Source organism: Nocardia amamiensis NBRC 102102, assembly GCF_001612745.1.
GTDB lineage: Bacteria > Actinomycetota > Actinomycetes > Mycobacteriales > Mycobacteriaceae > Nocardia > Nocardia amamiensis.
This window is the reverse complement of record NZ_BDBA01000050.1, coordinates 1-54,973: the sequence shown is the minus strand read 5'-3', so window position 1 is coordinate 54,973 and position 54,973 is coordinate 1. Positions and strand designations below refer to the sequence as shown.

The 54,973-nt window shown below is 68.1% G+C and carries 63 protein-coding genes and 4 tRNA genes (1 of these 67 cut by a window edge); 22 read left to right on the top strand and 45 right to left on the bottom strand.

The window, feature by feature from the left end; all coding sequences use genetic code 11:
* From NA4_RS12530 to NA4_RS12460, 15 genes are all read right to left on the bottom strand, one after another.
* Positions 1-260 carry the 5' portion of an ABC transporter ATP-binding protein gene (locus tag NA4_RS12530; protein WP_174552934.1) on the bottom strand. It extends 820 nt beyond the left edge of the window, so 260 of the gene's 1,080 nt are visible here — the first part of the coding sequence; it begins with the start codon at positions 258-260; its stop codon lies off the left edge, out of view.
* Between the two features lie 263 nt (positions 261-523).
* Positions 524-904: a 50S ribosomal protein L7/L12 gene (gene rplL, locus NA4_RS12525; RefSeq protein ID WP_067468960.1), complete on the bottom strand. Its 381-nt coding sequence runs from the start codon at positions 902-904 to the stop codon at positions 524-526.
* Positions 905-960: 56 nt separating this feature from the next.
* Complete coding sequence (gene rplJ, locus NA4_RS12520) at positions 961-1,500, bottom strand: 50S ribosomal protein L10 (RefSeq protein WP_040783820.1); 540 nt, start codon at positions 1,498-1,500, stop codon at positions 961-963.
* A gap of 421 nt (positions 1,501-1,921) precedes the next feature.
* On the bottom strand, positions 1,922-2,338 hold the full coding sequence (locus tag NA4_RS12515) for a type II toxin-antitoxin system VapC family toxin (protein WP_067468957.1): 417 nt from the start codon (positions 2,336-2,338) through the stop codon (positions 1,922-1,924).
* Positions 2,335-2,586, bottom strand: coding sequence for an AbrB/MazE/SpoVT family DNA-binding domain-containing protein (locus tag NA4_RS12510; protein ID WP_067468954.1), 252 nt, complete (start codon positions 2,584-2,586; stop codon positions 2,335-2,337). Before NA4_RS12510 ends, NA4_RS12515 begins: the two co-directional genes overlap by 4 nt.
* A gap of 122 nt (positions 2,587-2,708) precedes the next feature.
* Positions 2,709-3,422, bottom strand: coding sequence for a 50S ribosomal protein L1 (gene rplA, locus NA4_RS12505; RefSeq protein ID WP_067468951.1), 714 nt, complete (start codon positions 3,420-3,422; stop codon positions 2,709-2,711).
* 75 nt (positions 3,423-3,497) lie between these two features.
* A complete protein-coding gene (gene rplK / locus NA4_RS12500; protein WP_039802009.1) occupies positions 3,498-3,932 on the bottom strand; it encodes a 50S ribosomal protein L11 in 435 nt (144 codons plus the stop codon).
* 100 nt (positions 3,933-4,032) lie between these two features.
* The gene (nusG, locus tag NA4_RS12495) at positions 4,033-4,824 is read right to left on the bottom strand and encodes a transcription termination/antitermination protein NusG (RefSeq protein ID WP_067468948.1); all 792 of its coding nucleotides are present in this window, start codon (positions 4,822-4,824) and stop codon (positions 4,033-4,035) included.
* A gap of 116 nt (positions 4,825-4,940) precedes the next feature.
* Positions 4,941-5,327: a preprotein translocase subunit SecE gene (secE, locus tag NA4_RS12490; protein WP_067468945.1), complete on the bottom strand. Its 387-nt coding sequence runs from the start codon at positions 5,325-5,327 to the stop codon at positions 4,941-4,943.
* Positions 5,328-5,358: 31 nt separating this feature from the next.
* A tRNA-Trp gene (locus NA4_RS12485) sits at positions 5,359-5,431 on the bottom strand.
* Positions 5,432-5,652: 221 nt separating this feature from the next.
* A complete protein-coding gene (locus tag NA4_RS12480) occupies positions 5,653-6,720 on the bottom strand; it encodes a fused (3R)-hydroxyacyl-ACP dehydratase subunits HadA/HadB (RefSeq protein ID WP_067469020.1) in 1,068 nt (355 codons plus the stop codon).
* A gap of 183 nt (positions 6,721-6,903) precedes the next feature.
* Positions 6,904-7,074: a 50S ribosomal protein L33 gene (gene rpmG / locus NA4_RS12475; protein WP_011211653.1), complete on the bottom strand. Its 171-nt coding sequence runs from the start codon at positions 7,072-7,074 to the stop codon at positions 6,904-6,906.
* Between the two features lie 41 nt (positions 7,075-7,115).
* Positions 7,116-7,191, bottom strand: a tRNA-Met gene (locus NA4_RS12470).
* A 75-nt stretch (positions 7,192-7,266) separates the two neighbouring features.
* A tRNA-Thr gene (locus NA4_RS12465) sits at positions 7,267-7,339 on the bottom strand.
* A 659-nt stretch (positions 7,340-7,998) separates the two neighbouring features.
* A tRNA-Tyr gene (locus tag NA4_RS12460) sits at positions 7,999-8,081 on the bottom strand.
* A gap of 176 nt (positions 8,082-8,257) precedes the next feature.
* Between NA4_RS12460 and NA4_RS12455 the strand changes: the two genes are divergently transcribed.
* On the top strand, positions 8,258-8,749 hold the full coding sequence (locus tag NA4_RS12455; RefSeq protein WP_039802015.1) for a YajQ family cyclic di-GMP-binding protein: 492 nt from the start codon (positions 8,258-8,260) through the stop codon (positions 8,747-8,749).
* Here the strand turns inward: NA4_RS12455 and NA4_RS43485 are convergent.
* Positions 8,740-9,765, bottom strand: a complete 1,026-nt coding sequence (locus tag NA4_RS43485) for a nitroreductase/quinone reductase family protein (RefSeq protein WP_067468942.1) — start codon at positions 9,763-9,765, stop codon at positions 8,740-8,742. The two genes, NA4_RS12455 and NA4_RS43485, sit on opposite strands and share 10 nt — an antisense overlap.
* A gap of 125 nt (positions 9,766-9,890) precedes the next feature.
* Here NA4_RS43485 and NA4_RS12445 point away from each other — a divergent pair, with 125 nt between their 5' ends.
* Positions 9,891-10,355, top strand: coding sequence for a MarR family winged helix-turn-helix transcriptional regulator (locus NA4_RS12445; RefSeq protein WP_245671303.1), 465 nt, complete (start codon positions 9,891-9,893; stop codon positions 10,353-10,355).
* Positions 10,356-10,371: 16 nt separating this feature from the next.
* On the opposite strand, the gene htpX is transcribed toward NA4_RS12445, so the two are convergent.
* On the bottom strand, positions 10,372-11,247 hold the full coding sequence (gene htpX / locus NA4_RS12440; RefSeq protein ID WP_067468939.1) for a zinc metalloprotease HtpX: 876 nt from the start codon (positions 11,245-11,247) through the stop codon (positions 10,372-10,374).
* 169 nt (positions 11,248-11,416) lie between these two features.
* Positions 11,417-12,469: a polyprenyl synthetase family protein gene (locus NA4_RS12435; protein ID WP_373862781.1), complete on the bottom strand. Its 1,053-nt coding sequence runs from the start codon at positions 12,467-12,469 to the stop codon at positions 11,417-11,419.
* Between the two features lie 270 nt (positions 12,470-12,739).
* Here NA4_RS12435 and NA4_RS12430 point away from each other — a divergent pair, with 270 nt between their 5' ends.
* Positions 12,740-14,011: a geranylgeranyl reductase family protein gene (locus NA4_RS12430; protein ID WP_067469009.1), complete on the top strand. Its 1,272-nt coding sequence runs from the start codon at positions 12,740-12,742 to the stop codon at positions 14,009-14,011.
* 42 nt (positions 14,012-14,053) lie between these two features.
* On the opposite strand, the gene NA4_RS12425 is transcribed toward NA4_RS12430, so the two are convergent.
* Positions 14,054-14,560 carry a DUF2505 domain-containing protein gene (locus tag NA4_RS12425; RefSeq protein ID WP_067468936.1) on the bottom strand — a complete coding sequence of 169 codons (507 nt, stop codon included), beginning with the start codon at positions 14,558-14,560 and terminating at the stop codon, positions 14,054-14,056.
* A gap of 39 nt (positions 14,561-14,599) precedes the next feature.
* Between NA4_RS12425 and NA4_RS12420 the strand changes: the two genes are divergently transcribed.
* From NA4_RS12420 to NA4_RS12405, 4 genes are all read left to right on the top strand, one after another.
* A complete protein-coding gene (locus NA4_RS12420) occupies positions 14,600-15,055 on the top strand; it encodes a DUF3592 domain-containing protein (RefSeq protein WP_084497022.1) in 456 nt (151 codons plus the stop codon).
* A gap of 202 nt (positions 15,056-15,257) precedes the next feature.
* Positions 15,258-16,400 carry a glycosyltransferase family 4 protein gene (locus NA4_RS12415; RefSeq protein ID WP_084497016.1) on the top strand — a complete coding sequence of 381 codons (1,143 nt, stop codon included), beginning with the start codon at positions 15,258-15,260 and terminating at the stop codon, positions 16,398-16,400.
* 110 nt (positions 16,401-16,510) lie between these two features.
* On the top strand, positions 16,511-17,215 hold the full coding sequence (locus NA4_RS12410) for a demethylmenaquinone methyltransferase (protein WP_067468929.1): 705 nt from the start codon (positions 16,511-16,513) through the stop codon (positions 17,213-17,215).
* Positions 17,216-17,329: 114 nt separating this feature from the next.
* Complete coding sequence (locus NA4_RS12405) at positions 17,330-21,538, top strand: bifunctional nitrate reductase/sulfite reductase flavoprotein subunit alpha (RefSeq protein WP_084497021.1); 4,209 nt, start codon at positions 17,330-17,332, stop codon at positions 21,536-21,538.
* A 120-nt stretch (positions 21,539-21,658) separates the two neighbouring features.
* Here the strand turns inward: NA4_RS12405 and menE are convergent, their stop codons facing one another.
* From menE to NA4_RS12390, 3 genes are all read right to left on the bottom strand, one after another.
* The gene (gene menE, locus NA4_RS12400; RefSeq protein ID WP_067468921.1) at positions 21,659-22,810 is read right to left on the bottom strand and encodes an o-succinylbenzoate--CoA ligase; all 1,152 of its coding nucleotides are present in this window, start codon (positions 22,808-22,810) and stop codon (positions 21,659-21,661) included.
* Positions 22,811-23,146: 336 nt separating this feature from the next.
* Positions 23,147-23,539, bottom strand: a complete 393-nt coding sequence (locus NA4_RS12395) for a VOC family protein (protein WP_067468918.1) — start codon at positions 23,537-23,539, stop codon at positions 23,147-23,149.
* A 1-nt stretch (position 23,540) separates the two neighbouring features.
* Positions 23,541-24,434, bottom strand: coding sequence for a 1,4-dihydroxy-2-naphthoyl-CoA synthase (locus NA4_RS12390; protein WP_067468915.1), 894 nt, complete (start codon positions 24,432-24,434; stop codon positions 23,541-23,543).
* Between the two features lie 289 nt (positions 24,435-24,723).
* Between NA4_RS12390 and NA4_RS12385 the strand changes: the two genes are divergently transcribed.
* From NA4_RS12385 to menD, 3 genes are all read left to right on the top strand, one after another.
* A complete protein-coding gene (locus NA4_RS12385; RefSeq protein ID WP_067468912.1) occupies positions 24,724-25,380 on the top strand; it encodes a PaaI family thioesterase in 657 nt (218 codons plus the stop codon).
* Positions 25,381-25,455: 75 nt separating this feature from the next.
* A complete protein-coding gene (locus NA4_RS12380) occupies positions 25,456-25,902 on the top strand; it encodes a DUF6918 family protein (RefSeq protein ID WP_067468909.1) in 447 nt (148 codons plus the stop codon).
* 364 nt (positions 25,903-26,266) lie between these two features.
* On the top strand, positions 26,267-27,910 hold the full coding sequence (menD, locus tag NA4_RS12375) for a 2-succinyl-5-enolpyruvyl-6-hydroxy-3-cyclohexene-1-carboxylic-acid synthase (RefSeq protein WP_067468906.1): 1,644 nt from the start codon (positions 26,267-26,269) through the stop codon (positions 27,908-27,910).
* 16 nt (positions 27,911-27,926) lie between these two features.
* Here the strand turns inward: menD and NA4_RS12370 are convergent, their stop codons facing one another.
* A complete protein-coding gene (locus NA4_RS12370) occupies positions 27,927-28,154 on the bottom strand; it encodes an Rv3202a family protein (protein WP_067468903.1) in 228 nt (75 codons plus the stop codon).
* Between the two features lie 67 nt (positions 28,155-28,221).
* On the bottom strand, positions 28,222-28,464 hold the full coding sequence (locus NA4_RS12365; RefSeq protein ID WP_067468900.1) for a DUF8836 family protein: 243 nt from the start codon (positions 28,462-28,464) through the stop codon (positions 28,222-28,224).
* 318 nt (positions 28,465-28,782) lie between these two features.
* On the opposite strand from NA4_RS12365, the gene NA4_RS12360 reads away from it, so the two are divergent.
* Positions 28,783-29,361, top strand: a complete 579-nt coding sequence (locus tag NA4_RS12360; protein ID WP_067468897.1) for a TIGR03086 family metal-binding protein — start codon at positions 28,783-28,785, stop codon at positions 29,359-29,361.
* A gap of 11 nt (positions 29,362-29,372) precedes the next feature.
* On the opposite strand, the gene NA4_RS12355 is transcribed toward NA4_RS12360, so the two are convergent.
* Positions 29,373-29,990 (bottom strand): TetR/AcrR family transcriptional regulator, encoded by a 618-nt coding sequence (locus NA4_RS12355; RefSeq protein WP_067468894.1) that lies wholly within the window; start codon positions 29,988-29,990, stop codon positions 29,373-29,375.
* A gap of 135 nt (positions 29,991-30,125) precedes the next feature.
* Here NA4_RS12355 and NA4_RS12350 point away from each other — a divergent pair, with 135 nt between their 5' ends.
* The 3 genes from NA4_RS12350 to NA4_RS12340 all read left to right on the top strand — a co-directional run bounded on the left by NA4_RS12350 (position 30,126) and on the right by NA4_RS12340 (position 33,168).
* The gene (locus NA4_RS12350) at positions 30,126-31,160 is read left to right on the top strand and encodes an aldo/keto reductase (RefSeq protein ID WP_067469003.1); all 1,035 of its coding nucleotides are present in this window, start codon (positions 30,126-30,128) and stop codon (positions 31,158-31,160) included.
* A 117-nt stretch (positions 31,161-31,277) separates the two neighbouring features.
* Entirely contained in the window at positions 31,278-32,270 is a 993-nt protein-coding gene (locus NA4_RS12345) for an ATP-binding cassette domain-containing protein (protein ID WP_067468891.1), read from the top strand.
* Positions 32,271-32,334: 64 nt separating this feature from the next.
* Positions 32,335-33,168: an ABC transporter permease gene (locus tag NA4_RS12340; protein WP_067468888.1), complete on the top strand. Its 834-nt coding sequence runs from the start codon at positions 32,335-32,337 to the stop codon at positions 33,166-33,168.
* A gap of 335 nt (positions 33,169-33,503) precedes the next feature.
* Here the strand turns inward: NA4_RS12340 and NA4_RS42535 are convergent, their stop codons facing one another.
* Entirely contained in the window at positions 33,504-35,819 is a 2,316-nt protein-coding gene (locus tag NA4_RS42535) for an AfsR/SARP family transcriptional regulator (RefSeq protein ID WP_444980034.1), read from the bottom strand.
* Between the two features lie 89 nt (positions 35,820-35,908).
* On the opposite strand from NA4_RS42535, the gene NA4_RS12330 reads away from it, so the two are divergent.
* A complete protein-coding gene (locus NA4_RS12330) occupies positions 35,909-36,364 on the top strand; it encodes an SRPBCC family protein (RefSeq protein WP_067468882.1) in 456 nt (151 codons plus the stop codon).
* A gap of 96 nt (positions 36,365-36,460) precedes the next feature.
* The gene (locus NA4_RS12325; RefSeq protein WP_067468879.1) at positions 36,461-37,330 is read left to right on the top strand and encodes a 1,4-dihydroxy-2-naphthoate polyprenyltransferase; all 870 of its coding nucleotides are present in this window, start codon (positions 36,461-36,463) and stop codon (positions 37,328-37,330) included.
* On the opposite strand, the gene NA4_RS12320 is transcribed toward NA4_RS12325, so the two are convergent.
* The 5 genes from NA4_RS12320 to NA4_RS12300 all read right to left on the bottom strand — a co-directional run bounded on the left by NA4_RS12320 (position 37,327) and on the right by NA4_RS12300 (position 40,236).
* Positions 37,327-37,710 carry a phage holin family protein gene (locus NA4_RS12320; RefSeq protein WP_067468876.1) on the bottom strand — a complete coding sequence of 128 codons (384 nt, stop codon included), beginning with the start codon at positions 37,708-37,710 and terminating at the stop codon, positions 37,327-37,329. The two genes, NA4_RS12325 and NA4_RS12320, sit on opposite strands and share 4 nt — an antisense overlap.
* 74 nt (positions 37,711-37,784) lie before the next feature.
* The gene (locus NA4_RS12315) at positions 37,785-38,366 is read right to left on the bottom strand and encodes a Clp protease N-terminal domain-containing protein (RefSeq protein WP_067468873.1); all 582 of its coding nucleotides are present in this window, start codon (positions 38,364-38,366) and stop codon (positions 37,785-37,787) included.
* Positions 38,366-38,587, bottom strand: a complete 222-nt coding sequence (locus NA4_RS12310; protein WP_040783879.1) for a helix-turn-helix domain-containing protein — start codon at positions 38,585-38,587, stop codon at positions 38,366-38,368. Before NA4_RS12310 ends, NA4_RS12315 begins: the two co-directional genes overlap by 1 nt.
* 156 nt (positions 38,588-38,743) lie before the next feature.
* Positions 38,744-39,829, bottom strand: coding sequence for an L-cysteine desulfhydrase Cds1 (cds1, locus tag NA4_RS12305; protein ID WP_067468870.1), 1,086 nt, complete (start codon positions 39,827-39,829; stop codon positions 38,744-38,746).
* Positions 39,826-40,236 (bottom strand): DUF4229 domain-containing protein, encoded by a 411-nt coding sequence (locus tag NA4_RS12300; protein ID WP_067468867.1) that lies wholly within the window; start codon positions 40,234-40,236, stop codon positions 39,826-39,828. Before NA4_RS12300 ends, cds1 begins: the two co-directional genes overlap by 4 nt.
* A 136-nt stretch (positions 40,237-40,372) precedes the next feature.
* Here NA4_RS12300 and NA4_RS12295 point away from each other — a divergent pair, with 136 nt between their 5' ends.
* A complete protein-coding gene (locus tag NA4_RS12295) occupies positions 40,373-40,582 on the top strand; it encodes a BldC family transcriptional regulator (protein WP_067468864.1) in 210 nt (69 codons plus the stop codon).
* Positions 40,583-40,699: 117 nt separating this feature from the next.
* Entirely contained in the window at positions 40,700-40,906 is a 207-nt protein-coding gene (locus tag NA4_RS12290; RefSeq protein WP_067469000.1) for a hypothetical protein, read from the top strand.
* Positions 40,907-40,996: 90 nt separating this feature from the next.
* Here the strand turns inward: NA4_RS12290 and NA4_RS12285 are convergent, their stop codons facing one another.
* On the bottom strand, positions 40,997-41,605 hold the full coding sequence (locus NA4_RS12285) for a DUF8020 domain-containing protein (protein ID WP_067468862.1): 609 nt from the start codon (positions 41,603-41,605) through the stop codon (positions 40,997-40,999).
* 311 nt (positions 41,606-41,916) lie between these two features.
* Here NA4_RS12285 and lppU point away from each other — a divergent pair, with 311 nt between their 5' ends.
* The gene (gene lppU, locus NA4_RS12280; RefSeq protein WP_084497015.1) at positions 41,917-42,561 is read left to right on the top strand and encodes an LppU family putative lipoprotein; all 645 of its coding nucleotides are present in this window, start codon (positions 41,917-41,919) and stop codon (positions 42,559-42,561) included.
* Between the two features lie 150 nt (positions 42,562-42,711).
* Here the strand turns inward: lppU and NA4_RS12275 are convergent, their stop codons facing one another.
* The 8 genes from NA4_RS12275 to hemL all read right to left on the bottom strand — a co-directional run bounded on the left by NA4_RS12275 (position 42,712) and on the right by hemL (position 49,822).
* Complete coding sequence (locus NA4_RS12275; protein ID WP_067468994.1) at positions 42,712-42,921, bottom strand: hypothetical protein; 210 nt, start codon at positions 42,919-42,921, stop codon at positions 42,712-42,714.
* A 110-nt stretch (positions 42,922-43,031) separates the two neighbouring features.
* Positions 43,032-43,997 (bottom strand): c-type cytochrome biogenesis protein CcsB, encoded by a 966-nt coding sequence (gene ccsB / locus NA4_RS12270; RefSeq protein WP_067468991.1) that lies wholly within the window; start codon positions 43,995-43,997, stop codon positions 43,032-43,034.
* A gap of 2 nt (positions 43,998-43,999) precedes the next feature.
* Positions 44,000-45,676, bottom strand: a complete 1,677-nt coding sequence (resB, locus tag NA4_RS12265; RefSeq protein ID WP_067468859.1) for a cytochrome c biogenesis protein ResB — start codon at positions 45,674-45,676, stop codon at positions 44,000-44,002.
* Positions 45,673-46,515, bottom strand: coding sequence for a cytochrome c biogenesis CcdA family protein (locus NA4_RS12260; RefSeq protein WP_067468856.1), 843 nt, complete (start codon positions 46,513-46,515; stop codon positions 45,673-45,675). Before NA4_RS12260 ends, resB begins: the two co-directional genes overlap by 4 nt.
* Positions 46,516-46,555: 40 nt before the next feature.
* Positions 46,556-46,801 (bottom strand): hypothetical protein, encoded by a 246-nt coding sequence (locus tag NA4_RS12255; RefSeq protein WP_067468853.1) that lies wholly within the window; start codon positions 46,799-46,801, stop codon positions 46,556-46,558.
* Positions 46,798-47,439: a TlpA disulfide reductase family protein gene (locus tag NA4_RS12250; RefSeq protein ID WP_067468850.1), complete on the bottom strand. Its 642-nt coding sequence runs from the start codon at positions 47,437-47,439 to the stop codon at positions 46,798-46,800. The genes NA4_RS12255 and NA4_RS12250 overlap by 4 nt, the downstream gene beginning before the upstream one ends.
* Positions 47,436-48,086, bottom strand: a complete 651-nt coding sequence (locus NA4_RS12245; RefSeq protein WP_067468988.1) for a histidine phosphatase family protein — start codon at positions 48,084-48,086, stop codon at positions 47,436-47,438. Before NA4_RS12245 ends, NA4_RS12250 begins: the two co-directional genes overlap by 4 nt.
* 398 nt (positions 48,087-48,484) lie before the next feature.
* Positions 48,485-49,822 (bottom strand): glutamate-1-semialdehyde 2,1-aminomutase, encoded by a 1,338-nt coding sequence (hemL, locus tag NA4_RS12240; protein ID WP_067468847.1) that lies wholly within the window; start codon positions 49,820-49,822, stop codon positions 48,485-48,487.
* A gap of 174 nt (positions 49,823-49,996) precedes the next feature.
* Between hemL and NA4_RS12235 the strand changes: the two genes are divergently transcribed.
* Positions 49,997-50,383 carry a hypothetical protein gene (locus NA4_RS12235; protein WP_067468843.1) on the top strand — a complete coding sequence of 129 codons (387 nt, stop codon included), beginning with the start codon at positions 49,997-49,999 and terminating at the stop codon, positions 50,381-50,383.
* Positions 50,384-50,402: 19 nt separating this feature from the next.
* Here the strand turns inward: NA4_RS12235 and NA4_RS12230 are convergent, their stop codons facing one another.
* Positions 50,403-50,624, bottom strand: coding sequence for a hypothetical protein (locus NA4_RS12230; protein ID WP_067468840.1), 222 nt, complete (start codon positions 50,622-50,624; stop codon positions 50,403-50,405).
* 177 nt (positions 50,625-50,801) lie between these two features.
* On the opposite strand from NA4_RS12230, the gene NA4_RS43230 reads away from it, so the two are divergent.
* Entirely contained in the window at positions 50,802-50,927 is a 126-nt protein-coding gene (locus tag NA4_RS43230; RefSeq protein WP_281180007.1) for a hypothetical protein, read from the top strand.
* 155 nt (positions 50,928-51,082) lie between these two features.
* Here NA4_RS43230 and NA4_RS12225 read toward each other — a convergent pair whose 3' ends face one another.
* The 4 genes from NA4_RS12225 to hemB all read right to left on the bottom strand — a co-directional run bounded on the left by NA4_RS12225 (position 51,083) and on the right by hemB (position 53,651).
* The gene (locus NA4_RS12225) at positions 51,083-51,346 is read right to left on the bottom strand and encodes a hypothetical protein (RefSeq protein ID WP_067468837.1); all 264 of its coding nucleotides are present in this window, start codon (positions 51,344-51,346) and stop codon (positions 51,083-51,085) included.
* On the bottom strand, positions 51,343-51,828 hold the full coding sequence (mce1N, locus tag NA4_RS12220) for a transport-regulating membrane protein Mce1N (RefSeq protein ID WP_067468833.1): 486 nt from the start codon (positions 51,826-51,828) through the stop codon (positions 51,343-51,345). The genes NA4_RS12225 and mce1N overlap by 4 nt, the downstream gene beginning before the upstream one ends.
* Positions 51,829-52,152: 324 nt before the next feature.
* Positions 52,153-52,668 (bottom strand): hypothetical protein, encoded by a 516-nt coding sequence (locus NA4_RS12215; protein WP_067468985.1) that lies wholly within the window; start codon positions 52,666-52,668, stop codon positions 52,153-52,155.
* A 5-nt stretch (positions 52,669-52,673) separates the two neighbouring features.
* On the bottom strand, positions 52,674-53,651 hold the full coding sequence (gene hemB / locus NA4_RS12210) for a porphobilinogen synthase (protein ID WP_067468830.1): 978 nt from the start codon (positions 53,649-53,651) through the stop codon (positions 52,674-52,676).
* Positions 53,652-54,040: 389 nt separating this feature from the next.
* Between hemB and NA4_RS12205 the strand changes: the two genes are divergently transcribed.
* Entirely contained in the window at positions 54,041-54,826 is a 786-nt protein-coding gene (locus NA4_RS12205) for a hypothetical protein (RefSeq protein WP_067468828.1), read from the top strand.
* Positions 54,827-54,973: the final 147 nt, after the last annotated feature.

The window sequence follows — 54,973 nt, the reverse complement described above, 5'->3', positions numbered from 1 at the left end:
AACAGCACGCCGAATAGCTTGCGAATCTCGTAGAGCTCCTTGTTGGAGCAGGTGGTGATATCCGTGCCGTCGATGTAGATGGAGCCGCGCTCCGGACGCAAGAGACCGATCAGCGACTTGAGGAACACCGACTTACCGGTGCCCGACGGGCCGAGCAGCGCGCTCACTTCGCCCGATGGCAACGTCAAAGACACATCCTGCCAAATTCGCTGCGAACCGAAGGACTTGGTTACACCTTCGGTCCTGACCTCGACGCCCACGCCAACCTCCACAATTTCTCAACGAGCTGCCCACCGGCGGAACCGCGCGCTCGGTCATCACGGTGCTTCACGTCACAGTGGGTGCGGTCACTGTAACCCATGAGAGAGACGGGGCACACCCCTACTTGACTGAAGAGTAACCCCGCAAAGCCGTTTGTATTCGAAACAGTGCCGAGGTCCGAAAAAAGAGCAAAATGTTGCGGAAAAATAACAAACGGACGGCCCCCAATGGGGACCGCCCGCTCGCGTATTTCGGTCTGGAATTACTTGACCGCGACCTTGGCGCCGGCCTCTTCCAGCTTCGCCTTGGCAGCCTCGGCGGCTTCCTTGGCGACCTTCTCCAGGATCGGCTTCGGGGCGCTCTCGACCAGGTCCTTGGCTTCCTTCAGGCCCAGGCCGGAGACGATCTCGCGGACCACCTTGATGACCTGGATCTTCTTGTCGCCTGCACCCTCGAGGATGACGTCGAACTCGTCCTGCTCCTCGGCGGCCTCGGCCGGAGCGGCGGCACCGCCGACGGCGGCGACTGCGACCGGAGCAGCCGCGGTGACCTCGAACTTCTCCTCGAACTTCTTCACGAAGTCCGAGAGCTCGAGCAGGGTCATGTTGCCGAAGACCTCGAGCAGTTCGTCAACGTTGGCCATTGTTGTGTTCCTTTCGGTAGTTGATGTCTATGCGGGCGAGTTCTGCCGCACGGGTTTTACTCGGCGGCAGTTCCGCCTTCTTCGGCCTGCTTCTTCTCCTGCAGCGCGGCGGCCAGGCGGGCCACCTGCGAGGCGGGAGCGTTGAACAGACCGGCGGCCTTCGCCAGGTTGCCCTTCAGGGCGCCAGCGAGCTTGGCCAGCAGGACCTCGCGGGTCTCCAGGTCGGCGATGCGCTCGACCTCGGACACGGACAGCGGAGCGCCGTCCATGTAGCCGCCCTTGATGACGAGCGCCTTGTTGTCCTTCGCGAAGGTCTTCAGCGCCTTGGCCGCATTGACCGGCTCACCGCTGATGAAGGTGATCGCGGTAGGGCCGACGAACAGATCGTCGAGACCTTCCACGCCCGCCTCGGCGGCAGCCCGCTTGACCAGGGTGTTCTTGGCGACGGAGTACGTGGCGTCGGCGCCGAGCGCGCGCCGCAGCTCGGTGAGCTTGCCGACCGACAGGCCACGGTATTCCGTGACGACGGTGGCCGTCGAGCTCCTGAACTGCTCCGCGATCTCCGCGACCGCGGTGACCTTCTCGGGTTTTGCCATACTTCGCCTCCTCTCTGATGGTCGGTTCGTACACGCGAACTACCGATCAGGGTCGGCGACAAAACAAACGCCCCGAACGCAGAGCGTTCCGGGGCGCAACAGAAAACCGGTCCGGGACGTAATGCACCCGGATCAATTCCCAGCCTCGGCTCTCCCTGCGTGGGCCGCCGGCAATGTCGCCGGACCTTCGACCGAACCCTCGCGGGATCGGCGACCAACGGTCTTCGGTAGAACGGATTGGGTAGCGATCGAACGTGTCGATAACTGACGTCCAATGTACCTGGACGGTTCCTATCCGCCAAAACGACCCTGCACAGAAACCGAACCGCTACCTTCGGAAGATCGTGTCGCGCATCACATCTCCTGTCGCGTGTGGCGAACATCGCCGAAAGAATCTGTGACTCGGAGTGACGTTTACTGCTTAAGGCTCCTGAGCTCCGAGCGGAGCGGGTTCGACTCGACAGACACCCTGCACCCTATCGATGCCCTTGTCGAACGAAGCGATGCTCGAGCCCGCATCAGCTTCTGCTAGCGCAGCCAGATAGGCGTCGGCAAAGGACAACCGGTGATGCTCATAGACGTCGATCGTGCGGATCAGCAGTGCGGGATCGTCGGTCACGATATTCCGGGTCCCCACGAGAGCGCGCGACAGCGCCGCGACCTGTGGCCTCGCGACCCGGTAGACGCTCTGTAGTACGTACACCATTTCCGCCAGTATCAGGTCCGGCAAGTGCAATGAGTCGGACTCTGCGAGGAAGGCGGTCGCGCGCTTCCCCATCTCCGGTGGATCCTGCGTGAAGTGGCGCACCAGAATGTTGGTGTCCAGGAAGACCGTCACGGCTCGCCTTCCTGCCATTGCGCTGCCCATGCCGCTTCCCGGATCTCATCCCAAGACTTCCCGCGAACCTCTGGCGGTACTGGCACACTCCCCGCCAGCTCGAGCAGGTCGGGTGTACGCGCGAGCACAACGACCTGGCCCTCGACCCGGAAGAGTACGTTGTCGCCCACCTGCAACTCGAGCGCTTCCCTAACCGCCTTCGGCACGGTTAGCTGGCCTTTCGACGTCAACCGGGCATGTGCGTCCATACTCTCTCTCCTTACAATCCGCTAGAGGTAAGGATACCGGCCCGGGTTGATACTCCCAGAAACGCGCGACGGCGGGAACGCGATGTGCGTTCCCGCCGCTGCGGTGGGTGTTCAGGTGCTGCTTACGCGTCCTCGTCGAGGAGGTTGCGGGTGCGGTTCGGGTCCACCGGGATGCCCGGTCCGGTATTCGTCGAGACCGTCACCTTCTTGACGTAGCGGCCCTTGGCGGTCGACGGCTTGACGCGCAGGATCTCGTCCAGCGCGGCGCCGTAGTTCTCCACCAGCTTGGTGTCGTCGAAGGACGCCTTGCCGATGACGAAGTGCAGGTTGGCCTGCTTGTCGACGCGGAAGTTGATCTTGCCGCCCTTGATGTCGTTGACGGCCTTGGTCACGTCGGTGGTGACCGTGCCCGTCTTCGGGTTCGGCATCAGACCGCGCGGGCCGAGGACACGCGCGATGCGACCGACCTTGGCCATCTGGTCCGGGGTGGCGATCGCGGCGTCGAAGTCCAGCCAGCCGCCCTGGATCCGCTCGATCAGGTCCTCGGCGCCGACGGCGTCGGCGCCGGCGGCCTCGGCCTCGGCAGCCTTCTCGCCCGCCGCGAACACGATGACGCGGGCAGTCTTACCGGTGCCGTGCGGCAGGTTGACGGTGCCGCGGACCATCTGGTCGGCCTTGCGGGGATCCACACCGAGTCGCACGGCGACCTCGACGGTCGCGTCGGTCTTGGTGGTGGCGGTCTCCTTCGCCAGGCGCGCGGCGGCCAGCGGGGAGTAGAGCTCGGTGCGATCGACCTTCTCGGCCGCGCCGAGGTATGCCTTGCTTCGTTTTGCCATGATTCTCTGTCCTTGTGTGTGGTTCAGACGTGGTTATCGGGCCTGGCCGGCCCTCCCACCAGGGAGCGAGTCCGCTCAGCCCTCGACGGTGATGCCCATCGAGCGCGCGGTACCCGCGATGATCTTGGCCGCCTGATCGAGATCGTTGGCGTTCAGATCTTCCTGCTTGGTCTTGGCGATCTCGCGCACCTGGTCCATGGTCACCTTGGCGACCTTGTTGCGGTGCGGCTCGGCCGAGCCCTTCTGCACGCCCGCGGCCTTGAGCAGCAGCTTGGCGGCCGGCGGGGTCTTCAGCTTGAAGTCGAAGGACCGGTCCTCGTACACCGAGATCTCGACCGGGATGACGTTGCCGCGCTGCGACTCGGTCGCGGCGTTGTACGCCTTGCAGAACTCCATGATGTTGACGCCGTGCTGACCGAGCGCGGGGCCGACCGGAGGGGCCGGGTTCGCCTGGCCGGCCTGGATCTGAAGCTTGATGATCCCGGCGAGCTTCTTCTTCTTGGGGGGCATCTTTCTTTCCTAGGTGTTTGGTGTCCCTTGCTCTTTGCAAGTCGTGGTGTTGCGATCCTCGACCGGGCGCAATGCACCCTGCCGCTGACAAGAACTGGGTCTAGATCTTCGCGACCTGGGTGAACGCCAGCTCGACCGGCGTCTCGCGGCCGAAGATCGACACGAGCACCTTGAGCTTCTGCTGTTCGGCGTTGACCTCGGAGATGCTGGCGGGCAGCGTCGCGAACGGGCCGTCCATCACCGTCACGGACTCGCCGACCTCGAAGTCGACCTCGATGACCGGCTTCGGTGCGACCTCGCCGCCCGCGGTCTCGGTGGTCGCCGCGGCGGCGGCCGCTGCGGGCTTCTTCTGCTGCTGCGCGGCCGGGACGAGGAACTTCACCACGTCGTCGATGGACAGCGGCGAGGGGCGCGAGGTGGCGCCGACGAATCCGGTGACGCCGGGGGTGTTGCGTACGGCGCCCCACGACTCGTCGTTGAGCTCCATCCGGACCAGGATGTAGCCGGGCAGCACCTTGCGGTTGACGTGCTTGCGCTGCCCGTTCTTGATCTCGGTGACCTCTTCGGTGGGGACCTCGACCTGGAAGATGTAGTCCTCCAGGTCCAGGTTCTGCACGCGGGTCTCGAGGTTGGCCTTCACCTTGTTCTCGTAGCCCGCATAGGAGTGGATGACATACCACTCGCCGGGGGCGCGCCGCAGCGCTGCCTTCATCTCGGCGACGGGATCGGCGGGCTCGGCATCGATGGCAGCGGTGGGGGCGGACGCAGCGGGCTCCGATTCTTCGACCGGGGACTCGTCGGTCGCGAACTCCTCGACGGAGTCGGTGGGCTCGGCCACCGCGTCGTCGTCGGCCGGGAACTTGTCGTGTGTGTCGTTCTCCGGGGTGCTCACTGGGGCACTCGCTTCCTGTGTCGTCACGTACATCCTCTGCGTGCCGGGCCGGGCGCGGCGAAATGCTTCCGCCCGTGTCCGCCCCGGGATCGGCTACTGGCTTCGGCGTCGTTCAGCTAGCCGAACAGCCAGTTGACACCCTTGATGAACGCCAGATCCAACCCGCTGATGAACGCGACCATGAAAATCACGAACACCAGAACAACGCTCGTATAGGTGACCATCTGCTTCCGGTTGGGCCAGATCACCTTGCGCAGTTCCGCGATGACCTCACGCAGGAACTTGATCAAACGCTTGAACGGATTACCCGACTTGCGCTCGGCCCGATCGGTTGTCTTGGCTGCCTTCCGCGACGGGCGGTCGAGCGTGGCGATCGCGCCCGTGTCGGCCGGCGAGGACGTACGAGTCCGCCGCGCGGACCGCTTGCCGCTCGGCCGAGTCGCTGCAGCGGTGCCATCGCCTTCGTCGGCATGTGCGCCGCGGCGAGTGTCCCGCTCGTCCACGTCGATCCTCTCTCGTCGCTGGCATCCAGGGCAGGGGCGACAGGACTTGAACCTGCAACCTGCGGTTTTGGAGACCGCTGCTCTGCCAGTTGAGCTACGCCCCTTCGGTCGGACGGTGTGAGCTGTCCAACCACTCTTCGGTATTCAGTTGTGTCCTGGTGTCACACAACACGCGCGCCACTCCGGCAGTTGCCGGCCCCGTCGGCGATCCGGGCGGACCGCCTGGAACCAGCCCTACAGAGCAGCGCGCAGCGGCTGGTGACCCCAGAAACCTGAGTGTACGTTACCGTGCGCGGCATTAGCCAATCAGGGTCGGCCGACCAGGTCAGGCCAGTTGCACCGTCGCGGTGGCGCGGCCGAAGATCTTCTTTCCCGCCGACTTCGCCACGATGGCCACGACCGCGGTCTTGGCTTCCGGATCGACTGATTTCACCTTACCGGTGTACTCGACCTCGGCGGCCTCGTCGGTGCCCACGTAGACCGGGCTGGTGAAACGGACATTGTACTCCTTGATCGCGCCGGGATCACCCAGCCAGGAGGTGACGAAACCGCCACCGAGGCCCATGGTGAGCATGCCGTGTGCGACGACGTCGTCCAGGCCGACCAGCTTCACGACCTCGTCGCTCCAGTGGATCGGGTTGGCGTCGCCGGAGACGCCCGCGTAGTTCACCAGGTCGCCGCGGGTGAGCCGGGCGGTACGCGGAGGCAGCTCGTCGCCGACCGAGACGTCCTCGAAGCGGATGGCGTGCTGGGTGCGGAGCCCTTCGGCGGCAGGGGCGAGCGGCGCGGGGGCCTGGCTCGCGGGAGCCCCGGTGCGCGGGCGATGTACGGGTTCCTCCTCGCCGATGCCGTGCATGAGCACGTTGCGGACGGCGGCGGTGAGGTTCGGGTCGATGTCACCGCCGCTGCGGCCGACGAGCGTGGTGTAGGTGGTGAGCACCAGTTCGTCGTTCTGCGCGGTGACGATGTTCTTGGTCACGATGATGTCGCCGCCGAAGGCCTGCCGGAACGAGTGCAGGTAGACGTCGCAGGTGAGTTGGTCGCCGACCTTGATCGGGCGGTGGAACTCCAGGATCTGGTCGGTTTGCATGATCTGGCTGAGGTCGTAGCCGGTGACGACCTGTTCGAACAGCTTGCGCTGGGCCAGGATGCCGACCAGGGAGATGAACGTGACCGGCGCGAGCAGGTTGTCGTAGCCGTATTCCTGGGCCACGTCCTCGTCCCAGTGCACCGGGTGGTAGTCCTGCACGGCGCGGGCGTATTCCCGCACCTTCTCGCGGCCGACCTCGTAGTAGTCGTCGACGCGGTAGTGGTGACCGACCATCGCCGCGGCGTGGGCCGCGGGGTCGAGCGCCTCGCCCGTCTGGACCGCTTCGTCTGTACCGGTGTTGATTGTCACGGGAGGACTGTACCTATCTGACCCCGATGCACGGAGTCGGTGGAGCGCTCACCACCGCACCCACACCGTGAAAATGCGTCAGGGCCGGACTATTGTCCGGCCCTCGCGGTGTCACGGCCCGAGATACCGGGATACGACTCCCGGCACCATCCCACGCGGTAGTTCACGCGTGGAGAACTAGCGGGATTCGCGGTGCGCCCGGTGGGTGCCGCAGTTCGGGCAGAACTTCTTCAGCTCCAGCCGATCCGGATCGTTGCGCCGGTTCTTCTTGGTGATGTAGTTGCGGTGCTTGCACTGCTCGCAGGCCAAGGTGATCTTTGGCCGGACATCGGTGGACTTCGCGGCCACGATATGCCTTCTTTCCGGTACCTGATGGGCTTGATCGGTTGTGGTAGCGATGGCCGGACTTGAACCGGCGACACAACGATTATGAGTCGTTTGCTCTACCGACTGAGCTACACCGCCACAGCGTCGCATTGCCATGGTGCCGAGCCCAACTACGGGAGCGATGCCGAGTCGGCCACCACCGGCAATCCGGCGAGCCCCCTAACGGAATCGAACCGTTGACCTTTTCCTTACCATGGAAACGCTCTGCCGACTGAGCTAAGGGGGCATGACTACTTCCGCACCGAGCCCCAAACACTCGACCTCAGCGCGGCGAAGTCTTGAACGAGGTTACACACTCACCGGTCGCACCACCAAACCGCATGGTCAGAGCTGTATTTTTGGCCGCGCGGGCGCGGCGTGTTCGCGGCCCCCTTGTGGCTCGCGTCCGAGCGATCGCCGCTGGCGACTGCGTCGCGGACGCGTCGGCCGCTCGGACGCGAGCCGGGCCGCGAACGGGGAATGCTCGGTCTCGCTTCGCTCGAAAACGAGGGTTGAGCCAATCGGGTTGCGTGGAGCAGCAATGGCAACACTGAGTGATTGGCCGCGGTAGCTTGCGCAGGATTATTCGGTTGGGGCTCACATCCGAGCGACTGCGGTGCCGCGCGCATGGAAACCCCGCTGTCGGGTTGGAAGTGCGCATCGGCCCTAGCGATCGACCGAGCAGTGAAAGCAATCCACACGCACGAACGAACCGAACACCCCGCACCCAACCAATCACTGGCATATCCACCACCCGGACACGGTCTCCCAACGCAACCACTGAAAAGGGGGGGTCCGGGGGGCGAAGCCCCGCCGGGCGGGGCGTGGGGGTTGCACCCCCACAAGACAAGACGAAGCGAGCCCTGTACGCGCTTTCTGCGTACAGGGCTCGCCTATCGAGCGGAGTGGCAGGTGTAGGATTCGAACCTACGTAGGCTTTCACCGACAGATTTACAGTCTGCTCCCATTGGCCGCTCGGGCAACCTGCCGTTCGCGCATTGTTTCTGCGCGCTGAGCAGAATACATCGAACCCGCACCCTGAATGCAAACCGGCTGGCTATCGGCTATGCGGCGCGACTACCCTCGGGCCTGGCGGGTAGAACTGACGAGGGCCGGAAGCCTCCGGTTCAGATGACCTCCTCGACCGTCAGAACAGGAGCGCAGCGTGGCTGATTCGTCTTTCGATGTGGTGAGCAAGGTCGACCGGCAGGAGGTCGACAACGCCCTGCATCAGGCGGAGAAGGAGCTCAACACCCGCTACGACTTCCGCGGCACCGGCGCGTCCATCGAGTGGTCCGGCGAGGACAAGATCGTGCTCACCGCCGAGGCGGAGGAGCGGGTCAAGGCCGCGCTGGAGGTGTTCAAGGAGAAACTGATCCGGCGGGACATCTCGCTGAAGGCGTTCGACGCGGGCGAGCCGGTGTCCTCCGGCAAGGTGTACAAGATCACCGGTTCGCTGGTGCAGGGCATCGATTCCGAGCACGCGAAGAAGATCTCGAAGAAGATCCGCGACGAGGGCCCCAAGGGCGTGAAAGCGCAGATTCAGGGTGACGAGCTGCGGGTCAGCAGCAAGAAGCGCGACGATCTGCAGGCGGTCATCGCGTTGCTGAAGGGCGAGGATTTCGGCATCGCGCTGCAGTTCGTCAATTACCGCTGACCGGGGGGTCGCAGCGCGGCCGGGTCGGTCGCGTTGAGCGCTTCGACCAGGGTTTCTTCCTCGTAGTCGAAGTGGGTTTCCAATTCCGTTGCCAGGCGGTCGAATTCAGTGCGCAGCCGAGCCGGGTCGCCCGGTTCCGGCGCGTCCAGCAGGGTCCGTAGCCCGGTCAGTGCCGTGGCCACCGCGCCGTGTTCGCGATGCAGCCGCGCCACCACTGGCGCGAGTTCGGGCCGCAGCCGGACCAAGGCCGGAAAGACGCCGTCTTCGCTGGTGTGGTGCTCGCCGAGCGCACCGCAGAAAGCGACGCAGTGGGCACGCAGATCCTGGGGTAATGCGGGTTTCGCCATGGCGTCGGGTGCGTGGAGGTATTCGTCGAGACCTGCACGGACGGTGGCGAGGTCGCGGCGCAACTGGGCATGCACCTGGCGCAGGTGGTCGCCGATAGCCGCGGCACGCTGCTGAGCAGGCGCGGCCGCATCCGGCGAGCCGCCCATGAGCACACCCGCGCCTGCGGCCGCGACGGCCGCGGTGGCGCCCGCGCCCGCCAGGAAGCGCCGCCTGCGCAGCTTCGGCTCCGATAACCGTTGCAGTGCGACCACCGGGATGATCCGCGCGGTCGCCGCTTGGTATGCGGCGAAGGCCGGATCGTCGCTCGCCTGTGCGGCGTAGTGGCGATCTCGTTCGGCGCCTTCGAGGATTCGGGCGCGTGCGGGATAGGTCTCGACCCGGTCCCCCATGCCGATCTCCACGGTCACTTCCGCATTCGCCCGCACGTTGTGAAACCACGCGGGATGGGTGTCGGCGCCGGCGTTGGACCCGAACACCAGGACGCGCGCGCCGTCGCGGCGGTAGACGACCGGCACGGTGTGCCGACGGCCGGTTCTGGCCCCGACGGTGGTCAGCAGCAGGAGCGTCGCTCCTTCGAACATCCCACCGACCTTGCCCGCGTTGGCGCGGAACTCCGTGATGATCGCGCGGTTGAAGTCCGCTGGTCGGGTCCGCTCCGGATCGGTCATCGCCGACGCTCCTTCCCGGCGCGGCGCACTCGCCGCGACCGCTGGTTATAGCCTGATGTCGAAATCGAATTTTGCTTTGCAAGCAAAATTACTTTGCAAACAAAGGCTATTGGGAGGTGCGTGGCGTGTCAACCGAGGAGCGGGCGGGACTCGGCGTCGATGAGGGCATCCGCACTCTGCTGCTGCTCATGCCCCGGGTGGTCGGGCGGGCCAAGAAGCTGGGCGTTCCGAAGGAACTGGAATCCTTCTCGCTCGCCCCTCGGCATCTATCGCTGCTGGCCAACCTGGTATTCGATGGACCGACCACGGTGACCGATCTGGCCGCGCGCCTGGAGGTGGCTCCGACCACGGTGAGCCTGATGGTCGGTGAACTCAGCAGACAGGGTGTGCTCGAGCGCGGCGCGGACCCGGACGATCGCAGGCGCACCATCGTCGCCATAGCGGCGGCCCATGAGAAGTCGGTGCACAAGTGGCTGGGCCGCAGCGCGCGGGCTTGGCGAACGGTGCTGGAACCGCTCACGCCGGAGCAGCGGCGATTGTTCGTCGATACCTTCCGCGCCTACGAAGACCAGTTGGCCATGGACGACTGAGCCGAGCGCCGGGAAGTCAGTACCGGCGCGGGCCGCCCGCCATCTCCTCTAGCCGTTCGACGCGTTCGGCGATGGGCGGATGCGTGGAGAACCAGCGCGCGGCCCGCTCACCCGGGCGGAACGGGTTGGCGATCATCAGATGCGATTGTGCCGTCAGCTTGGGCTCGGGTGGCAGCGGAGCGGCGTGGACACCGCGCTCGATCTTGCGCAGGGCGGAGGCGAGCGCCAGCGGGTCGCCGGTGAGCTCGGCGCCGGACTGATCGGCTTGGTATTCGCGCGAACGGGAAACGGCCAGTTTGATCAGGGTGGCGGCGATCGGACCGAGCAGCGACACCAGCAGCACGCCAAGGATGTTCGGGCCTCCACCGTTGCGGTTGCCGCCGAACATGGACGCGAAGAAAGCCAAGTTGGCCAGACCGGAGATGACAGCCGCCAGCGCGCCTGCAATCGACGAGATCAGGATGTCGCGGTTGTAGACGTGGGAGAGTTCGTGGCCGAGCACGGCGCGCAGTTCCCGCTCGTCGAGAATCTGCAGGATGCCGCTGGTGCAGCAGACCGCGGCATGCCGAGGGCTGCGTCCGGTGGCGAACGCGTTGGGCGCGTTCGTCGGGCTGATGTACAGCTGTGGCATCGGCTGGCGGGCGGTGGTGGCCAGCTCGCGCACGATCCGGTAGACGACCGGCGCCTCCAGCTCGCTGACCGGCTGGGCGTGCATCGCCTTCAACGCGATCTTGTCGCTGTTGAAGTAGGCGTACGCGTTCATGCCTACCGCCAACAGGATCGCGATGACCAGGATGGTCGGGTTGCGGAACATCGCACCCGCGAACACGATCAAGGCCGAGAGGCCCACCATCAACCCGAAGGTTTTCAGTCCGTTCGCGAACCCGTGCATCTGCAGTCCCGCCTCACTCCCCCGATCTCCGAGTATTCAGGCCGTACCAGTTCGGTGGCGCGGGATCTCAGCTGTTGCGTCACCATCTCGTTTATTGCATGACACAAGGTCAACGATAGGAGCCCTGGGCAAAGTTCCGGTGAACCACGGTGGCCGCACGGCCGACAGTTCAGCCGACGCGTTCGATGGTGTAGCGGACCAATCGCTCGAGTGCGTCGTTGGCTGGGCCGCCGGGCAGCGCGGCGAGCTCGGTATGGGCGAGATCGGCGTAACCCTGCAGCTTCTCCTTGGCCAGCACCATGCCGCGGGAGCGGGAGAGCAGATCGAGCGCCTCGGCCACTTCGTCATCGGTTTCCAGCGGCCGGGCGAGCAGCTTGCGCAGGCGGTCGCCTTCGGCGCCCTCTTCGTGCAGCGCGTACAGCACCGGCAAAGTGTGCACGCCTTCGCGCAGGTCGGTGCCCGGTGTCTTGCCGGACTGCTCGGAGGCCGAGGAGATGTCGATGATGTCGTCGGAGATCTGGAAGGCGGTGCCTACCGCGTCGCCGAGCCGGGCGAGTCGCTCGACGTGCTCGGGGTCGGCGCCGGAGAAGGTGCCGCCGAAGCGTCCGGCGGCGGCGATGAGCGAACCGGTCTTCTCCCACACCACGCGCAGGTAGTGCTCGACCGGGTCCTGGGCCTCGCGGGCGCCCATGGTCTCGCGCATCTGACCGGTCACGAGTTCGGCGAAGGTCTCGGCGATGATGCGCACGGCATCGGGGCCGAGGGTGGATGTGAGCCGGGAGGCGTGCGCGAACAGGTAGTCCCCTGCGAGGATGGCGATGTTGTTGCCCCACCGCGAGTTCACGCTGGGGGCGCCGCGGCGCATCGGAGCCTCGTCCATGACGTCGTCGTGGTACAGCGTGGCCAGATGCACCAGCTCCACCACGGTGCCCGCGGTGATCAAGTCGGGATCGGCCGGGCGTGGGCCGAGCTGCCCGGTGAGGATGGTGAACAACGGCCTGAACCGCTTGCCACCCGCCTTGGCCAGGTGCAACGCGGCTTCCTGGAGGAACTCCGCACCGTCGGACAGCTCGTCGACCAGGAGCTTTTCGACCTGCTCCAAGCCGTCGCGCACCGTGGCGGCGAGCTGGTCGTCACCGAGATCGACGCCGGCCACCACCGTGTTCTCGGCGTTGCCGACACCGTCGTGCGCGTCCATGATTCGCTCGCTGCGCTCACTCATGCCTGCGCCTCGCTGACGCTCGGCTCCGGCCTGAGCGAGGTGCTCAGCTGTGTCCATGTTTCGCTCGCTGCGCTCACTCATGGCGGATCTGCTCATTTCTTCTCCCAGCGACGCGTCCGACCCCACGGTAGAGAACCTAGCGTGTCCCCGGCCGATGGCCCATGAACGCCGTCACTCTGCGGCGGATCTGTCTTGTCGCCGTTCGTCGTCGGGGCCACTCGGCGCGGCCGACATCGACAGCGACGAGACGGCCCTGCGAGTATGGACCGCATGGGTTCACCGGAAGCGACTCCCGCTGGCGGCGACGAGGGCGCGTTGCCCAGCCGGGCCGAGGTACTGGTCGTCGGTGCTGGTCCCGCGGGCTCGGCGTCGGCCGCGTGGGCGGCCAGGGCGGGACGGGACGTGGTGCTCGTCGACTCCGCCGTGTTCCCCAGGGACAAGACCTGCGGTGACGGCCTGACGCCGCGCGCGACCGCGGAACTGGAGCAGCTCGGCCTCGGCGAGTGGGTGCGGGCACACATTGTCAACCACGGTCTACGGATGACCGGCTTCGGCCGCGAGGCGCTGCTGAGCTGGCCCGGCGGTTCCTTCCCGACCTACGGAAGCGCCGTTCCGCGAACCGAACTGGACGACAAGCTGCGTGAGACGGCGGTGAAGTCCGGCGCGCGCATGGTGGACGGAACGAAGGTGGTCGACATCACCCGCGAGGGCGACCGGGTCACCGGCGTGACGGTGCGCACGGCCGATGGCGTGCGCACGATCGCCTGCCGGACGCTGGTGGTCGCCGACGGGGTGCGCTCGCCGATCGGGCGGCTGCTCGGCCGCACCTGGCACCGGCAGTATGCCTACGGCACCGCGGCGCGCGCTTACATCAAGTCCGGCCGCAGCGATGATCAGTGGATCACCTCGCATCTGGAGTTGCGCGACGCCTCCGGTGCGCTGGTTCCCGGTTACGGCTGGGTGTTCCCGCTCGGGAACGGCGAAGTCAATATCGGCGTCGGCTCCCTGGCCACGGAGCGGCGGCCCTCGCATATCGCGCTGAAACCGCTTCTGGCGCATTACACGGCATTGCGCACGGAGGAATGGCAATTCGAGGGCTCGCTGCGCGCGGTGGCCTCGGCACTGCTCCCGATGGGCGGCGCGGTTTCGAACGTCGCGGGCCGCAACTGGGTGCTGGTCGGCGACGCTGCGGGCTGTGTGAACCCGCTCAACGGCGAAGGCATCGACTACGGCCTGGAAGGCGGCCACCTGCTCGCCGATCTGCTGGACGAGCCCGACCTCACCACGATCTGGCCGCAGGTGTTGCGCGCACGCTATGGCCGGACCTTCTCGGTCGCGCGCCGGATCGCGGGCCTTGCGACCCATCCGCGCATGGTTCCGCTCGGCGGCCCACCGGTGCTGCGCTCGAAGTACCTGCAGCGCACCGCCGTTCGCGTGATGGGCAACCTGGTCACCGACGAGGACGTGGACCTGACCGCGCGGGCATGGCGAGCGGCGGGTCGGACATCGATGCGCTTCGACGAACGCCAGCCATTCGCCTAGCGGACGTTGCCCCGGCTCGCGCTGGGGCAACGGACGGATCCGTCAGGCGGTCGGTTCGGTGGTCAGCCACTCCTCGATGAATTTGCGCTCGCTCTTGAGCACCCGGTGGTGCAGTTGTTCGGCGAGCGGCTCGATGGCGCCGCCGACCAAAGGCACCTTCACCTGCACGGTGCCTGCCACCTCGAGCTCGGAACCTTCGGCGGTGGAGCGTATTTCGTAGGTCCCGGACATGGCGGTGTTGATGCCGCCGGTGCCTGCCTCGAAGGTGCCCTTGGCGACCTCGCCGACCAGGGGCTGCCAGTTGTCGGTGCGGGAGAAGGTGAGCTCGCTTTTGAGCACCTTGCGCACCAGCGCGGGAATCTTGTCCTCGGCGGCCTTTTCGGTCATGTAGATGCGGATGGTGCCCGCGCCGTCGGGATGCGACAGCTGCAGTGTCGCGGTCGGGGCGTCGGCGAAGCGGGTCTGCCAGAGGTCGTCGGTGATGAGTGCCCGGTGGAGATCTTCGACCGGGACGGTGTAGGGCACGGTGAAGCTGAATTTTCGGGACATGGCCGCCACCGTAGCCGAGCGGGTCGGTAGCCTGTGGCGGTGTCGGAAACCAGCCAGTCCACCGGGCGGCCGATCCGCCTGCGACGGGCCAGGATCGGCGTGCTGATCGCCGCGACCGCCGTCAGCGTGCTGGTCGCGCTGCTGGTGCTGGCCGCGTGGCGCAACGACTACCTGATCAGCTCCGACAAAGGCAGCACCACGGCCGAGGTGCTCTCGGCGGGGCGGCTGCGCTCCGCCGTCATGTACGTCACACCGGACGGTGAGACGCACAATCCGAAGGTCGGCGTGCTGTATCCGACCAACCTCACCGCGGGCGAGCGCATCCGCGTGGAGTACAGCCGCAGCGACCCTGATCTGGTACGCGTGGAGGGCCGCGACGTGCGTGTCGCGATTCCGCCGGCCTTATCGGTCATCGTGGTGGTCTGGCTGCTGGCGCTTCCGGCGTTGTGGCTGCTCACGCGGGTGAGCAAGCGAAGGCCGACGCCGGTCGGCTGAGCTGTCCTGGTGCGGCTCGCATAGCCGGGGTCGAGGGTTCCGGCGAGTTGATCGGCCCGGCGGGTCGAGCGTTGCTGTGGCTGTACGCGTCCTGGCCGAAGGCCGTTGCCAGAGACTTGCGGCCCCGATAGTTCGCCGGAACTTTCCGTGCGCTTCACTTCAGCGTGACGGCGCGGCGCGATGCGGCGGTCAGGCTGGGAGCGTGCGAGTAGCGATCGTCGCGGAGTCGTTTCTGCCGAATATGAACGGCGTGGTCAACTCCGTGCTGCGGGTGCTGGATCACCTGGACCGGCACGGACACGACGCGCTGATCATCGCGCCGGACACCCCGCGCGGGCTACCCGCCGCACCGCCCAGCTATGAGCGGTTCCCGGTCCACCGGGTACCTGCGGTCATGGTCCCGAGGGTCAGTTCGCTCCCCGTTGGGCTACCGCAACCGGGCATCGTCTCGGCCATCGACGACTTCGACGCCGACGTGGTCCACCTGGCCTCGCCGTTCCTGCTCGGCGCGGGCGGCCTGGGCGCGGCGCTGCGCTTGGACCTGCCGACCGTGGCGGTGTACCAGACCGACGTCGCGGGCTTCGCGAAGAGCTACGGTCTCGGGCTGGCGAGCCGGGCGGCCTGGGCATGGACCCGGCGCATCCACGAGGGCGCCACCCGCACCCTCGCCCCGTCTCGGGCAGCGGCAGAGGACCTGGCCGGGCACGGTATCCCGCGCGTGCACCGGTGGGGCCGCGGTGTCGACATCGCACGTTTCACACCGAGCGCCCGATCCGCCGAGCTGCGCGACGCCTGGCTGGCCGGACGGGAGCGGCTGCTGGTCGGTTTCGTGGGGCGGCTCGCGCCGGAGAAGCATGTCGAGCGGCTCGCGGTGCTCGCCGCTGACCCGGATATCCAGCTTGTGGTTGTCGGCGACGGGCCGGAGCGCCAGCGGCTGGCCCGGATGATGCCGACCGCGGTGTTCACCGGTGAGCTCGGCGGCGACGAGCTGGCCCGCGCGTATGCCAGCCTGGACGTGATGGTGCACGCGGGCGAGCACGAGACGTTCTGCCAAGGGGTGCAGGAGGCGCTGGCGTCGGGCGTCCCGGTGATCGGTCCCGACGCAGGCGGTCCGCGCGATCTGATCGCGCACTGCCGCAACGGCTACCTCCTTCCGGTGGACCGGTTCAGCGAACTGCTGCCCAGCGCAGTGGGGGCACTGCACGATCCAGCGCTGCGGACCCGATTCGCGGGCGCGGCCAGAAAATCGGTGCTGTCGCGCACCTGGCCCGCCATTTGCGATCAACTGATGGGCCACTACGCCGAGGTGACCGGGAGCCGGATGCGCTTGCCGCATACGGCTTGACGGGGACGCGGATCCGCTTGCCGCATATGGCTCGAGACCGCGATCGGAGGTGACCGACGTATCGTCGTGCCGTGCTCGATTCGTCCCGGGCTGGGAGTTAGTGTCTTGGCGTGGCGAAAACGCAATCGAACCGGGCCTCGCTGGACAAGCAGCCGCGGGAAGTCGCGGCGATGTTCGACGGCGTCGCCCGGCGATACGACCTGACCAACACGGTGATCTCCGCGGGTCAGGATCGCTACTGGCGCTGGGCGACCCGCAAAGCGCTCGCGCTGCGACCGGGTGAGCGGTTGCTCGATCTGGCGGCCGGGACCGGCGTGTCCACCTTGGAGCTGCGGAAGTCCGGCGCGTGGTGCCTGGCGGCCGACTTCTCCAAGGGCATGCTCGCCGCGGGCCGGTTCCGCGACGTGCCGATGGTGGCGGCCGACGCGATGGCGCTGCCGTTCGCCGACAACTCCTTCGACGCGGTGACCATCTCGTTCGGGCTGCGCAACGTCGCGGACACCGACCTGGCGCTGCGGGAGATGCTGCGGGTCGCCAAACCGGGCGGCAGGCTGGTGGTGTGCGAGTTCTCCACACCCGTCGTCCCGGTGTTCCGCACGCTGTACCTGGAGTACCTGATGAAGGCGCTGCCCAAGGTGGCGCGCGTGGTGAGCAGCAATCCCGACGCCTACGTCTACCTGGCCGAATCCATCCCGGACTGGCCGAACCAGCGCAGGCTGGCGATGCGGATCGCGGCCAACGGGTGGTCGTCGGTGAAGTGGCGAAACCTCACCGGCGGCGTCGTCGCCCTGCATCGCGCGTACAAACTCGGCTGATTCGGAGACCCGGATCACACCTCACCGCCGGATTTGGGCGCGGTGAGGTGGAATGTCACCTGCCGATAACGCGGGGTAAATCCGGCGCAATCGGCGGTCCGCATGATCGAAGGCATGTCTGACGCAGTCACCGGCCGCAGCGACGGCATCGCCCGCACGGCGTGCTCGTACTGCGGCGTCGGCTGCGGGATGACGGTGCAGACCAGCTCCGGCGCCGGGGGCAAGCCGGTGATCGCCAAGGTCAGCGGCGACAAGCTGCACCCGGCGAACGCGGGGCGGCTGTGCACCAAAGGTGCGACGCACGCGGAACTGATGCGCACCCCCGGCCGGATGGAGACCGCATACCGGCGGTCGGAGCGTGGCCAGGTCCCGGTGCCGTTCCCGGTCGACGAGGCCGTGCACGAGGCCGCCACCCGGCTGCGGGCAATCCTGGACGAGCACGGTCCGGACGCGATCGCCCTGTATGTCTCCGGGCAGATGTCGCTGGAAGCGCAATACCTCGCGACCAAGCTCGCCAAGGGCTATCTGCGCACCATGCACATCGAGGCCAACTCGCGCCTGTGCATGGCCAGCGCGGGGACGGGATACAAACAGTCGCTCGGCGCGGACGGGCCACCCGGCTCCTACGACGACTTCGAGCACGCCGATCTGTTCTTCGTGATCGGCGCGAACATGGCGGACTGCCACCCGATCCTCCACCTCCGCATGGCCGACCGGCTCAAGGCGGGTGCGAAGCTCATTGTGGTCGATCCGCGCCGCACCGAGACCGCCGCGCGCGCCGACCTGTTCCTCCAGATCGCACCCGGCACGGATCTCGCGCTGCTGAACGGGCTGCTGCACCTGCTCGTCGAAAACGGCGACATCGACGCGGAGTTCATCGCCGAGCACACCGAGGGCTGGGACGCGATGCCGGAGTTCCTCGCCGACTACCCGCCCGCGCGGGTCGCCGAGATCACCGGACTCGCCGAAGCCGACATCCGCACCGCCGCGCAGTGGATCGGCGCGGCGGGTGAATGGATGTCGCTGTGGACGATGGGACTCAACCAGTCCACGCACGGCACGTGGAACACCAACGCCCTGTGCAACCTGCACTTGGCCACCGGGGCCATCTGCCGTCCCGGCAGTGGGCCGTTCTCGCTCACCGGCCAGCCGAACGCGATGGGCGGGCGCGAGATGGGCTACATGGGGCCCGGCCTGCCCGGTCAGCGCAGCCTGCTCTCCGCCGAGGACCGCACGTTCGTGGAAACCGAGTGGGGCCTCGAACCGGGCGCGCTGCGCACCGAGGCCGGGCCTGGCACGGTCGAGATGTTCCGCGGGCTGGCCGAGGGCACGATCAAGGCGGCGTGGATAATCTGCACCAATCCCGTTGCCACCGTGTCCAACCGGAAGACGGTGATCGCGGGCCTGGAGGCGGCCGAACTGGTGATCGCGCAGGACGCCTACACCGAAACCGCGACCAACGCCTACGCCGATCTGCTGCTGCCCGCCACGCTGTGGGCGGAAACCGATGCGGTGATGGTGAATTCCGAACGCAACCTCACCCTGTTGCAGCAGTCGGTCCCGCCCACCGGCGACGCACGGCCGGACTGGCGGCTGATCGCCGATGTGGCCAACGCGATGGGGTTCCCCGGCTTCGACTTCGCCTCCAGCGCCGAGGTCTTCGAAGAGATCAAGCGGTTCGCGAATCCCGCGACCGGCTACGACCTACGCGGCGTGAGCTACGAGGCGCTGCGCGACGGGCCCATGCAGTGGCCGTGCGCGCAGCCCGAGCGCAGGCGCAACCCGATCCGGTACCGCAACGACGGGGTCAGCCAGACCCTGTTCGTCGACGAGAACGGCCATCAGCCCCGGCTCGCCTTCGCCACACCGAGCCGCCGGGCGGTGTTCTGGCCGCGGCCGCACATGCTGCCGCAGGAGATGCCGGACGACGACTACCCGTTCCTGCTCAACACCGGCCGCCTGCAGCACCAGTGGCACACGATGACCAAGACCGGCAAGATCGACAAGCTGACCAAGCTGAACGGGGCGCCGTTCGTCGAGGTGCACCCGGCCGATGCCGAGCGACTCGACCTGCGCAAAGGCGACCAGCTCGAGATCGCCTCGCGCCGAGGTCGGGCCGTGCTGCCGGTGCAGATCAGCGACCGGGTTCGCCGCGGCGATTGCTTCGTGCCGTTCCATTGGAACGACGAGCAGGGCGAATACCTGACCATCAACGCGGTCACCAACGACGCGGTCGACCCGGCGTCGCTGCAACCGGAGTTCAAGGCGTGCGCGGTAGCGCTGCGCCGGATCGCCGCCGTGCCGCAGCCGAAGACGCCCGTCGCACTGCCCACAGTGGAGTCGGCACACCCGCTGACGGCCGTGCTCGGCCTGGACAGCGGCACCGCACCCACGCTCAGTGAAACCGAGCGGATCTACCTCAGCGGCTATCTGGCCGCGCTGCAGGCGCTTCCGGTGACCGGGCAGCCGATGCTTCCGGAGTCGGCGCCGATGTCCGCGCACACCAGGTTGTGGGTCGATGGCCTGCTCGCCGGTATGTACTCGCGTGACACGGCGGTCCCGGTGACCGCTCCGAGCGCGGGTGCCACCGCGCGTGTGATCACAGTGCTGTGGGCTTCGCAGACCGGCACCGCGGAGGAATTCGCCGCCAAAGCCGCCGCGCGCTTGGCCGAGGGCGGTTTCGCGCCCCGGCTGCTGGACCTCGATTCCTGCGACCTCGGCGCGATCAGCGGCGACGTGTTGCTGATCAGCAGCACGTTCGGCGACGGCGGGCCGCCGGACAACGGAGCCGATTTCTGGGATCGGCTGGCCGAGAGCGTGGTGCGGCTGACCGGTGTGCGATACGCGGTGTTCGCGCTCGGCGACTCGTCCTACGACGACTTCTGCGGCTACGGCCGCAAACTGGACCAGAAGCTGGCCCAGCTGGGCGCGACGCGGCTGCTTCCGCGCGTCGACAGCGAACCCGATTATCAGGACGCAGGCGAACGCTGGCTCGATGACGTGCTCGCCGCGTTCGGCGACGATCCGGCAGGCCCGTCCGACGAGCCCGGCTCCCCCGTCGATCCGCCGGCACGCGGCGGGATCGGCCCCGTGCGCACGGCACAGCACAGCGGTTCGGTAGCCACGATGGAGCGTCCGACCGTCGCGCCCGCGCTCGGCCGGACCCGTACCGCTCCCGTGCCGTTCACCCGCAGCACGCCGCTGCGCGCCCCGCTGGTGCGCAATGAGTTGCTGTCGGCGGGCGATTCGCCGAAAGAGGTGCGCCGGTTCGGGTTCGATCTGCGCGGTCTCGAAGCCGGATACGAGGTGGGCGATTCACTGGGCGTCTGGCCGGTGAACGGCACCTCGCTGGTCACCGAATGGCTGACCGCCACCGGTCTGGACGGCCGCCGGGTGGTCGAAGTCGACGACCGCGAACTACCGCTGGCCGAGGCGCTGCGCACGCACTACGACATCACCAAGGTCAGCCACGACCTGCTCGGCTTCCTCGCCGAGCGCAATCACAGCAGCAGGCTCGCCAAGCTGCTGCGCCGGGACAATCGCAACGAGCTGGCCAACTACCTGTGGGACCGGCAGGCAGTCGACGTGCTGCGCGATTTTCCGGTGCGAGCGGACCTGGTGGAGTGGCTCGCCACGCTGAAGAAGCTGCAGCCACGGCAGTATTCGATCTCGTCGAGCCCGGCGGTCAGCCCGGATGAGGTGGAGCTGACCGTCGGCATCGTCCGCTACGGCGACCCAGCGGCCATCGGTTCTGCCGCGCGCCGGGGCGGGGTGTGCTCGACCTTCCTGGCCGACCGGGCGGGTGCCGAGCTCGCCGACGCGGCGGTGCCGATCTTCCTGCAGCGGGCTCCGCACTTCCGTCCGCCCGCCGACCCGGCGACGCCGATGATCATGGTCGGGCCGGGCACCGGCATCGCGCCGTTCCGCGGGTTCCTGCAGGAGCGCAGAGCCCTCGGCTGCACCGGACGCAACTGGTTGTTCTTCGGCGATCAGCACGCGGCACACAACTTCTACTACCGCGCCGAACTGGAGGACATGTTCCGCTCCGGCTTCCTGACGCGGCTCGACCTGGCCTTCTCCCGCGACCAGCGCGAGCGGATCTATGTGCAGCACCGGATGATCGAGCACGGCGCCGAGCTGTGGTCCTGGCTGCGCGAGGGCGCCCACTTCTATGTCTGCGGCGACGCCAGCCGCATGGCGAAGGACGTCGACGACGCACTGCTGCGGATCGCCCGCATCCACGGCAAACTCGACGAGGACGGCGCGCTTGCGTTCAAGAAGCAGCTGGTCGCCGAAAAGCGCTACGTCCGCGACGTTTACTGAGCTGACGCCCGCACCGTGGCCCCAGCCGCTGGAAAGTTCGTTTCGACCACAACGGCCCAGTTCGCTGAAACGTCCGGGAACTGGGCCGTTCTCGTTGTGCCGGTCAGCGATCTCCGCCGGCTAGTCGGCCAGCAGGTATTCGCGGAGTTTCGCGCGGTCGGGCTTGCCAGGGCCGCGGAGCGGGATCTCGTCGAGCACGGCCAGCTCTCGGGGGGCGGCGATGGTGTCCAGTTCCGCGATCACGTGTTCGCGTAGTTCGTCGAGACTGGGTGCTGCACCGGCGGTGGGCACGATCGCGGCGGCGACGCGTTCTCCGAGTCGTTCGTCCGGCAGCCCGAGCACCACCACCTCGCTGATCGCCGGATGGGTGCTCAGCACCGCCTCGACCACCTGTGGGATCACCAGCAGGCCGCCGGTCGTGATCGCCTCGTCCAGCCGCCCGGTGATGGTCAGCAAACCGTTCTCGAACGTGCCCGCGTCGTCGGTGCGGAACCAGCCCGGTTCCGCGAAGGCGGGATGGTCGGGCTGATTGCGATACCCGGAGGCGATCACGGCGCCGCCGATCACCACCCGGCCGTTGTCGATGCGCAACTTCGTGCCGTCCAGCGGCACGCCGTCGTATACGCAACCTCCGCACGTTTCGCTCATGCCATAGGTGCGGACCACGGCGATGCCGGCGGCTCGGGCGCGCTCGTACACCGGAAGCGGTGTGGCCGCGCCGCCGACGAGCACGCCGTCGAGCTCGGCCAGCGCCGCGGCGGCGAGCGGGGAGTCGAGCGCCTTGATCAGCTGGGTCGGGACCAGGGCCGTGTACCGGCGCTCGCCGCGCATGCCCGAGATGGCGCCCGCAAGCGCTTCGGGCAGGAATCCGCCCGACACGTCCAGCACCGTGGGTTCGGTGCCGGCCAGGATGCTACGCAGCAGCACTTGGATGCCAGCGATGTGATGGGTGGGCAGGGCCAGCAACCAGTTGCCGGGCCCGCCGAGCCGATCGTGCGTCGCGGTGCCGCTGGCGCGCAGGGCTGCCGCGCTGAGCATCGCGCCTTTCGGCACACCTGTGGTGCCGGAGGTGGTCACGACCAGGGCGACCTCGTCGTCGATCGGTTCGCCCGGCGACAGCGCGTCGCTCAGCCGTCTCGACTCGCGCCGGTCACTGGTCGGAATCGGCAGCCACGCGGCGCCATTGCCTTCCAGCGCCTGCCGCAGGTGCGGCATGACGTCGCCGAGACCCGATCCGGTTGGCATCGGCAAGGTTCGCAGTGTCTTACTCATGACCGATCTCGCCGTTCGCCCGGCTCGGTCGTGCCCAGAGCCGCTGTGCCCATGGCTCGCTCGCTGCGCTCCCTCACAGTAGGGATCGTGTCATGCCCGCGTCGCCGCACGCGGAACGGGTCGGTTTGCTGGGGTGGCGCCGCAACAGTGCGGCCACCCGGACGGATCGGGGCTCGAGTACGACTGGCATCGGGACTGCGATTCACTCGTCGGACGGGACGCGGACACGGCACCCCGGACGTCGGCGGTCGGGTGGCCGTCTGAGCGTTATCGTCCTCGCCGGTTGTCACGTTGGCAACTCGAGGCGGCCCGCCGAAGTACCGATCAGTACCGATGTCACGCCGGTGACCAGCGAGAATCCCGTCTGATCGGATGCGACGGCGGTACCTCGACGAACACGATCGGCACGCCGTCGGGGTCGCGTACCCACATCTCGACCAGCCCCCACGGCTCCTCGACCGGGGCACGGTCGATGACGATGCCTTTGAGCGACAGCTCCGCGGCGGCGTCGGACAGATCGCGGACCTGGAGCCAGATGGCGCCCTCGAACGACGACGAGCGGCCCGATCCACCGTGCGCCGCCACCTCGATCAGCGACTGTCCGGCGAAGAAAACCGTGCCGCCGGGATACTCCCGCGCGATGGCCAGCCCCAGCCCGTCCCGGTAGAAGGCGAGCGTGGCCGCGTAGTCGGCGGGACGCAGGATGATCCGGCTGCTGAGGATGTCCATGTCAGAAATACCAGGGATAGGGAGTCCAGTCCGGCTTGCGCTTCTCCAGGAACGCGTCGCGACCTTCGACGGCTTCGTCGGTCATGTACGCCATCCTGGTCGCCTCACCCGCAAACAGTTGCTGGCCGACCAGACCGTCGTCGAGCAAATTGAACGCATACTTCAGCATGCGCTGCGCCTGCGGGGACTTGCCATTGATGTCGGCGGTCCACTCCAGCGCCACGTCTTCCAGCTCGGCGTGGTCGACGACCTTGTTGACCGCGCCCATCTGATGCATCTCCTCGGCGGTGTAGGGGCGGCCGAGGAAGAAGATCTCGCGGGCGAACTTCTGGCCGACCATCTTGGCCAGGTACGCGCTGCCGTAACCGCCGTCGAAGCTGCCCACGTCGGCGTCGGTCTGCTTGAAGCGGGCGTGCTCGCGACTGGCCAGGGTGAGGTCGCAGACCACGTGCAGGCTATGGCCGCCGCCCGCGGCCCAGCCGTTCACCAGCGCGATCACCACCTTCGGCATGAAACGGATCAGCCGCTGCACTTCGAGAATGTGCAGCCGGCCCGCGCGGGCCTGATCGACCGTGTCCGCGGTGTCGCCACTGGCGTACTGGTAGCCGCTGCGTCCGCGGATGCGCTGGTCGCCGCCGGAACAGAAGGCCCAGCCGCCGTCCTTGGGGCTCGGACCATTCCCGGTGATCAGCACCGCGCCGACGTCCGAAGTCATCCTGGCGTGGTCGAGCGCCCGATACAGTTCGTCGACCGTATGCGGCCGGAACGCATTGCGCACCTCCGGCCGGTCGAACGCGACCCGCACGGTGCCCTGCTCGATATGCCGGTGGTAGGTGATGTCGGTCAGGTTCTCGAATCCCGGAACGGGGCGCCACAGCGTCGGATTGAACGTCACCCTCGTGATTATTGCTGTATCTGATTTTGCAGTGCCTGCGGCACTGCGTGTTCGCGGCCCCCTTATGGCTCGCGTCCGAGCGACCGCCGCTGGCGACTTCGCCGCGGACGCGGCGGCCACTCGGACGCGAGCCGGGCCGCGAACGGGCAATGCGCGGTCTCGCTGCGCTCGAAAGAAAAGCTGGGCCAGTGTGGCTGGTTGGCGAGGTGGGTGTCTGACCGCGCCTTCGGCAGCGCGTGTCCGTTGAGCCTCGACTTGACGGTGTAAAACGACGCGTTACCGTGCAGGTATGAGCGATCGAGTGAAACCTGTTATCGACCGGAGCGCGGTGGACGAGTCCCGGTACGAGAAGCACGGCGGATTCCCGAAGGTCACCGCGGCGCGGGTCGGGCCGAACTTCGGCGCGTTTGTCGAGGCCATGCGGACGCTGCAGGATCTCGCGGTCTCCGTGGACGCGCCCGACGACGCCTTCGGGGCGGCGCAGGCCAAAGCCCGTGAGCTGATCGATCTGCTCGAGCCGTACCGCGCTCCGGAGTTGCAGGGCCCCGCGGGCCGGGCCGTCGAACTGCCCGGGCGCGGCAGCCTTTTGCTGCTGCCGTGGCGGGTGGTCGAGGCGGGGCCGGACGGCATCGAGATGACCGGCAGGTTCCGCCGCTTCCACCTCGGCGGGAACGGGGCCGCGCACGGCGGCGTGCTTCCACTGCTGTTCGACGACCTGCTCGGCATGATCGTGCACTACGCCGGACGGCCGATCAGCCGCACCGCGTTCCTCCACGTGAACTACCGCAAGATCACCCCGCTGGAGGCGCCGCTGACCGTTCGCGGGCGGGTGGACCGGATCGAGGGGCGAAAAACTTTCATCACGGCCGAATTGCGCGATGAGCAGGGCGATCTGCTCGCGGACTGCGAAGGATTGATGGTGGAGTTGCTGCCCTGGCAGCCGTAGCCGGGTGAACGCTGGCGCGGGTGCGTATAGTTGCCCTCGCTCGTTCATCGATATCGATCCCGGAGGAACCCCAAAGTGGTTGCAGCACTGTCTGAATCCCTGCTCGACGACGCCAAGCGCCCGGCTTTCCTTGCCGATGCCGTCGAGGTTCTCGACGCCGAGGTCTCGGACAAGGGTGGTGCGTCCGGCCTGGCTGTGAAGGGTGGCTACGCGGCGGTCAAGAAGATCAGCCCGACCATCGTGCCCGATGCGCTGGAGTCGTTGGCGCCCAAGCTCGTCGCGCAGCTGGAGCCGTTCTGGCAGGAGTACGCCGCGTCCGGCTCCGGCAAGTTCGCCGATCTGCTCGTCGCCAAGTCCGACGAGGTCGCCGAGGCGTTGCTCGCTGTCACCGACGCGCGCGCCGATGCCTCCACCCGGCCCGCCCTGAAGAAGGTCTACTCCTCGATGCGCTCGTCGGCGAAGAAGAACGTCATCGAGGCGCTGCCGCGGGTCGGCGACCTGATCCAGAAGCACGCCAACTGATTGCGAGGTCGCACATCGGGGCACCCCGGCTTCCCGGCCCCTCGATGTGCGACGCACGCGGGACCTGGTCGATGCGCACCAAGCGACGAGATCGACCAGGGCGTCGAACCGCTACTGCGGTGTGGTTTGCTGGGCGCCGATGGGCGGACGCGCAGGTAGGGCGAATATGCGCCCACCAGCACCGCCCGAGCCGCACGCAAGTCCATCTCGAATCCAGTGCCGTGGATGTGGGGCCCGACAACGACCATCCGGTCCCGGCGCAGGGCAGCACGAATCCGGCCACGCGGTGGACGTGGCCCAGAAGACACTGAGACATGCCCCTCCCGGACGTCGAACAGGCGGAACTGTCTGCCAGTCTGGAGGCGTGAACCCGTCTACAGCACAAGCGCAGGTCGTCGTCGACGAACTCGTGCGCGGGGGTGTGCGGGATGTCGTCCTGTGCCCCGGCTCCCGGAACGCTCCGCTGGCCTTCGCCCTGCAGGCCGCCGACGCGGCCGGGCGGTTGCGGCTGCACATGCGGATCGACGAACGAACGGCGGGCTTCCTGGCCGTCGGACTCGCCGTCGCGAGCAGGCTCCCGGTCCCGGTCGTGATGACCTCGGGCACCGCGGTGGCCAACCTCGGGCCCGCCGTGCTGGAGGCCAACTACGCCAGGGTCCCGCTGGTGGTGCTCAGCGCCAACCGGCCCTACGAGCTGCTCGGCTCCGGCGCCAACCAGACCATCGAGCAGTTCGGCCTGTTCGGCAGCCAGGTGCGGGCCACCATCTCGCTCGGCCTGGCCGAGGAGGAGGCGGGCGACGCCGACCATCTCCCCTACGGTCAGCAGAACAGCCAGTGGCGCTCGGCGGTGTGCCGGGTGCTCGCCGCGGCACGCGGCACCCGCTCCGGCAACGCGGGCCCGGTGCACTTCGACGTCCCGCTGCGTGAACCGCTCGTCCCCGACCCGGTGCCGAACGAGTCGGTTCCCCCCGGCCGGGTGGGCGAGTGCGCCTGGACCGAGACCCAGTACGCGACGCTCGATGTACCGCTCGATCTCGATCTGTCCCCAGACACCGTGGTGATCTCCGGACACGGCGCCGGGCTCCGGCCGGAACTGGCGGCGCTGCCCACCGTCGCCGAGCCGACCGCCCCCATGCACGGCCCCCCGCTGCACCCGCTCGCGCTGCCGCTGTTGCGGCCACGGCAAGCGATCATCACCGGCCGTCCGACCCTGCACCGCCAGGTGTCGAAGGTGCTCGCCGACCCGGACGTCCGCGTGTACGCGCTCACCACCGGCCCGCGCTGGCCCGACGTGTCCGGCAACGTGGTCGGCACCGGAACGCGCGCGGTCACGACGGGTGAACCGAGCGCCGAATGGCTGAATCACTGCCACGAACTGAACGCGAAAGCCGACCAGGTGGTGCGCGCCGAACTCGCGCGGCACCCGAAGCCGACCGGACTGCATGTCGCCGCGGTCGTGATGGACGCGCTGCGCGACGGCGACCAGCTCCTGCTCGGTGCGTCGAACCCGGTGCGCGACGCGGCGCTGGTGTCCCACCCCCGCCCTGGGATCAAGGTGCTGTCGAATCGCGGCGTTGCCGGTATCGACGGCACGGTGTCCACGGCGGTCGGCGCCGCATTGCACCACCCGGGCCGCACCATCGCGCTGATCGGCGACCTCACGTTCCTGCACGACGCGTCCGGCCTGCTCATCGGGCCCGGCGAACCGCGGCCGGCCGATCTGACCATTGTGGTCGCCAACGACGACGGCGGCGGCATCTTCGAGTTGCTCGAGCAGGGCGATCCGCAGTACGCGGGCGTCTTCGAACGGGTCTTCGGCACACCGCACGGCATGGATCTGGCCGCGCTGTGCGCCGCCTACCGCATCCCGCACCGGCAGGTCGATCCACAGCGGCTGGCCGTCGAGCTGACCGGGCACGCGCACGGCATGCGAGTGCTGGAGGTCGCCACCGAACGGTCGAGCCTGCGTGAACTACACGCGACGGTGCGAGCGAAGATCCAACCCTGACCGGTCGCCGGGCCGGTCAGTAACCGAATTCGTCGTCGACCTCGTCATCCAGCGGGACCGCGATGGACTGTTCGACCACGTCCGCCGGATTGGCCTCCCACATGTCGCGCTCGATGACCGCCCGCTCGGTGCTTTCTTCCCGCTCCGATACGTCGTCGGGTAGGACCGGCTCCTCCGGATACGCCGGAATGGACTGCTCCGCGAGATCGGCCTCGGGAACCGCGTCCGCAAGGGGATCTGTCATCGTGCGCTCCTCTCCGCGTGGGCCTCGCGATCGGCATACCCGCTGTGGCACGCCGCAATCATGTGCGTTATCCCGCCTCGTCCGCACGCGGGGCCGCGGTGTTCGCGGGATGCTCCACCAGCGCGAGTGTGCGCCCGGCCATGAACCGCGCGGTGCGCACCGCCGTCCCGGACCGCGTCACCTCACTGACTTCCACCACGCCGCGCGCGATCCGCACCTCGACGCGCCGCCCGGCCCGCGTAGCCGCGATCTCGTAATTGCGAGACCCGTCGCCGACATCGACGACGATCTCCACCCGATCACCCTTCATCCTCCAATTATCCGCTTTTCCAGGGCTTTTCGCCGCTACGGCTGGATAACGGCAGTGCTGCGCGAGCGGTCTGGCGGAGCGGGTCGGGGCGGCCCGTCCTGCCACGCGCGGCTACGCCGCCGCCCGGCGCAGACCGAGTCCGAGCATGCGGGCGATGCGGCTCATGAGCTGGGACATCGCGGCCGGAAAGGAATCCGGCTCGGGGACCGTGACCGGGCGGATTTGACGGTGAGCGGCCCACCGCACGCCGGCACCGATGAATTCCGTCCGGCTTCCCGGTCTCACTAGATGGAGACATTCCCTCGCTCAGGAGATTCTATGAATCCGGAATTCGATTTCGAACCGGCCGCTACCGCGCTCGAGACGGTGGTCGCCGCCATCACAGACGACCAGCTCACGTTACCGACGCCTTGTGCCGACATGACTGTGCGTGACCTCCTGGTACACGTTGTCGAGCTGACCGAGGCATTCCGGCAGGCTGCCACCAAGGAGGCAGTGGGTCGTTCCGTCGACCCGGACACGAACCAGGAACGACCGCTTGTTCCGGATTGGCGCGGCAGAATTCCCGCGCAGGCGAAGGCACTCGTCTCCGCATGGCGTGAACCAGCCGCATGGGACGACGTCACCGAAGCGGGCGGCGTCACGCTGCCCGCCCCGGTCATGGCCATGGTCGCGCTGGACGAACTCGTCATCCACTGCTGGGATCTCGCCAAAGCGACCGGCCAGGAACCGCGCTTCGACCCCGCCGACCTCGGGGTGCTCGTCGAATTCCTGGCGGACACGCCGCCCGAAGGCACACCGGGACTCTTCGGCCCGGTGGTGCCGATACCGGCCGAAGCGCCTGTCCTGCATCGGGTTCTGGGTCTCACCGGGCGCGACCCGGCTTGGACCCCATAGCCGGCGTCGCGTCAGGCCGGTATGACGAATATTCCGGCCTGCGCCGCGCGGGCAGCTGCCACCGCGGTTGCACGGATGACGTTGTCGTCGATGGGATCGCCGCTGGCAAGCAACCTATAGTAGAGCGGACCTGATACTGCGGACAGGACGGCACGAGGGTCAGTGCCCGATGGAGCCTCGCCCCGCTCTATCGCGGCCGCGACGCAGGGGGCCCATTCGGTGAGCCGGATGTCGTAGAAGCGGCGCAGCGCGGTGGCGGCGGTCTCGTCGCAGGTGGCGGCGGCGATGACGGCTTTGAACAGCCGTCCTTGCCGAGGGTCGGTCAACGTCGAGGCGACCAGATGGGCGTTGGCGGTGAGATCACCGAGCAGCGAACCGGTGTCCGCGTGCGGCAGGGACTGTTCGGCCATGTCGGCCAGCAGATCGGCGACCAGCCCGGCGGGCGTGCGCCAGCGGCGGTAGACGGTGGTCTTGCCGACCTCGGCGCGCGCCGCGACCTCGGCGAGATCCAGCTGGGCGAAACCACGTTCGGCGAGAAAGTCGCCCGCGACGCGCAGCACGGCCTCGCGGACCCGCGCGGTGCGTCCACCAGGGCGAATCGATCCGGGCGCGGCCCCTTCATACTCCATAACGGGACTCCAGTTTCATTTATTGCTCAGCGCGTGTAGAGTTCGAGTCACTAACGGAACTATAGACCCCTTTAGGGGACGGTGAACACGCATCAGGAGGGCGGTCCGGTGAACCTTCAGACGATGGACGCGCAAATGGAGTATCGGCGGCTCGGCGCATCGGGTCTGCTCGTCCCGGCACTGAGCTTCGGCGCGGGCACCTTCGGCGGGCGGGGTGAGTTGTTCGGCGCGTGGGGCGACACCGATGCCGAGCAGGCCCGACGGCTGGTCGATATCAGCCTGGACGCCGGTGTCACGATGTTCGACACCGCCGACGTCTATTCCGACGGCGCCTCCGAGGAGGTACTCGGCGCCGCCGTCAAAGGCAGGCGTGATCGGGTGCTGCTGTCCACCAAGGCGACGTTGCCGACCGGCCCGGGTCCGTTGGACGCCGGTTCCGGGCGTGCCAGGTTGATCGGTGCGGTCGAAGCGTCGCTGCGCAGGCTGGGCACCGACTACATCGATCTGTTCCAGTTGCACGCCTTCGACGCGGGCACCCCGGTGGAGGAAGTCGTCGCCGCATTGGACGGCCTGGTGCGCGCGGGCAAGATCCGCTATGTCGGTGCCTCGAACTTCGCGGGCTGGCAGTTGATGAAATCCCTTGCCGCGGCCGATCGCAACGGCCTGACCAGATACGTCGCGCACCAGGTCTACTACTCGCTGATCGGGCGCGACTACGAATGGGAGCTCATGCCACTCGGGCGGGACCAAGGTGTCGGCGCGGTGGTCTGGAGCCCGCTCGGCTGGGGCAGGCTCACCGGCAGAATTCGGCGCGGCCAACCGCTTCCGGAGGGCAGCCGTCTGCATCGGACCGCCGAGGCCGGTCCGCCGGTCGACGACGAGAAGCTCTACGACGTGGTCGACGTCCTCGACGAACTGGCCGCCGAAACCGGTCGGACGGTCCCGCAGATCGCCTTGAACTGGCTGCTGCGCCGCCCCACCGTCGCGACCGTCATCGTAGGCGCCCGCAACGAGGACCAACTACGCCAGAACCTCGGCGCCATCGGCTGGGAACTCGACGCCGACCAAATCGCCCGCCTGGACAAAGCCGGGGCCACCACCCCGCCCTACCCCTACTACCCGTACTACCGCTTACCGGACTTCACCCGCCTGAACCCGCCCGCGGTGTGAGCGAACCACGATCGGCGAGGCCGCACGGCCGGTCTCGCCGGTCGCGATGACGCGCCGCATCCGGCACGACAGAGCCGTGCAAGGGCCGCGCAAGCAGAGACCGGCACAGTCGTCGGCATGACTTCTTTCGCACCATATTCAGCGCTCGCCGTGGAGGCGGACGGCCTGGTCAAGGTGTTCGGGGAACAGCGCGCCGTCGACGGTGTGAGCCTGGCGGTGCCGCGGGGCTCGGTGTACGGCGTGCTCGGACCGAACGGCGCGGGCAAGACCACGACCATCCGCATGCTGGCGACCCTGCTGCGCCCGGATGGCGGCAGCGCCCGGATCTTCGGCCACGACGTGGTGGCGGAGCCGACGGCGGTCCGCTCGCTGCTCGGCGTGACCGGTCAGTACGCCTCGGTCGACGAGGACTTGACCGCCACCCAGAACCTGATCATCTTCTCGCGCCTGCTCGGCCTGAGCCGAATCGACGCCCGGCGCAAGGCGGCCGAACTGCTGGAGGAATTCGACCTCGTCGAGGCGGCGAACAAGCCGCTGCGGAACTTCTCCGGCGGCATGCGGCGCAGGCTCGATCTGGCCGCCAGCCTGATCGCCACGCCGCCGCTGCTGTTCCTGGACGAACCGACCACCGGCCTCGATCCGCGCACCCGCGCCCAGATGTGGGAGACCATCCGCCGCCTCGTCCGCGAGGGCGCGACGGTGCTGCTCACCACGCAGTACCTGGACGAAGCCGATCAGCTGGCGGACCGGATCGCGGTGATCGACCACGGCAAGGTGATCGCCGACGGCACGGCCGACGAACTCAAGGCATCGGTGGGCGGTTCCTCGCTGCACTTGACCCTTGCCGATCGCGGCCAGGTGGACGAGGCGCGCCGGATCATCGGCGATTTCCTGGGTACCGAAACCCAGATCACACCGGAGGCGGGACGGCTCACCGCGCCGCTGCCCGACGCCGGCGTCACCACCGATCTGCTGATCCGCCTGCGCGACTGGGAGATCGGGATCGACGAGATCACCGTGAGCAAGCCGAGCCTGGACGAGGTCTTCCTCACCATCACCGGCCACCCGGCCGACGACACCACCGACGAGTCCGAGAGGAGCGCGGCATGAGCGGCCGAATCATCGACACAGCGTGCATCGCGCATGCCGGAGCCGAGCACAGCGAGGTGCGGGCATGAGTGTCATCACCGAGACCGTAGCGCGCCATGCCGCGCCGACCCCGATTCCCGAAGTCAGCAACCGGATTTCGATCGGGCAGGCGGTGGCGAACTCGTTCACCATGGCCTACCGCGGCCTGCTGAAGATCAAACACAAGCCCGAGCAGCTGTTCGACGTCACGATTCAGCCGATCCTGTTCACCGCGTTGTTCGCCTACATCTTCGGTGGCGCCATCGGCGGCAGTGTGCGGGACTACCTGCCGATCCTGATCCCCGGCATCCTGGTGCAGACCGTGGTGCTCACCTCGGTCGTCACCGGCACCCAGTTGCGCGAGGACATGGACAAGGGCGTTTTCGACCGGTTCAAATCGCTTCCGATCGCCCGCATCTCGGCCCTTGCCGGAGCGTTGATCGCCGACATGGTGCGCTATGTCATCGCGACCGTGCTGACCATCGTCGTCGGCCTGTGCATCGGCTATCGGCCGGAGGGCGGCGTGTTCGGCGTCGTCGCGGCGGGTCTGGTCATCGTCGCCTGCTCGTTCGCGATCAGCTGGATCTGGGCGCTGGTCGGCGTCACCGGCAAGAGCGCGGCGGGCGTGCAGGGCATCTCGATGATGATCATGTTCCCGCTCACCTTCATGTCCGGCGCGTTCGCGCCGGTGAGCACCATGCCGGGCTGGATGCAGGGGCTCAACCACGCGAATCCGGTGTACTACATGGTGAACGCGTGCCGCGGGTTGATGAACGGCGGCGCGTACGGCAGCGACCTGGCCTGGTCGCTGATCGGCTCGCTGATCGTGATCGCGATCTTCGCCCCGCTCACCGTCAAGGCGTACATGCGCCGGGCGTGAAGTCCACGACATCGGCGCGCCGGGTGACGACCAGTCGCCCGGCGCGCGGTCATGTGGGCGAGAGCTTCCGCTGCGACGTGCGACATATGGCGGCCCGACCATCGCGGGAACACGCAGGAGTGCAATTCCTGCGACGAGTACCGAGCCCCGCTTCTCCGAGACCGGCGAAAGGTACCCACGCGATCGGCAGCGGCCGTGCAGGCGAGGCTACTTCGACACCGACGTGGCCGCCGAAAGCACGGCGTCGGTCGTCGCGTGGTCTCGTCTGCCCTCTGCGGGGGGCCGTCGCCACTGATCCCGCCGTCGCGAACACCGCGCGGATCAGCGAGCATCGTTCAGTTCGTGGATAATCCGCATGATTCGCTCGACGGAAGCATCCGGTAACGGATGCCGAGTACCTCGTCGTCCAGCACGGTGAGCAGTGACTGGTTGACCAGGCCGTCGACGGCCGCGGCGACGTCGTCCAGATCGGTTCCGCCCGCCACCGCCACGGCGGCCGATAGCGTGAAACCAGCCGGGAAGCGGCACAATCGGCGCAGCGCCACCTGCTGTTCGGTGTCGAGCAGGTTCCAGCTCCAGTCGATCACCGCGTGCAGGGTGCGGTGCCGTTCGGGCGAGCTGCGATCGCCGTGACGCAGCAGCGCGAACCGGTCGGCCAACCGGTCGTTGATCTCCTCGACGCTCATCACCCGCACCCGGGCAGCGGCCAGTTCGATGGCCAGCGGCAGTCCGTCGAGTGTGTGGCAGAGCTGGGCGACGATGTCCGGGTCGAGCCGGACGGTCGGCCGCACCGCCCTGGCGCGCGCGGCGAACAGCTCGGTCGCGGGCGAGCCCGCCGGGTCGATGGTCAGGGGCGGCAACGGATACACGGTCTCCGCGGTGATCGACAGCGGCGATCGGCTCGTGGTGAGCACGGTGAGCCGGTTCGCGATGCCGATCAGGTCGGCGACAACCACGGCGACGGCGTCGATCAGGTGCTCGCAGTTGTCCAGGATGAGCAACATCGAGCGGGCTGATACGGCGTCGTGCAAGCGTCTGCGAGCGCCGATAGCCGGCCTGGAGCGCAGTGCGGCCGTGTCGAAGGTGACATCGCTGAGTCCGAGGGTCGCGGCGATCGCCGCCTCGATCTCGACCCTGGCGTCGGCATCATCGGCACGCACCGAGGCCAGCTCGACGAGGATCACCGGACGCGAGCCTGCCACGCGTGCGCCGACTTCGTTGGCGACCCTGGTCTTTCCCGCGCCACCCGGGCCGAGCACGGTCACCACGCGGGAATCGCGCAGCAGCCCGGCGAGCGCGGCGAGGTCTGCCGTACGGCCTAGGAGCGCGTTGGGCGCGGCCCGCAGGCCAATGGCGGCGGGCGGCGGTTCCGCGACGAGTGCCGTGGCTGCCGGTCCTGGCGATGGGTCCGCGGCGATACCGGTCACAGCCGAGGCGGACATGAAACCTATCCGGGCGCCGCCGATCTCCGCAGACACACCGGTAGTCGCGGCGCGGCCCACTGTGGGCAGCGGTTGCGCAGCGATATCGGCCGTCGGGGGCGATGCGAAACCGCTCTGGGACCCGGTGGCCGTCGTAGAGCCACCCTTGGACCCCTGCTGCGCCGGTGCGCAACCGACGATGGATGGTGGTTCGGCTGCGGTACCGGCCATCGTCGGGGCCGACGCGAAACCGCCCCGGGAGCCGCTGGGCGTCGCGGAAACATCGGTGGAATCCGGCTGTGCGGGCGCGCGACCGACTACGGACGGTGGTTCCGCAGCGACCCCGGCTCCCGGGGCGGACGCGAGACCGCCCCAGGAGCGGCCAGCCGTTCCGGACACACCGGTGTGGCCCGGATGCGCCGCGGCGCGGCCCACCGGCTCCCCGCGCAGGATCGCAGTGTGCAACGCGGCAAGCGCCGGCCCCGGGTCCGCGCCGAGCTGCTCGACCAGCCGGGAACGGAAGGCCGCGAAGGATTCCAGCGCCTCGTTCGCACGCCCTGCCGTGGCGAGCAGACGCATCAGAATCTGCTGTGCGGTCTCGTCCAGTGGGTCGGCGGCGGCGCGGCTCCGGGCCAGACGCAGTGCGCCGTCGACGTCACCGCCGTCCTCGCGCGCCGTCAGCTCGAGGTCATCGAGTTCGGTGAGCAGCTGCCCGGCCATGGCGCGCAGGTCGTCGGCGACGTCACCGGAGGTCAGATCAGCGCCGGGTTCACCGCGCCACAGCGCCCGCGCCTGCCCGATCGCCGCGAGGCACCCGGCTGGATCGTCCGCGGTGTGGCACCGGCGAGCCTCGCGCACCCGTTCTCCGGCCAGGGTCACATCGACTTGCTCGGCGCTGAGCGTCAGCCGGTAGCCCGCCGGACCGATCTCCAGCGCGCCGTCCGGCAGGGCTGCTCGCAGCCGGGAAACCTGGGTGTGCAGCGCGTTCATCGGCGACCTCGGCGGCTGTTCGCCCCAGACGTCATCGATCAGGGCCTGCGCACTACGGCTGCGTCCCGGCCGCAGGGCCAGCGCCGCGAGCAGGAGACGGGAGCGCGCACCGGGTAGCGCCGCCAGCACACCATCACGGCGCAGCGCCACTTCGCCCAGCAAGGCCACCACGACCGATTCGCCTGCGGGCGTCGGCACTGCTCGACTGTGGCCGTGCGGGCCGTTGTGCTCCGGAAACATCCCGCGGTCATCGTAGGCGAGCGCGGCCGACCGGGCCGACACGATTCTTTTGCCGCGATTCCGAGTGGTCGGTCGCATAGGCTGACCCCATGGCTGAGTTCGAAGTGGTCCGGTCGGCCGTGATCACGGCCGAACCCGCGCGAGTGCACGGGCTGATCAACGATTTTCACGAATGGGTCAAGTGGTCGCCCTGGGAGGACCTCGACCCGCAATTGCAGCGCAGCTATTCCGGCGCGGACTCCGGCGTCGGCGCACGCTACGCCTGGAGCGGAAACCGCAAGGCCGGAGCGGGCAGCATGGAGATCGTCAGCAGCACCGAGCGCCAGATCGGGGTGCGCCTGGAATTCCTGAAGCCGATGAAGGCCACCAACCAGGTGACGTTCATCCTGGACCCGGTGGAGACCGGCACCGAAGTGACCTGGCGGATGACCGGACAGCAGACCGGCCTGATGGGCTTCATCGGCAAACTCATCCCGATGGACAAATTCGTCGGCCGTGACTTCGAGAAGGGACTCGCCAGGTTGCAGCAGGCAGCGCCGGCCTGATCGCTTCGCGCGCATCAGGCGGTATCTCCGCCTTCGCTGCGGCCGTGCGCGGGCTGAAGACGGACGACCTCCGACAGCGCCCATTATGCTGCGGACATGGCTACTGCAGCGCAATGGATCGAGGGCGCGCGACCGCGCACCCTGCCGAACGCGATCGCCCCCGTGCTCGCCGGAACCGGCGCCGCCGCGTCCATCGACGGCGCGGTCTGGTGGAAAGCGATTCTCGCGCTGCTGGTTTCGCTGGCGCTGATCGTCGGCGTGAACTACGCCAACGACTACTCCGACGGTATCCGCGGCACCGACGACGTCCGAGTCGGTCCGGTACGCCTGGTCGGGCAGAAACTGGCCTCCCCCGCCGCGGTGAAGAACGCCGCGATCGCCAGTCTCGCCCTCGGCGCGATCTTCGGGCTGGTGCTCGTCGCCACCAGCGCGTGGTGGCTGCTGCTGATCGGCCTGGCCTGCCTGGCGGGTGCCTGGTACTACACCGGAGGCAGTAAGCCCTACGGCTACCGCGGGTTCGGCGAGGTTGCGGTGTTCGTCTTCTTCGGCCTGATCGGCGTGCTCGGCACCCAGTTCGTGCAGGCGAACCGGATCGACTGGGTGGGAGCGCTGCTCGCGATATCGGTGGGCGCGTTCTCCAGCGCTGTGCTCGTCGCGAACAACCTGCGCGACATCCCGACCGACACCGAGTCCGGGAAGGTCACTCTCGCGGTGAAACTCGGCGACCCCCGTACCCGCACCCTGCATCTCGCGCTGCTCACGGTGCCGTTCGTCGCGACCCTGATCCTGCTCGCCCGCACTCCCTTTGCACTGGCCGGGCTGGTCGCCATTCCGCTGGCCGTACGCGCCAACGCGCCGGTGCGCGGCGGCAAGGGCGGCCTGGAACTGATTCCAGCACTGCGCGATTCCGGCCTCGCCCTGCTCGCCTGGTCGGCGGTGACCGCACTCGCGGTCGGGCTCGGTTAATCCTCGTCCGGGACCAGGATGCCGAGCACCCAGTTCACCAGCGAGACGATGATGCCGCCGAACACCGCGGCCCAGAAGCCCTCCACGCGCAAGCCGTAGTCGGTGAACGCGTCGGTGATCTCGGCGGTCAGCCACAGCATCAGCGCGTTGATCAACAGCAGGAACAGGCCGAGCGTCACGATCACCAGCGGCAGCGACAGCAGCTTGACGATCGGCTTGACCAGCGCGTTCACCGCCGTGAACACCGCAGCGACGGCGAGCACGACGGCGATCTTGGCACCGGTTCCCCCTTCCGGGGCGAGAATGTCGATCTTGTCGACCCAGACGGCGGCCAGCCAGATGGCGACCGCGTTGATGACCAACCGAATAACTAGCTGCATGCGGCAATGCTAGGCCCGAGGTGGGGACATGCGCCGCCGGAAAGCGCGAACTCGGACAGCGCATGTCCACTCACTCAGGCCGCACGGTCGAGCAGGGCGTGCACCTTGGGGCGCAACTCGTGGATCGCCGCGGCGCCGCCGAACAGGCGCTCGGTGGTCTCGTTCGGCGCCCGCAGGATGCCGAGCAGGACATGCCCGGATTCGATGGTCTTGTCTTTGCGCGCGAGCGCCTCGCGCAGCGAGAGTTCCAGCACCTTCTTCGCCTGCTTGGTGAACGGGATGTGCCCGTAGTACCCGCCGCCACCCCAGGGGAACGGCCCGCGCGGCCGGTCCGGCGCCGCGCGGTCGAGCGCGTCCTCGCCGAAATGCGCCTCCAGGGACTCACGGACGGCGTCCAGATCGATGCCGATGGACCGCAACGCCTCGGCGTCCTCGGGGCCGAGCGGTTCGTCCTTGCCCTGCCGGGCCAGAGCACGGCGGACACCCTCCCGAGTGAGTCCGGCCTGCGCGAGCAGCGCCGTCAGCTCCGGCTCGGTCTGCCCGAGCAAGCCGAGCAGCACGTGCTCCACCTCGATATTCGATGCGCCGAGCTCACGTGCGTCCTCCTGGGCGGCGACGATCGCGATACGCGCCGACCTGCTGAACCGTTCGAACATCAGCGGCCCCTGCCTTTCCGGTTGTACTTCTGGTGGACTGCCTGCTTGCTGACCTCGAGCGCTTCCGCGATCGCCTGCCAGGACCAGCCCTGAGCGCGGGCATTGGCCACCTGGATCGCCTCGAGACGTTCGAGCAGCCTGCGTAGTGCGAGCACCGCCCGCAGCCCGACCTTGGGGTCGGGGCTGCCTGCGGCGGCCGCCAGTGTGGTTGCTTCCGTCATGCGTCAATTTTGATTGACACCGAAGAGCGGTGTCAACAAAAATTGACAACTGAGGGCGCGAAAAAAGCTCGATTCGGCTATCGGCGAACAGCCCTTACGGCCATGAGCGAGCGTGGACAAGCGGCGGTGTCAGAGGAACCGGCACCGTGCAACCGCTCAGGCGTCCCAGATCCCGGTCGCCAGGAACTTGTCCAAGATCGCGGTCGGCTCGGCGAGGCTCAACCCCTGGGACGCGACCCAGTCGTCGTCGAAATACGTTCCCGCGTAACGATCGCCACCGTCACAGAGCAGCGTGACCACACTGCCGCTGCATCCCTCGGCGATCATCTCGCCGATGAGGGCGAACACGCCCCACAGATTGGTTCCGGTCGATCCGCCGACCCGGCGACCCAGCCGAGCGCTCGCATAGCGGGCGGCCGCGATGGACGCCGCGTCGGGCACCTCGAACATGCGGTCCACCACCTGCCCGACGAACGACGGCTCCACGCGGGGCCGGCCGATCCCCTCGATGCGGGAGGGCATTCCGGTCTGGTAGCCCGAATCTCCGGTCTCGTAGCCGCCGAAGAACGCGGAGTTCTCCGGATCGACCACGGCCAGCTTCGTCGCGTGCCTGCGATAACGGATGTAGCGGCCGATCGTGGCACTGGTACCGCCGGTGCCCGCGCCGACCACGATCCACTCTGGTACCGGATGGGTCTCCAACGCCAGTTGCTCGAAGATCGATTCGGCGATGTTGTTGTTGCCGCGCCAGTCGGTGGCGCGCTCAGCGTGGGTGAACTGATCCATGTAGTGGCCGCCGCATTCGGCGGCCAGCCGCGCCGCCTCGGTGTACATGTCCGGCGGACGCTGCACGAAATGACAGCGGCCACCCTGCGCTTCGATCAGCGCGATCTTCTGCGGCGAGGTGCTCGCAGGCATCACCGCGACGAAGTCCAGGCCGAGCAGCTTCGCGAAGTAGGCCTCGCTGATCGCGGTCGATCCGGAAGACGCCTCCACCACCGTGGTGCCCTCGGTGATCCAGCCGTTGCAGATCGCGTACAGGAACAGCGAGCGAGCCAGGCGGTGTTTGAGACTGCCGGTGATGTGGGTCGACTCGTCCTTGAGATACAGCTGCACCTGCCACTGCGCGGGCAGCGGGTAGCGCAGCAGGTGGGTGTCCGCACTGCGCTGGGCGTCGGCGTCGATCAGCCGCACCGCGTTGTCGACCCACGCACGCGGGGCGGTGTGGTCGCAGGACCTCACGAAGGCGTCCCCGCGTCCGGAGGGTTCCCCGGCTCCTCGCCGCGTAGCCGCGCCCGCAGCTGGGCTTTGTCCCTTCGCCTGCGCTCGTCGACCAGGGCGATGTCCTCGTTGACCCTGGTACGCAGGCGCTTGAACAGGGTCAGCGACAGCGGCATGGCGATGATCAGGGCGAACAGGGCCGCGACCACCACCGGTATGTCCACCGACACCAGCTGGGCGGCCAGCACGATCACCGCGGCCAGCACGACCACGAGACCCAACCTCGCGACGGTATAAAGCGCCAGATTCCGGACAAGCCGACGACCAACGCCAGCGGTTTGCTGTCCGGAAGCCTTTTCTGGTGGAGTTGCGTCACGCACATCCGCCAGCCTATGCGAAGCTGTTGCCCGTCCCCGGTGCACGCCCATAGCCGGGGGTGAGGCGCACATCCGTTTTGTCTATTACCTCCCCTTTACCAACTGTAGGTGGTTCGAGTACCTAGGGGTTTCAGTGCGACGATGGCGCCATCTGATGAGGGAACTGTCGAGAACGGAGAGGTTTGCTATGACTGCGATCACCGTCGGCGGCCAGGACACCCTGCTGACTCCGGGCCAGGTTGCTGCCCTGTTCCACGTCGACCCAAAGACCGTGACACGCTGGGCTCACGCCGGGCGCCTCGGGTCGCTTCGCACACCGGGCGGACATCGCCGGTTCCGCGAAACGGAAGTACTCCAGCTGCTCCAGTCGCTGACCACCGAGGCGACCGCACGCTGATCGCAGGGCGCGCGGGCCCGTCGTCGCAGGGCCCGCGCTCGCCCGCAGGCGGATTTCGCGTCTGCGGTGTGCTGAAGTCACGTCCGCGACTACCCTCGTAATCAGGAGGTGAGCGACGTGACGTACCTGTTGGCACTCATCGCAGTGGTGGCAATCGCGGTGTTGTGCTGGAAGGCGTTCGGTCCCGAGCGGATCGGACCCACTCTCCCGCAAACGGGTTCACCACAGCGCAAGCGCATCGTCGGACCTGACGACGACCCGGAGTTCCTCTGGCGGCTCTCCCGCCAGCACCGCGACGGCGAGTCCGGTTCCGCCGAGCGCTGACGTGGGTCGGACAGCTCGGCGATCGGCCGTTCGGTCCGGGTGAGGCAGGCGCGCTGCGGTGCGCCTGCCTCGCCCAGATCCGAGCGTCGATCAGGGTTCGCCGTTGACGACCGCCAGTAAGGCGTCCGTGAAGGGCTGCCCACCCTGGATGGCTCCGCCCGCGATCGCGCCGACGACCAGGCCGATCGGGCCGGTGATGATGCTGAAGAAGCCCAGGCCGATCAGGGCTCCGAGCAGGCCGCCGAGCAGTGCGCCCGCGACCACGCCGACCACGTTCTTGTTCAGTTCGGCGATGAGGCGATTCATCGAGCTGATCGGCTGCATCTCGCCGATCTCCTTCGCGTCCGCCACCGGCGTGAGCGCGAGACTCCTTCCGTTGTCGCTGATCTCGTGCGCGACCGCCAGCTTGCTTCCGGAAACCTGGAAGGTCAGCGGCACCTCGGCGACCACGGCGCCGGTGTCAGAGGTCAGCTTGATCTTGGTACCGTCGTCGACCACGGCGAAGGTGCCGTGCTCGACAGCGGTGGTGATAGTGCCGGTTTCGCGGGAGACCGTGGTGCGGTAGTCGACGCCCTGCTCTACGCCGACGGTCGCTGTCTCCTTATCCGCTTCCACGGGTTGCGCGTTCGCGGCCCCCGCTGTGATGCCGACGGCGGCAACCGCCGTGAGCGTAATGGCGGCAATAGTGCCGAACTTCATTCTGGAGTTCCTTCTCGAGACCTCCGGCTCCCGAGGCCGGATGGCGTGTGACTGTACAGCGCCCGTAGCTTGTTGCCAGACTTGGCGATCGGCACACGTCTCGCGAAGGTTCGTTATCCGATTGTGATCGGTTCGGCTGACGAAGACGACGAACAGGTTAACTGTGGGGGCAAATCACTGCCCACGGGAGCGAAAACTCGACGCGGACGCGCCGCGTAGTGTATGCATGGCAAGGTTCTTCAATCCGCAATTTCACAACTTCGGGTCGGCTCAGGCGTGGGTTCGAAGGTTACAGCTGTGGAGGACGTGACGTGTCGCGCCAACGTATCCGTGCCGGTTTGACCCTGGTTGCCTTCATGGCTGGGACCGCGCTGGCAGCGGGCCTCGTGGTCGCCGCAGCGGTATCGATGTCGGGTCCCAAAGAGGAACCGGCCAACGCCGCCCAGACCGGCAATGCAACAACCACATCGGCACTACCACCGAGTACCACCGAGGAACTGCCCACCACCACCGAGGAACTGCCCACCACCTCGGCGATGCGCGGCGCGTCGAACAAAGACGCCACGAGTTTGCAGGTGAATATCGGCGACTGCGTACACCTCGACGGCTCCGGAATCGACAAGGCTGCCTGCGGCACCCCGAACTCGACTTACAAGGTCTTCGACAAGGCTCCGGCAAACGCCCAGTGCCCCACCGACGCCGACCACACCTACAACGAAACCCTGCAGGGCGCAGCGCAAGCCGCGTTATGCCTGGACATCGACTGGGTGATCGGCGGCTGCATGGAAGTGTCGCCCGGTAACCCGAAGCGCCTGGACTGCGCGTCCCCCACCCCGACCGGCGTGCGGGTGATCGACATCAAACAGAACACCGTCGACGTCAACGCCTGCGGCTCGACCGACAGCGGAATCGTCTACCGGCAGCGCCATTACGTCGTCTGCGTCAACCGCCTCTGACCGCTGCCAACGGCATCGCACCCCGCCACGGCTGTCAGGGCACGAGCAGCAGTTGACCGGCCTTGGACCGGACGAGTAGCTCACGACATGCGATGTGGTGATTGTCCCGTCCATTGACCAGGGCGACGATCGGCCCGGTATCGATAACGATCACTCGACCGTGCCCCGGTCGAGCTCCTCCCGAACGATCTCCTTCGCCCGCTCGGCTAGATCGGGTTCAGCGGAAGCGACACCCGCGCTGTGGAAGGTCCGGCGCCCGGACTTCCGGACAAGCTGGCGCAGTAACGCGGCCGCGGCCTGTACCTGATCGTCAGGCACGGCCTCGGCAAGCCGAACGAGTTCCTCATGGGTGGTGCGCATGGTGACCAGTGTAGTTCCGAACCCCGCACCCATACCTTCAGAGCCGCAGTCCGATGCCGACGGGACGACGTGGTCAGCAGGGACGAGGTGCCTTCACCAAATCCCGCCGCCTAGTTCAGTCCCGCATAAGAGTGCAACCCGCTGATCACCATGTTGATGATGAACAAGTTGAACAGCATGGCGACGAAAGCCGCGACGTTGATCCAGGCGGCCTTGGTGTCGCGCCAGCCGGAGGTGGCGCGGGCGTGCAGGTAGGCGGCGTAGAGGACCCAGGCGATGAAGGAACAGGTTTCCTTGGGGTCCCAGCCCCAGAAGCGGCCCCAGGCGGCCTCGGCCCAGATGGCGCCCAGGATGACGCCCGCGCCGAACAGCGGGAAGCCGATGATGGTGGTCTTGTAGGCGAGCCGGTCCAGGGTGCGGGCATCGGGGAGGCGGCGGGCGATGGCGCCGAGGAGGTTGTTCGACTCCTGGCCCTCGGGCTGGCGCAGGCGGTACAGGAACAGCAGGCTGGCCACGCCCGCGAACAGGAACACGCCGCTGCCTACGCTGACGATGGTGACGTGCACGGGCAGCCAGAACGACTTCAACGCGGGCACCACGGGCGCGGCGTCGGCATAGAGCACGGTGCCCGCGAGGAACAGCAGGATCAGCACCGGCACCAAGAGGAACGCCCACATCGCGCGGTAGCGCTGCTCGCGCAGGAACAACAGCCCGACCAGCACGGCGGCGGCCGTGGCCATGGTGACGAACTCGTACATATTGCCCAGCGGGAAGCGATGGGTCGCGAAGCCGCGCAACACGATCGAGGCCACATGCAACGCGATCGCGACCATCAGCACCGAGAACGCCATGTTGCCGAGCCGCTCCGACAGCGGCGTGCGCGCGGGCTCGGCGACTCGCCCCGGCCCCAGGGGCGTCGATCCGGCGCCCACCGTCACCAGTTCGCGCTCGGCGACCTTGCGGCTGCGCGCGGTCGCGTACTGCCAGATCAGCAGCACCAGCACCAGCGCGTACACCACGATCGCCGACTTGAACGCGAAATCGCTGTACCTGGCGATGGTCTCGTCGATCGGCATGATCACTCTCCCGTGGTCTCGGCGCCACGCGCCGCGGTGGTATCGGCGTCCGGCTGCTCATCGAGCAGGCGCGCGCGCAGTCGGTCGAACTCGTCGCCCCAGCCTGCCTGATCGGTCCTGGCGAGCCCGCCCATCTCTACTACAGTGTGTCGTTTGTCAACGTTACCGGCTGCACCGTCGGCCGGGTACACCCGCACCCAGATCCGCCTGCGCTTGATCAGCAGCGAGACCAGCAGGCCTGCCATCATCAGCAGCGCGCTCACCAACACCCACTGCTGCGCGGGATCGTGCGAGACCTGCAAATTCACGAACTCCTGCGCTCCGTCGAAGGTCACCTTGGTGCCGTTCGGCAGCGTGGCCGACTCGCCGGGACGCAGATTGACCCTGGCCTCCTTGGCCAATCTGCCCTGCTTGACCTGCTCGGGGTCCAGCGCGAACAACGACTGCGGCTTGCCGGTGTCCAGCCCGGTGTCGCCGCGATAGATGTCCACCGCGACGGCCGGGTCGTTCATCGCGGGAAACGCCGAGGTCAGCAGCGACCCGTGGAACATGGCGGTGGGCGCGAACAAGCCCTCGATCGCGATCTGGTTCTTGCGGCGTTCCTCGTCCGTGGTGTACATGCCGCCGGGCGGGTCGATCCGCAGCACCCCGCTGGACAGGAATGTCGACGCGTCGTCCGGGCTCCATTGGATGGACTCGGTGCGCGTCTGCCCATTGGGAAAGGTGACCGTGAAGGTCGGCGCGTAGCCGTGGCCCTGCAGGTAGAGCCGGTCACCGGCGACGCGCAGCGGGTGGTTCACCTGCACCTGGGTGTCCCGCCAGGTGTTCGTCCGCAGATCCTCGCCCGCCTGGTAAGCCAGGTCAGCGGTGAACATCTCGGCCTGCCCGCTGGTCAGATAGTCGGCCCGGAAGTTCTTGACCCGCACGCAGATCGGGGTCATGCCGGTGCCGTCGTTGACGTTGCCCGCCTTGAACGAGTCGAACACCGCAGGCGAGGTGGTGCAGAACCCGGGACCGTTGTTCGCCACGACGATGACGCTGCCCTCGTAGCCGAACAGTCTGCCCACCGCGATGGCGACCAGCAGCCCCACCAGCGCGAGATGGAACACCAGGTTGCCGAGTTCGCGGGTGTAGCCCTTCTCCGCCGAGAGCGCCAGTTCGCCGTCCCGGTTGCCGGGCCGCACCTCGGTGCGCCAGCCGCGCAGCTGCGACCGGGCGTGGTCGATCACCGCACCTGGCGACTGCGCGACGTGACCCGAGTAGTGGTGCGGCAGCCTGGTCAGGTTGCGTGGCGCCCGCACCGGCGGCGTGCGCAGAGCGCGGTAGTGATCGAGCGTGCGCGGCAGGATGCAACCGACCAGCGAGATGAAAAGCAGGACGTAGATCGCGGTGAACCAGAAGCTGGAGAACACGTCGAACAGCTCGAAGTGGTCCATCCACGGGCCGAGCGTGGGCCGGTCGGCGATGTACTGGGCGACCTTCTGCTCGTTGAGGTTGCGCTGCGGCAACAGCGCGCCGGGAATCGCGGCCAGCGCGAGCAGGAACAGCAGCACCAGGGCGGTGCGCATGCTGGTGAGTCCGCGCCAGGTATTGCGCACGAACGCCCAGGCCCGTCCGGCCAGGGTTTGACGCGGCGGCCGCGCCGAGTTCTCGGTCATCGGCTGGTGGGTCACGGTCATATCGGCAAGGTCACCTCGGAGACGAACGCGTCGCGCACCCAGGCGACGAACTGGTCCCACGCTCCGGTGACCAGCGCGGCGCCGACCGCGACGAGCAGCATGCCCCCGATGATCTGGATGGTGCGGGAGTTGCGGCGCAGCCAGCCGACCCCGCGCAGTGCGCTCGCCGACCCGAAAGCGAGTACGACGAACGGCAAGCCCAAGCCGAGGCAGTAGCCGACGATCAGCGCGACGCCGCGCGCGGCCGTGGTCCCGTCGGTGCCCGCGGCGACCGCCATGACACCCGAGAGCGTCGGGCCCAGACACGGCGTCCACCCGAGCGCGAACACTCCGCCGAGCAGCGGGGCGCCCATGATGCTGGTGAGCCTGCGCGGCTCCATCCTGGTGTCGCGCTGCAGCGCGGGCACCAGGCCGATGAACACCAGGCCCATCAGGATCGTCACCACGCCGCCGATCCGTTGCAGCAGTTCCCGGTTCACGTTGAGGGTCTGGATGACCCCGAACACCGTCGCGGTCGCGAGCACGAAGACCACGGTGAATCCGGCGACGAACAGCCCGGCCGCACCGGCGACCCGCATCCGGCCCGAACGAAGCGGTTGCGCGACGGCCGTCGACCCCAACCGGGCCGAGCGGACTCCGGTGGCCTCCGCGACGGTGGCCGGCGGCGCCTCCGCACCGACCAGTCCGGCCAGATACGACAGGTACCCGGGGACGAGCGGCACCACGCACGGCGAGGCGAACGACACCAGACCCGCGAGCAGGCACGCGCCGAACGCCAGCAGCAGCGGACCGGAGGCCGCCGTCTGCTGGAACGATTCACCGACTCCGGCGAGCATCATCAGATGGCCTCCCCGGATCGCGGCGCGGGACGCTCAGGTCTCACACCGATTCCTCCCGCGTGTCCTCTGGCGCTCGCCCCGCACCGCGGCGCAACGACACCTTCCGCTCGGTGGCTGCGGGCTCTTCGGCTACGGCGAAGTCCAGCAGCGAGTCGGCGGCGACGCTGCGCGGCACGGTGGCGATGCCCGCCCACCGGTCGTCGACGGCCCATCCGCCGCCGATGCGCCGGGCGCCCTGCCGGGGCCGGCAGGCACGCAGATGACGGTTACGACGGTCGCGATTCACTGTGATTCCTCCGCGGCGAGATTTTCGACCACCGGCTGCAGATCCTCGGCGAGCAGGGACCGCAGGAAGACCGCGGCGACCCGGTGTTGCCGGTCGAGGACGAGGGTGGTGGGGATGACACTGGTAGGGAAGTTCCCGCCGAGCGCAAGCAGAGTGCGCATCGACGGGTCGTAGATGGACGGGTAGCCGACCTTGTTGTCGACCACGAAATCTTGGGCCTTGTCCTGCTGCGGATCGCGGACGTTGATGCCGAGGAAAGCGACGCCCTTGTCCTTGGTCGCCTCGTAGACCTTCTCCAGCGCGGGCGCCTCGGCACGGCACGGACCGCACCACTGGCCCCACAGGTTGAGCACCACGACCTTGCCGGGATAGTCCTCGACCGACATGGTCTTGCCCGCCGTCATCAGGTCCGGGCCGGCCAGCTTGCCGATGGTGCCGCGCGAGGCGGGCGGGTCGTAGCGGATATCGGTCTTGCCGCCGGGCGAGACGAATTCGAAGGTGCCGCCCGAGGCCACCGCGTCCGAACCGGTCGAACACCCCGCGAGCGCGGCGACCAGCGCCACGCACGCGAGCAGAACCGGCAGCACCCGCGCGGTGCGCGTGGTGGGCGGAGCGGCGGATCCGGTGCGGCGAATCATGCGCCGTGTACCGAGGGGTCCGAGCCGCCCGCCGGCTCGGAGTAGACGATGTCGACGAGCGTGTCGCCGTGGTAGACCAGCGAGGTCAGCGACGCGAGCGAGCACTGCCGCTGCCGCGGGTCGTGCCAGAGCCGCTGTCCCTGCAGGAATCGGCGCAGCGTCCACACAGGCAGCTGGTGCGAGACCAGCACGGCCTCGCGTCCGGCCGCTTCCACGCGCGCCTTGTTCACCGCGGCCAGCATGCGGTGCGCGATCTGCAAGTAGGGCTCGCCCCAAGACGGGGTGAACGGGTCGCGCAGCTTCCACCAGTGCCGCGGTTTGCGCAGCGCGCCGTCGCCGACCGAGACGCGCAGGCCCTCGAAGGTGTTGCCCGCCTCGATGAGGTTCTCGTCGGTCCGAACGAGCAGGTCGTGCTGCACGGCGATCGCCTCGGCGGTCTCCTGCGCCCGCTGCAGGGGCGAGGCGATCACCAGTGCGATGTCGTGATCGGCCAGCGTCCTGGCGACCGCGCCGGCCTGCGCGCGGCCCGCCACCGACAGACTGAATCCGGGCAGGCGCCCGTAGAGGATGCCGTTCGGATTGTGCACCTCACCGTGGCGCAGCACATGCACGATCGTCTCGATCGGCGCGGCGCCACCGTCGTGCACCCGATCCGCGTCCTTGGCCGGGCTGTCGGCGGGCTCGGCCGGAACCTCGTCCCTGGCGGGCTCGGCCGGAACCGCATTCCCGGCAGCAGCGGTCTTCCCCTCTTCACGCGCGGCGGCGACCTGCGCGGCCGTGGCCGCGGCCGCCGCGAAGTGGGCACCGGCGTCGACCACGCTCGATTCCACGGATTCGGTGTCGGCTGTCGCGGTTTCGGTTGCGGCGCTCGCGGCGGCGAACTGCTCGCCCGCATCGATCACGGTGGCCTCCGATACCGGATCGACGACCGCCGGGGCAGCGGCGGACTCGATAGCCGCATCGACGACGGCGCTCCGCTCGGCGGCGTCGGTGGTGGGCTGGGCTGGCTCGCGCCGGCCGGCATCGGGTTGATCGAGATCGGAGCTCACGCGCGGGGTCCTTCGGGGGTGGCGGCCGCCGCCGCGTGCGCGGCGGCGGGCAAGGCGGCAGCGATACGGTCGAATGCGTTCTCGTCGAGCGCCGCGGAGACGAACCACGCTTCGAACGCGCTCGGCGGCGCGTACACACCGCCGTCGAGCAAGGCGTGGAAGAAGGCTGGATAGCGCCACGTCTGGCTCGCCTTGGCGGCGGCGTAATCGGTGACCGGGCGTTCGGCGAAGAACACGCTCACCATATTGCCCGCGAATTGAACCTGGTGCCCGACCCCCGCCGCGGTCAGCGCGTCGCCGAACAAGGCGCCGAGCCGCTCGGCATTGCGATCCAGCGCCGCGTAGACGTCATCGTCGGCCGCGCGCAGGGTGGCCAGACCCGCGGCCACCGCGACCGGGTTACCGGACAGCGTGCCCGCCTGGTAGACGGGACCGAGCGGGGCGAGATGGTTCATGATCTCGGCGCGCCCGCCGAACGCGGCGGCGGGAAGCCCGCCGCTCATCACCTTGCCGAAGGTGTACAGGTCGCCCGCGACACCCTCCCGGCCGAACCACCCCGCGCCGCTGACCCGGAAGCCGGTCATCACCTCGTCCATGATCAGCAGGGCGCCGTGCTCGGTGGTCAGTGCGCGCAGACCCGCGTTGAATCCGGGCAGTGGCGCGACCGCGCCCATGTTGCCCGCCGCCGCCTCGGTGATCACACACGCGATCTCGCCGGGGTTCGCGGCGAACGCAGCGGCGACGGCGTCCAAGTTGTTGTAGGGCAGCACGATGGTGTCCGCCGCTTGGGCGCCCGTGACGCCGGGTGAGGTGGGCAGTCCGAGCGTGGCGACGCCGGATCCGGCGTCGGCCAGCAGCGCGTCGACGTGGCCGTGGTAGCAGCCGGCGAACTTGATGATCTTGGTGCGTCCGGTGTAGCCGCGAGCCAGCCGGACCGCGCTCATAGTGGCCTCGGTCCCGGAATTCACCAGGCGCACCCGTTCCACCGGTTCGACTCGCCGCACGATCGCCTCGGCCAGCTCGATCTCCGCCTCGGTCGGCGCACCGAAAGATAGCCCGCCGGATGCCGCGCGCCGCACCGCGTCGACGACCGCGGGGTGCGCGTGGCCGAGGATCATCGGACCCCAGGAGCAGACCAGGTCGACGTACTCGTTGCCGTCGGCGTCGACGAGTGTGCAGCCGTCGGCCGAGGCGATGAATCGCGGTGTGCCGCCGACGGATCGGAACGCCCGCACCGGAGAGTTGACGCCACCCGGAATCACCGAACTCGCCCGGTCGAAGAGCTGAGCGGAGACCGGCACGGCCGCACTGGTCACACGCGGAGAAGAACTCACGTGTTCCAGTCTCTCAGCACCGCTGAAATGGTTCGACGACAGGGTGTAGTGCAGTGACGCAGGCCGCAGCCGGCCCGCAACACGCCGAGATCACGTTCGTGCGAATTTCGATCGCTGGAGGGTTGCCGGTGCGTAGTGTCGGGGAGCCATCGTCTACCGGCCGGGAGGGTCTGCATGCGGATTGCCATCGTCAGTGCGGGTTTACTCACCGCGGTCGCCTGTGCCACTGCGGCACTTGGCGCCGGTTCCGCCACCGCGGAGCCGCGCGATCAGCTCGACCAGTTGCGCATCGGCATCCATCTGGACCACATGGCGACCACGACGCTGGCCGGGGGACCCATCCCCGCCGTCGTCACCATGATCGTCCCGCCCAACCGCATCGGGGCCGGCCTGAAGGCCGACTCGGAGATATACCGCGACCAGCACGGCAGGGTCTACGCCTCGCTGCGCCAAGTGCTGATGGAGGCGGCCCGCCATCCGGACGGGACGATCACCGTCTACCTCAATGCCCCCGGTACCCGCGACGGCCGCGTGCTGGACATCTACCAGCACTGGAGCTGACGGCGCCGCGGGCCCGCGGTCAGGTGTACATGCAGGGCACCTGCGCCGACATGGTGTGCAGGACGCACATGAACGAGTTGTAGGGCCCGGCGGAACCCGAATCCGGCACGAAGATCGGCGCGTCGACGGCGGTCGCGTCTTCCAGCGGCAGACCGGAGTTCGCGCCGGCAGGCGCGGCCCCGATTCCGAGGGCGGCGGCCACGGCAAACGCGGCACAGATCTTTACGGCGAACCGGTTCATCAAACACTTTCCTTCATCGCGTGCGTTTCGAACTACGGCCGAAATACTAACGGCCGCAGCAATTTTCCTGGCAAAAGCGCGCGGTCGCCCGGTGGTGCGCAGCGGACGACACGCGGTTGCACGGTAGCCCAGACGCACGGTATCCGCAGCGCTTAGCGGGCAATCCAGGGCTAGGTGATGCCGAGGCAGAAAGCGGCGAATCCGGTTGTCACCAGGCACGCCAACGGCGCGGGCAGCGCATGCAGCAACGGCGTGGGCGGGGTGGTGGCGAACGCGGCAGCACCGGAAGCGGCGGTGCGGTAACGGTTTCGCTGGATGCGGCAGCCGGAACCGCTGCGGTGACGCCGATCACACCGGCCGCCACCGCGCCGAAAAGTGTTCGTCGTACAAGTGGTTTCATGAATTCGGCGTTCCCGTCGCCGTGGGGGCCAAACGGCCGGCGTATGCAGTGCGCCTGGTCAGCGGCCGGTTCCGGCCTGGCCGCGGAGGCCGCGGACGAGCCGGGCCGCCGCATCAATCGCGAGCACTCCGGCCACCGCGAGCAGCACCGCGGCCAAGAGCTGCCAGGGCGCCGCGTAACGGATCGCGGTGAACCCCGGCGCGTCCCCCAACGGCGCGAAGTCGAGGGTGCGCACGCTGTTGCGCCAGCTCAGCCCCGCCGCCACCAGCGCGAGCAGGATCAGATCGAGTTCCACGAGCACCGCGATGATCCATCGCCTCAACGGTCGGCTCCGTTCTCGCCGCGCCGCACGGCTCCGGTCAACGCCGCCCGCAGCGCTTTGTGGTCCTTGGCCCATGCCTGCACCAGCGTATCGTCGGCCAGCCGCAGCCCGATGCCGGTGCGGCGGCGCGGCACGCCGGTCAATTCTCCGAGCGCCCTGGCCGACTCCCACGGTTCGTCGTCCCAGGACTCCTCGTCGCGTTCGGGGAGGACTTCTGCGACCGAGCTCAGCGGTAGCGTCTCGGTGCCCGAGCGCAGCGTCGTCGAGGTGAGCTCGACGCTGACGTGCCGCTTACCGGCGAGCACCTGCAGCGCGACGAAGCCCGCGATCAGCACCGCACAGAACAGCAAGGCGAACCAGTGCACGGATCCACCACCCGTGACGAGTTCGAGGACGAGAATGGCCAGGCACAGGACCGGCCCGTAGAACACCGCACGCCAGCGGGCACCCGGTTCGGCGAACAAAACGGTCGCGGCGGTCACACCGAGCCCATGACAGCGGTGCGCGGCGACACGACGGAAAGCGGAATCAGCGAGTCAGGCCGGGCAGCAACAGCACGGCGACGGTCAGCACGGCGAACAGAATCAGCAGGCTCAGTACGGCCAGATCCCGCCGAATGCTCTGCGGCTGCTGGATCACCACTCGCATCGTTGCCTCCGATCCTCCGGAGCCATCTGCCGAGTTCCCGTACGAAAGGTAAGACAACGCATGACAAACGACTTCCGGTTCCCATGTCCACTGTGACAACCCTCACCATACATGCCGGTCTGTCTCGGACAAACTGGGAACGTGTTCCACCAGCCGGTTCAGCGTCTGCCCAGCTGGAAGTACGCGGTGGACTCCGGACGATGCGACAGGTAGATGGCCCCGGCCGCGAGCACCGCCTGCACGATCGATGCTCCGCCCGCCACCAGCGACGCTGTCCCGGTCACCGCGTCGATCGCCAGCAGCGCGCCGACGCCGATCACCACGACCCAGACACCGAGCACGGTCAGCATGGTGCGCGCCCAGAGCTTGCCGCGCGCGAACTGGTGCACGATCACCAGCGCGAGCGCCGCGACGCACAGCCCGAACAGCACCACGAATACGTACACCAGCGACACCATGAGCTCCGCACTGGCCAGCGTCACCTGCGGGTCCTTCGCCCTTGCCTGTTCGAAGACCTCCTCGGCGAAGGCACTCCGCCGCTCCAGCGCGGCGATAACCGACGCGATCAGCTGCACGACGCCGAATCCGACGACACCCCACCACAACTGCCGCGCGGTACCGACATCCTCCGGCATCGGAACCCGGGCCGGTCGAACGCCGAACGGCCCCGACATGTTCGTCACGACAGCCAGTGCGCGGCCTCGGTCGCCCAATAGGTGAGCACGATGTCCGCGCCCGCCCGGCGGATACCGAGCAACGACTCGAGAACGGCACCGCGGCGATCGATCCACCCGCGCTCCGCGGCGGCGGTGATCATCGCGTACTCACCGGAGATCTGGTAGGCGGCGACCGGGACGGTCGAGCGATCGGCGACCTCGCGCAGGATGTCCAGGTACGACATGGCCGGCTTCACCATGACGATGTCCGCGCCCTCGGCGAGGTCCAGCTCCAATTCGCGGATCGCCTCGCGGCGATTGGCCGGGTCCTGCTGGTAGGTGCGCCGGTCGCCTTGCAGCGAGGAACCAACGGCCTCACGGAACGGACCGTAGAACGCCGAGGCGTACTTCGCGGCGTAGGCCAGGATGCCGGTGTCGATGTGTCCGGCCGCGTCCAATCCGTGCCGGATCGCGTCGACCTGGCCGTCCATCATGCCGCTGGTGCCGAGCAGGTCGGCGCCCGCCTCGGTCTGCGCCAGCGCCATCTCGACGTAGCGGTCGAGCGTGGCGTCGTTGTCGACCGAGCCGTCGGCGGCGAGCACGCCGCAGTGGCCGTGGTCGGTGAACTCGTCCAGACAGGTGTCGGCCATGACCACGGTGGAATCGCCCACCTCGTCGGCGAGGGCGCGCAGGCCGCGGTTGAGGATGCCGTGCGGATCGCTGGCCTGGCTGCCGACCGCGTCCTTGTCCTCCGGGCGGGGCACGCCGAACAGCATGATCCCGCCAACGCCCGCCGTGACCGCCTCGACGGCGGCCTTTCGCAGCGAGTCCAGTGAATGCTGCACCACTCCCGGCATCGAGCTGATCGCGCGCGGTTCCTCCAGTCCGTCGGCGACGAACATCGGTAGCACCAATTGCCGTGGTTCCAGTGTTGTTTCGGCTACGAGACGACGCAAAGCCGGGGTACGGCGCAACCGCCGCGGGCGGTCCATTCCGGTCATGAATCGCACGATACGCCTGTGTTTAATTTGCAGTGCCTGCGGCACTGCCCGTTCGGTCTCGCTGCGCTCGTAACCGGGAGCTCGGCCGAGAGGTTGCGTCGGGTGGTAGCCGGAGAAGTCTTCAGCAGCGCCCTGAGCTATTGCTATTCGCCGATCAGCAACCCCTCGCTGGTGACTCCACCGCCGACCTCCGCGGCCGGTCGGACGCGAGCCGGGCCGCGAAGAGGCGATGATCTCGCGCCCCTCACGAGGTGCGCGCCTCGCTCCACTAAAAGCCAGATAGGGGCACATTTCGGCCGGACGCGCGTCATGCTTGATGTGTGTGAAATCACACCGGAGACCCCTCCGAGGCGCATACTCCGACTAGGCGGGACCCGCTGGGGGACAGGATGACCGATCCACAGATCGATATCTCGCTGGCCAGAGCCGCCGACTTCGAATCGTGGGCGGCGGTGCTGTTGTCGGACTGGTGGCCGGTGCTGACCGGCGGCCTGCCCCCGCCCGCGAGCACGCTGCGGGCCTGGCGCGCTGCCGACGCGACCGGGCAGAGCGTCTTCGTGGAGTTCATCGCGCGGCAATGGTCCGATCCTCATCTGATGCCCGGCGCGCACGCCGCCTTCGCCACCCTCGACATCCGCCCCGACGAGCCCGAATGGATGCGCAGCCGCGGCACGCACCTGGTGGGGCGCACCGAGGACGCGATCGTCGGGCTGCGGTACTCCGACACCGCCCACGCCATCTTCCTCCGCGTGCAGAGCAGGCCGTGTCCGGTGACGCCGGGAGCGGGCCGGCGGCTGCTGGCCGAGCCCCAGGCGAATCTGCCGTTCCCGGACACCGCGGCCGGGCCGCTGGACGTGCGGGTGGCCCGCAACAGCGCGCGGCACCTGCTCGCCGCGCACAGCGCACGGCACAGCACTCCGGCCGATCCCCTGCAGCTCGGACCGCCGCAGCGGGTCTGCGACATCGGCTGGGCGTTCATCTTTCCGTGGTCGACCACGTCCTGGTACACCGACGGCGCGGTGCCAACGCTTCCGCCGGGCAACCGAGGACCGATCGTGGTGGTCAAGGACACTGGACACACCTGGCTGCTGGACAGCCTGGGGAACTACGACGCGCAACTGATCGCCTACGCGCGCGAGCACGGATACCCCGGCCCGCTCGGACCACCGCGGTGATCGGCGGCGTGGCATCCGCCGGAAGCCGCCGGGCAGGAGGCTGGACATGACCGAGCCGCCGAGCGAGATCGAACTGCTCGTCATGCGGCGGCGCGCCGAAGCGCTGTGGGACGCCGGCGACGCGGCAGGCGCCGAACACTGGCTGCG

Coding starts and splice junctions, on each gene's coding strand:
- rplL (WP_067468960.1), bottom strand. CDS start 904: ATGGCCAACGTTGACGAACTGCTCGAGGTCTTCGGCAACATGACCCTG.
- rplJ (WP_040783820.1), bottom strand. CDS start 1,500: ATGGCAAAACCCGAGAAGGTCACCGCGGTCGCGGAGATCGCGGAGCAG.
- NA4_RS12510 (WP_067468954.1), bottom strand. CDS start 2,586: ATGGACGCACATGCCCGGTTGACGTCGAAAGGCCAGCTAACCGTGCCG.
- rplA (WP_067468951.1), bottom strand. CDS start 3,422: ATGGCAAAACGAAGCAAGGCATACCTCGGCGCGGCCGAGAAGGTCGAT.
- rplK (WP_039802009.1), bottom strand. CDS start 3,932: ATGCCCCCCAAGAAGAAGAAGCTCGCCGGGATCATCAAGCTTCAGATC.
- NA4_RS43485 (WP_067468942.1), bottom strand. CDS start 9,765: ATGACCGATCCGGAGCGGACCCGACCAGCGGACTTCAACCGCGCGATC.
- htpX (WP_067468939.1), bottom strand. CDS start 11,247: ATGCACGGGTTCGCGAACGGACTGAAAACCTTCGGGTTGATGGTGGGC.
- NA4_RS12435 (WP_373862781.1), bottom strand. CDS start 12,469: ATGAGTGAGCGCAGCGAGCGAATCATGGACGCGCACGACGGTGTCGGC.
- NA4_RS12430 (WP_067469009.1), top strand. CDS start 12,740: ATGGGTTCACCGGAAGCGACTCCCGCTGGCGGCGACGAGGGCGCGTTG.
- NA4_RS12425 (WP_067468936.1), bottom strand. CDS start 14,560: ATGTCCCGAAAATTCAGCTTCACCGTGCCCTACACCGTCCCGGTCGAA.
- NA4_RS12405 (WP_084497021.1), top strand. CDS start 17,330: ATGTCTGACGCAGTCACCGGCCGCAGCGACGGCATCGCCCGCACGGCG.
- menE (WP_067468921.1), bottom strand. CDS start 22,810: ATGAGTAAGACACTGCGAACCTTGCCGATGCCAACCGGATCGGGTCTC.
- NA4_RS12395 (WP_067468918.1), bottom strand. CDS start 23,539: ATGGACATCCTCAGCAGCCGGATCATCCTGCGTCCCGCCGACTACGCG.
- NA4_RS12385 (WP_067468912.1), top strand. CDS start 24,724: ATGAGCGATCGAGTGAAACCTGTTATCGACCGGAGCGCGGTGGACGAG.
- NA4_RS12370 (WP_067468903.1), bottom strand. CDS start 28,154: ATGACAGATCCCCTTGCGGACGCGGTTCCCGAGGCCGATCTCGCGGAG.
- NA4_RS12365 (WP_067468900.1), bottom strand. CDS start 28,464: ATGAAGGGTGATCGGGTGGAGATCGTCGTCGATGTCGGCGACGGGTCT.
- NA4_RS12360 (WP_067468897.1), top strand. CDS start 28,783: ATGAATCCGGAATTCGATTTCGAACCGGCCGCTACCGCGCTCGAGACG.
- NA4_RS12355 (WP_067468894.1), bottom strand. CDS start 29,990: ATGGAGTATGAAGGGGCCGCGCCCGGATCGATTCGCCCTGGTGGACGC.
- NA4_RS12350 (WP_067469003.1), top strand. CDS start 30,126: ATGGAGTATCGGCGGCTCGGCGCATCGGGTCTGCTCGTCCCGGCACTG.
- NA4_RS12345 (WP_067468891.1), top strand. CDS start 31,278: ATGACTTCTTTCGCACCATATTCAGCGCTCGCCGTGGAGGCGGACGGC.
- NA4_RS12340 (WP_067468888.1), top strand. CDS start 32,335: ATGAGTGTCATCACCGAGACCGTAGCGCGCCATGCCGCGCCGACCCCG.
- NA4_RS42535 (WP_444980034.1), bottom strand. CDS start 35,819: ATGTTTCCGGAGCACAACGGCCCGCACGGCCACAGTCGAGCAGTGCCG.
- NA4_RS12330 (WP_067468882.1), top strand. CDS start 35,909: ATGGCTGAGTTCGAAGTGGTCCGGTCGGCCGTGATCACGGCCGAACCC.
- NA4_RS12325 (WP_067468879.1), top strand. CDS start 36,461: ATGGCTACTGCAGCGCAATGGATCGAGGGCGCGCGACCGCGCACCCTG.
- NA4_RS12320 (WP_067468876.1), bottom strand. CDS start 37,710: ATGCAGCTAGTTATTCGGTTGGTCATCAACGCGGTCGCCATCTGGCTG.
- NA4_RS12315 (WP_067468873.1), bottom strand. CDS start 38,366: ATGTTCGAACGGTTCAGCAGGTCGGCGCGTATCGCGATCGTCGCCGCC.
- NA4_RS12310 (WP_040783879.1), bottom strand. CDS start 38,587: ATGACGGAAGCAACCACACTGGCGGCCGCCGCAGGCAGCCCCGACCCC.
- NA4_RS12300 (WP_067468867.1), bottom strand. CDS start 40,236: ATGGGCGTGCACCGGGGACGGGCAACAGCTTCGCATAGGCTGGCGGAT.
- NA4_RS12295 (WP_067468864.1), top strand. CDS start 40,373: ATGACTGCGATCACCGTCGGCGGCCAGGACACCCTGCTGACTCCGGGC.
- NA4_RS12285 (WP_067468862.1), bottom strand. CDS start 41,605: ATGAAGTTCGGCACTATTGCCGCCATTACGCTCACGGCGGTTGCCGCC.
- NA4_RS12275 (WP_067468994.1), bottom strand. CDS start 42,921: ATGCGCACCACCCATGAGGAACTCGTTCGGCTTGCCGAGGCCGTGCCT.
- ccsB (WP_067468991.1), bottom strand. CDS start 43,997: ATGCCGATCGACGAGACCATCGCCAGGTACAGCGATTTCGCGTTCAAG.
- resB (WP_067468859.1), bottom strand. CDS start 45,676: ATGACCGTGACCCACCAGCCGATGACCGAGAACTCGGCGCGGCCGCCG.
- NA4_RS12260 (WP_067468856.1), bottom strand. CDS start 46,515: ATGATGCTCGCCGGAGTCGGTGAATCGTTCCAGCAGACGGCGGCCTCC.
- NA4_RS12250 (WP_067468850.1), bottom strand. CDS start 47,439: ATGATTCGCCGCACCGGATCCGCCGCTCCGCCCACCACGCGCACCGCG.
- NA4_RS12235 (WP_067468843.1), top strand. CDS start 49,997: ATGCGGATTGCCATCGTCAGTGCGGGTTTACTCACCGCGGTCGCCTGT.
- NA4_RS12230 (WP_067468840.1), bottom strand. CDS start 50,624: ATGAACCGGTTCGCCGTAAAGATCTGTGCCGCGTTTGCCGTGGCCGCC.
- NA4_RS43230 (WP_281180007.1), top strand. CDS start 50,802: ATGCCGAGGCAGAAAGCGGCGAATCCGGTTGTCACCAGGCACGCCAAC.
- NA4_RS12215 (WP_067468985.1), bottom strand. CDS start 52,668: ATGTCGGGGCCGTTCGGCGTTCGACCGGCCCGGGTTCCGATGCCGGAG.
- hemB (WP_067468830.1), bottom strand. CDS start 53,651: ATGACCGGAATGGACCGCCCGCGGCGGTTGCGCCGTACCCCGGCTTTG.
- NA4_RS12205 (WP_067468828.1), top strand. CDS start 54,041: ATGACCGATCCACAGATCGATATCTCGCTGGCCAGAGCCGCCGACTTC.